This is a genomic window from Psychrobacter sp. I-STPA6b (assembly GCF_020662265.1).
Taxonomy (GTDB): domain Bacteria; phylum Pseudomonadota; class Gammaproteobacteria; order Pseudomonadales; family Moraxellaceae; genus Psychrobacter.
This window is the reverse complement of the sequence record NZ_VEWM01000069.1, coordinates 1-57671: the sequence shown is the minus strand read 5'-3', so window position 1 is coordinate 57671 and position 57671 is coordinate 1. Positions and strand designations below refer to the sequence as shown.

General features: G+C 37.3%; 55 protein-coding genes, 1 other RNA gene and 1 pseudogene (1 of these 57 running past the window's edge). 35 read left to right on the top strand and 22 right to left on the bottom strand.

Features of this window, described 5'->3' with window-relative positions:
• The 16 genes from cgtA to FHK88_RS07495 form a co-directional block, all read left to right on the top strand.
• Positions 1 to 87: the end of an Obg family GTPase CgtA gene (gene cgtA, locus FHK88_RS07570; RefSeq protein ID WP_227430139.1), read on the top strand. 1122 nt of this gene lie to the left of the window's left edge; only the last 87 of its 1209 coding nucleotides appear in the window; its start codon lies off the left edge, out of view; its stop codon occupies positions 85 to 87.
• A 108-nt stretch (positions 88 to 195) separates the two neighbouring features.
• A complete protein-coding gene (gene proB, locus FHK88_RS07565; protein WP_227430179.1) occupies positions 196 to 1350 on the top strand; it encodes a glutamate 5-kinase in 1155 nt (384 codons plus the stop codon).
• 467 nt (positions 1351 to 1817) lie between these two features.
• Positions 1818 to 2957 carry a uroporphyrinogen decarboxylase gene (hemE, locus tag FHK88_RS07560; protein ID WP_227430138.1) on the top strand — a complete coding sequence of 380 codons (1140 nt, stop codon included), beginning with the start codon at positions 1818 to 1820 and terminating at the stop codon, positions 2955 to 2957.
• A 59-nt stretch (positions 2958 to 3016) separates the two neighbouring features.
• A complete protein-coding gene (gene argC, locus FHK88_RS07555; protein WP_227430137.1) occupies positions 3017 to 4090 on the top strand; it encodes an N-acetyl-gamma-glutamyl-phosphate reductase in 1074 nt (357 codons plus the stop codon).
• 107 nt (positions 4091 to 4197) lie between these two features.
• A complete protein-coding gene (locus FHK88_RS07550; RefSeq protein ID WP_227430136.1) occupies positions 4198 to 4986 on the top strand; it encodes a hypothetical protein in 789 nt (262 codons plus the stop codon).
• A gap of 163 nt (positions 4987 to 5149) precedes the next feature.
• On the top strand, positions 5150 to 5524 hold the full coding sequence (clpS, locus tag FHK88_RS07545; protein ID WP_227430135.1) for an ATP-dependent Clp protease adapter ClpS: 375 nt from the start codon (positions 5150 to 5152) through the stop codon (positions 5522 to 5524).
• Between the two features lie 287 nt (positions 5525 to 5811).
• Positions 5812 to 8328, top strand: a complete 2517-nt coding sequence (gene clpA / locus FHK88_RS07540) for an ATP-dependent Clp protease ATP-binding subunit ClpA (RefSeq protein WP_227430134.1) — start codon at positions 5812 to 5814, stop codon at positions 8326 to 8328.
• A 58-nt stretch (positions 8329 to 8386) separates the two neighbouring features.
• Positions 8387 to 9124 (top strand): uracil-DNA glycosylase, encoded by a 738-nt coding sequence (gene ung, locus FHK88_RS07535; RefSeq protein ID WP_227430133.1) that lies wholly within the window; start codon positions 8387 to 8389, stop codon positions 9122 to 9124.
• Positions 9125 to 9188: 64 nt separating this feature from the next.
• Positions 9189 to 9731, top strand: coding sequence for a tRNA adenosine(34) deaminase TadA (gene tadA, locus FHK88_RS07530; protein ID WP_227430132.1), 543 nt, complete (start codon positions 9189 to 9191; stop codon positions 9729 to 9731).
• 78 nt (positions 9732 to 9809) lie between these two features.
• Entirely contained in the window at positions 9810 to 10541 is a 732-nt protein-coding gene (cmk, locus tag FHK88_RS07525; protein ID WP_227430131.1) for a (d)CMP kinase, read from the top strand.
• Positions 10542 to 10749: 208 nt separating this feature from the next.
• Positions 10750 to 12429 (top strand): 30S ribosomal protein S1, encoded by a 1680-nt coding sequence (rpsA, locus tag FHK88_RS07520; protein ID WP_227430178.1) that lies wholly within the window; start codon positions 10750 to 10752, stop codon positions 12427 to 12429.
• Between the two features lie 701 nt (positions 12430 to 13130).
• Complete coding sequence (locus FHK88_RS07515; RefSeq protein WP_227430177.1) at positions 13131 to 13427, top strand: integration host factor subunit beta; 297 nt, start codon at positions 13131 to 13133, stop codon at positions 13425 to 13427.
• A 549-nt stretch (positions 13428 to 13976) separates the two neighbouring features.
• Complete coding sequence (locus FHK88_RS07510; RefSeq protein ID WP_227430130.1) at positions 13977 to 14369, top strand: lipopolysaccharide assembly protein LapA domain-containing protein; 393 nt, start codon at positions 13977 to 13979, stop codon at positions 14367 to 14369.
• A gap of 156 nt (positions 14370 to 14525) precedes the next feature.
• On the top strand, positions 14526 to 15224 hold the full coding sequence (pyrF, locus tag FHK88_RS07505; protein WP_227430129.1) for an orotidine-5'-phosphate decarboxylase: 699 nt from the start codon (positions 14526 to 14528) through the stop codon (positions 15222 to 15224).
• A 123-nt stretch (positions 15225 to 15347) separates the two neighbouring features.
• Positions 15348 to 16142 carry a metallophosphoesterase gene (locus FHK88_RS07500; RefSeq protein WP_227430128.1) on the top strand — a complete coding sequence of 265 codons (795 nt, stop codon included), beginning with the start codon at positions 15348 to 15350 and terminating at the stop codon, positions 16140 to 16142.
• Positions 16143 to 16255: 113 nt separating this feature from the next.
• The gene (locus FHK88_RS07495; protein WP_227430127.1) at positions 16256 to 17002 is read left to right on the top strand and encodes a histidine phosphatase family protein; all 747 of its coding nucleotides are present in this window, start codon (positions 16256 to 16258) and stop codon (positions 17000 to 17002) included.
• A gap of 211 nt (positions 17003 to 17213) precedes the next feature.
• Here FHK88_RS07495 and rpsT read toward each other — a convergent pair whose 3' ends face one another.
• Entirely contained in the window at positions 17214 to 17480 is a 267-nt protein-coding gene (rpsT, locus tag FHK88_RS07490; protein WP_227430126.1) for a 30S ribosomal protein S20, read from the bottom strand.
• A gap of 459 nt (positions 17481 to 17939) precedes the next feature.
• Here rpsT and FHK88_RS07485 point away from each other — a divergent pair, with 459 nt between their 5' ends.
• The 4 genes from FHK88_RS07485 to FHK88_RS07470 all read left to right on the top strand — a co-directional run bounded on the left by FHK88_RS07485 (position 17940) and on the right by FHK88_RS07470 (position 25259).
• Positions 17940 to 18641, top strand: a complete 702-nt coding sequence (locus FHK88_RS07485; protein WP_227430125.1) for an NAD-dependent epimerase/dehydratase family protein — start codon at positions 17940 to 17942, stop codon at positions 18639 to 18641.
• 58 nt (positions 18642 to 18699) lie between these two features.
• Positions 18700 to 19224 (top strand): ribonuclease E activity regulator RraA, encoded by a 525-nt coding sequence (rraA, locus tag FHK88_RS07480; protein ID WP_227430124.1) that lies wholly within the window; start codon positions 18700 to 18702, stop codon positions 19222 to 19224.
• Positions 19225 to 19686: 462 nt separating this feature from the next.
• Positions 19687 to 23379 (top strand): transcription-repair coupling factor, encoded by a 3693-nt coding sequence (gene mfd, locus FHK88_RS07475; RefSeq protein WP_227430123.1) that lies wholly within the window; start codon positions 19687 to 19689, stop codon positions 23377 to 23379.
• A 1442-nt stretch (positions 23380 to 24821) separates the two neighbouring features.
• Positions 24822 to 25259 (top strand): HIT domain-containing protein, encoded by a 438-nt coding sequence (locus tag FHK88_RS07470; protein ID WP_227430122.1) that lies wholly within the window; start codon positions 24822 to 24824, stop codon positions 25257 to 25259.
• A gap of 194 nt (positions 25260 to 25453) precedes the next feature.
• Here FHK88_RS07470 and fdx read toward each other — a convergent pair whose 3' ends face one another.
• From fdx to FHK88_RS07430, 8 genes are all read right to left on the bottom strand, one after another.
• Entirely contained in the window at positions 25454 to 25792 is a 339-nt protein-coding gene (fdx, locus tag FHK88_RS07465; RefSeq protein ID WP_227430121.1) for an ISC system 2Fe-2S type ferredoxin, read from the bottom strand.
• A 155-nt stretch (positions 25793 to 25947) separates the two neighbouring features.
• A complete protein-coding gene (gene hscA / locus FHK88_RS07460) occupies positions 25948 to 27858 on the bottom strand; it encodes a Fe-S protein assembly chaperone HscA (RefSeq protein ID WP_227430120.1) in 1911 nt (636 codons plus the stop codon).
• 223 nt (positions 27859 to 28081) lie between these two features.
• Positions 28082 to 28663, bottom strand: coding sequence for a Fe-S protein assembly co-chaperone HscB (gene hscB, locus FHK88_RS07455; RefSeq protein ID WP_227430119.1), 582 nt, complete (start codon positions 28661 to 28663; stop codon positions 28082 to 28084).
• A gap of 134 nt (positions 28664 to 28797) precedes the next feature.
• Positions 28798 to 29118 carry an iron-sulfur cluster assembly protein IscA gene (gene iscA / locus FHK88_RS07450; RefSeq protein ID WP_227430118.1) on the bottom strand — a complete coding sequence of 107 codons (321 nt, stop codon included), beginning with the start codon at positions 29116 to 29118 and terminating at the stop codon, positions 28798 to 28800.
• 69 nt (positions 29119 to 29187) lie between these two features.
• Complete coding sequence (gene iscU / locus FHK88_RS07445) at positions 29188 to 29592, bottom strand: Fe-S cluster assembly scaffold IscU (RefSeq protein WP_227430117.1); 405 nt, start codon at positions 29590 to 29592, stop codon at positions 29188 to 29190.
• 363 nt (positions 29593 to 29955) lie between these two features.
• Positions 29956 to 31182 carry an IscS subfamily cysteine desulfurase gene (locus FHK88_RS07440; protein ID WP_227430116.1) on the bottom strand — a complete coding sequence of 409 codons (1227 nt, stop codon included), beginning with the start codon at positions 31180 to 31182 and terminating at the stop codon, positions 29956 to 29958.
• On the bottom strand, positions 31179 to 31706 hold the full coding sequence (locus FHK88_RS07435) for an Rrf2 family transcriptional regulator (protein WP_227430115.1): 528 nt from the start codon (positions 31704 to 31706) through the stop codon (positions 31179 to 31181). The genes FHK88_RS07440 and FHK88_RS07435 overlap by 4 nt, the downstream gene beginning before the upstream one ends.
• A 271-nt stretch (positions 31707 to 31977) precedes the next feature.
• The gene (locus tag FHK88_RS07430) at positions 31978 to 32619 is read right to left on the bottom strand and encodes a hypothetical protein (RefSeq protein ID WP_227430114.1); all 642 of its coding nucleotides are present in this window, start codon (positions 32617 to 32619) and stop codon (positions 31978 to 31980) included.
• A gap of 421 nt (positions 32620 to 33040) precedes the next feature.
• Here FHK88_RS07430 and FHK88_RS07425 point away from each other — a divergent pair, with 421 nt between their 5' ends.
• Both FHK88_RS07425 and FHK88_RS07420 read left to right on the top strand, forming a co-directional pair.
• Positions 33041 to 33313, top strand: coding sequence for an HU family DNA-binding protein (locus FHK88_RS07425; RefSeq protein WP_227430113.1), 273 nt, complete (start codon positions 33041 to 33043; stop codon positions 33311 to 33313).
• A gap of 414 nt (positions 33314 to 33727) precedes the next feature.
• Positions 33728 to 35599, top strand: a complete 1872-nt coding sequence (locus FHK88_RS07420; protein WP_227430112.1) for a SurA N-terminal domain-containing protein — start codon at positions 33728 to 33730, stop codon at positions 35597 to 35599.
• Between the two features lie 115 nt (positions 35600 to 35714).
• On the opposite strand, the gene FHK88_RS07415 is transcribed toward FHK88_RS07420, so the two are convergent.
• The 4 genes from FHK88_RS07415 to FHK88_RS07400 all read right to left on the bottom strand — a co-directional run bounded on the left by FHK88_RS07415 (position 35715) and on the right by FHK88_RS07400 (position 40175).
• Positions 35715 to 36764: an esterase/lipase family protein gene (locus FHK88_RS07415; RefSeq protein WP_264480639.1), complete on the bottom strand. Its 1050-nt coding sequence runs from the start codon at positions 36762 to 36764 to the stop codon at positions 35715 to 35717.
• Between the two features lie 193 nt (positions 36765 to 36957).
• Positions 36958 to 38598: a Si-specific NAD(P)(+) transhydrogenase gene (sthA, locus tag FHK88_RS07410; protein WP_227430111.1), complete on the bottom strand. Its 1641-nt coding sequence runs from the start codon at positions 38596 to 38598 to the stop codon at positions 36958 to 36960.
• A gap of 84 nt (positions 38599 to 38682) precedes the next feature.
• Complete coding sequence (locus FHK88_RS07405) at positions 38683 to 39087, bottom strand: DUF4377 domain-containing protein (protein WP_227430110.1); 405 nt, start codon at positions 39085 to 39087, stop codon at positions 38683 to 38685.
• Positions 39088 to 39278: 191 nt separating this feature from the next.
• Entirely contained in the window at positions 39279 to 40175 is an 897-nt protein-coding gene (locus tag FHK88_RS07400) for a pyruvate, water dikinase regulatory protein (RefSeq protein WP_227430109.1), read from the bottom strand.
• A gap of 305 nt (positions 40176 to 40480) precedes the next feature.
• Between FHK88_RS07400 and ppsA the strand changes: the two genes are divergently transcribed.
• The 6 genes from ppsA to ssrA all read left to right on the top strand — a co-directional run bounded on the left by ppsA (position 40481) and on the right by ssrA (position 45803).
• A complete protein-coding gene (gene ppsA / locus FHK88_RS07395; RefSeq protein WP_227430108.1) occupies positions 40481 to 42868 on the top strand; it encodes a phosphoenolpyruvate synthase in 2388 nt (795 codons plus the stop codon).
• A gap of 275 nt (positions 42869 to 43143) precedes the next feature.
• Positions 43144 to 43968 (top strand): RDD family protein, encoded by an 825-nt coding sequence (locus FHK88_RS07390; RefSeq protein ID WP_227430107.1) that lies wholly within the window; start codon positions 43144 to 43146, stop codon positions 43966 to 43968.
• Between the two features lie 178 nt (positions 43969 to 44146).
• Positions 44147 to 44569 carry a 30S ribosomal protein S6 gene (gene rpsF, locus FHK88_RS07385; RefSeq protein WP_227430106.1) on the top strand — a complete coding sequence of 141 codons (423 nt, stop codon included), beginning with the start codon at positions 44147 to 44149 and terminating at the stop codon, positions 44567 to 44569.
• Positions 44570 to 44584: 15 nt separating this feature from the next.
• On the top strand, positions 44585 to 44812 hold the full coding sequence (gene rpsR / locus FHK88_RS07380) for a 30S ribosomal protein S18 (RefSeq protein ID WP_227430105.1): 228 nt from the start codon (positions 44585 to 44587) through the stop codon (positions 44810 to 44812).
• A 23-nt stretch (positions 44813 to 44835) separates the two neighbouring features.
• Positions 44836 to 45306: a 50S ribosomal protein L9 gene (gene rplI / locus FHK88_RS07375; RefSeq protein ID WP_227430104.1), complete on the top strand. Its 471-nt coding sequence runs from the start codon at positions 44836 to 44838 to the stop codon at positions 45304 to 45306.
• Positions 45307 to 45445: 139 nt separating this feature from the next.
• Positions 45446 to 45803: a transfer-messenger RNA gene (gene ssrA, locus FHK88_RS07370) on the top strand.
• A gap of 648 nt (positions 45804 to 46451) precedes the next feature.
• Here ssrA and FHK88_RS14170 read toward each other — a convergent pair.
• The 9 genes and pseudogenes from FHK88_RS14170 to FHK88_RS07330 form a co-directional block, all read right to left on the bottom strand.
• Positions 46452 to 46574: pseudogene (locus FHK88_RS14170) on the bottom strand (transposase); the annotation flags it as partial.
• 55 nt (positions 46575 to 46629) lie between these two features.
• Entirely contained in the window at positions 46630 to 46887 is a 258-nt protein-coding gene (locus FHK88_RS14165; RefSeq protein ID WP_264480638.1) for a transposase, read from the bottom strand.
• An 86-nt stretch (positions 46888 to 46973) separates the two neighbouring features.
• Positions 46974 to 47279, bottom strand: coding sequence for an IS630 transposase-related protein (locus FHK88_RS07360; RefSeq protein ID WP_227430103.1), 306 nt, complete (start codon positions 47277 to 47279; stop codon positions 46974 to 46976).
• A 91-nt stretch (positions 47280 to 47370) separates the two neighbouring features.
• On the bottom strand, positions 47371 to 47847 hold the full coding sequence (locus FHK88_RS07355; protein WP_227430102.1) for a hypothetical protein: 477 nt from the start codon (positions 47845 to 47847) through the stop codon (positions 47371 to 47373).
• Positions 47848 to 48149: 302 nt separating this feature from the next.
• Positions 48150 to 48878, bottom strand: coding sequence for a hypothetical protein (locus FHK88_RS07350; RefSeq protein ID WP_227430101.1), 729 nt, complete (start codon positions 48876 to 48878; stop codon positions 48150 to 48152).
• 77 nt (positions 48879 to 48955) lie between these two features.
• Positions 48956 to 49462, bottom strand: coding sequence for a hypothetical protein (locus tag FHK88_RS07345; protein WP_227430100.1), 507 nt, complete (start codon positions 49460 to 49462; stop codon positions 48956 to 48958).
• Positions 49463 to 49967: 505 nt separating this feature from the next.
• Positions 49968 to 50321 (bottom strand): hypothetical protein, encoded by a 354-nt coding sequence (locus FHK88_RS07340; RefSeq protein ID WP_227430099.1) that lies wholly within the window; start codon positions 50319 to 50321, stop codon positions 49968 to 49970.
• Positions 50322 to 50490: 169 nt separating this feature from the next.
• On the bottom strand, positions 50491 to 51009 hold the full coding sequence (locus FHK88_RS07335; RefSeq protein ID WP_227430098.1) for a hypothetical protein: 519 nt from the start codon (positions 51007 to 51009) through the stop codon (positions 50491 to 50493).
• Positions 51010 to 51106: 97 nt separating this feature from the next.
• The gene (locus tag FHK88_RS07330) at positions 51107 to 51550 is read right to left on the bottom strand and encodes a hypothetical protein (RefSeq protein ID WP_227430097.1); all 444 of its coding nucleotides are present in this window, start codon (positions 51548 to 51550) and stop codon (positions 51107 to 51109) included.
• A 219-nt stretch (positions 51551 to 51769) separates the two neighbouring features.
• Between FHK88_RS07330 and FHK88_RS07325 the strand changes: the two genes are divergently transcribed.
• From FHK88_RS07325 to FHK88_RS07295, 7 genes are all read left to right on the top strand, one after another.
• Entirely contained in the window at positions 51770 to 52312 is a 543-nt protein-coding gene (locus FHK88_RS07325; protein ID WP_227430096.1) for a carboxypeptidase-like regulatory domain-containing protein, read from the top strand.
• A gap of 4 nt (positions 52313 to 52316) precedes the next feature.
• A complete protein-coding gene (locus FHK88_RS07320; protein ID WP_227430095.1) occupies positions 52317 to 53015 on the top strand; it encodes a hypothetical protein in 699 nt (232 codons plus the stop codon).
• Positions 53016 to 53065: 50 nt separating this feature from the next.
• Entirely contained in the window at positions 53066 to 53575 is a 510-nt protein-coding gene (locus tag FHK88_RS07315; RefSeq protein WP_227430094.1) for a carboxypeptidase-like regulatory domain-containing protein, read from the top strand.
• A gap of 203 nt (positions 53576 to 53778) precedes the next feature.
• Entirely contained in the window at positions 53779 to 54750 is a 972-nt protein-coding gene (locus FHK88_RS07310; RefSeq protein WP_227430093.1) for a formylglycine-generating enzyme family protein, read from the top strand.
• 84 nt (positions 54751 to 54834) lie between these two features.
• Positions 54835 to 55890, top strand: a complete 1056-nt coding sequence (locus tag FHK88_RS07305; RefSeq protein ID WP_227430092.1) for a DUF6708 domain-containing protein — start codon at positions 54835 to 54837, stop codon at positions 55888 to 55890.
• A gap of 36 nt (positions 55891 to 55926) precedes the next feature.
• Positions 55927 to 57000, top strand: coding sequence for a DUF6708 domain-containing protein (locus tag FHK88_RS07300; protein WP_227430091.1), 1074 nt, complete (start codon positions 55927 to 55929; stop codon positions 56998 to 57000).
• Between the two features lie 44 nt (positions 57001 to 57044).
• Positions 57045 to 57557: a hypothetical protein gene (locus FHK88_RS07295; RefSeq protein ID WP_227430090.1), complete on the top strand. Its 513-nt coding sequence runs from the start codon at positions 57045 to 57047 to the stop codon at positions 57555 to 57557.
• Positions 57558 to 57671 lie beyond the last annotated feature (114 nt).

Sequence of the window (57671 nt, the reverse complement as noted above, 5' to 3'; positions counted from 1 at the left end):
CGAGCAGCGAAAAAAGCACAGCGTGAAGGTGCTGATATGCCAGATGACGATGATGACAGTGATGTCGAAGTGGTTTATGCGCCATAGTTTTATTGTCATTTTTTAACTTCTTCTCGGTTTTTCTTTTAGTTTTGAAATTCTTTTTTAGATATCAAGGGAGCTTTAATGAATAATCAAGAACCTGTATCCACCAATATGGAAAGTGATAAGCGTTTTGATAATGCCTCACGGGAGTTTAAATTACGTCGAGTGATTATCAAAATTGGTTCATCATTACTGACCAACAATGGTAAAGGATTGGATAGAACCGCTATTTATGAATGGGCAAAACAAATTGCATCCTTGCATAATCAAGGCATGGAAGTTTTGTTGGTTTCATCTGGTGCGGTGGCTGAAGGTGTGGTACGGATGGGGTTAGATGAGCGACCAAAGAAGCTAAAAGAGTTACAGGCCTGTGCTGCTATTGGGCAAATGGGCCTAATCGAGACATGGTGGTCAGCGCTGATTCAATCTGGAGTACAAAGCTCACAAATTTTGTTAACTCATGAAGACCTGTCTAATCGTGAGCGCTATTTAAATACTGCCAGTGCATTGATGCAGTTGATAGATTGGCGCGTGTTACCAGTCATTAATGAAAATGACACCATTTCAATGGATGCGATTAAGTTTGGTGATAATGATACACTGGGTGCAATGGCAGCGGCGATGGTCAAGGCAGACTTATATATTATCCTGACAGACCAAGAGGGTATCTTTACTGATAATCCTCGCAATAATCCAGAAGCGAAACTCATCCATCAAGAGCGTGCAATGGCAGATTATTTATTTGATATTGCAGGAGATGGTGGCAAGTTAGGTAGAGGCGGTATGGTCACCAAGGTTAGAGCAGCACGTTTGGCAGCAATGGGTGGCTGTCCGACAGTGGTGGCTAATGGTAGCATTGACAATGTGATTACTCGTGTTGTTTCTGGAGAGGCTGTCGGTACATTGCTAACGACCAATCAGGAAGATAAAATTATTGCCAAAAAACAATGGCTGGCAGCACATTTACGTATGGCAGGTACATTGATGATTGATAAAGGTGCAGTAAATGCGATTGTCAATCGTAATAAAAGTTTGCTACCTGTTGGTGTGGTAGAAATTCAAGGTGATTTTGATAAAGGGGATGTGGTAGCAATTGTTGACCAAGACAGTGGTGAGCGTGTGGCTGTGGGTCAGGTAAACTTTGCTGCTGCTGAAGCAAAACGTGTTGCCCGTGAGCGTACAGAGGATTTTGATAAAATACTAGGAGAAACAGAAGAGCGTGTGGTCATGGTACATCGTGATGATATGGCGATACTATCAAACTAAATATATCAACTAGATGTGTTGTTTGCACATTAGAGTGTGTTGAACACTCATGTATAAAAATAGTTGACTATTTAAGGTGCTAGATAGTCGTTGATAAGCTTCAAGTTACCGTTTATGTTTCATGGGGCTGTTTTTTGTGCCACACTGACTGGCTTACTTGCTATATTTATTTGTATTTTGCTGTTAATAGTATTGTTTAGTAAGCCTCATGTGGCCTTTTAAATTAACCCCTCTTAAAATGTGATTAAATATATACTATGATAATGCATTTTGGTATGGAGGCTTGAGGTATTTGGCTCTATTGATAAAGTCTAATATTGATATGTTTAATCAACAATAGAGTATAAAATGTCTTAAAATAACTAGATAAAAATAACCGCTAAGGCATAAGCCATAAAGCAGTTGAGTAATGACAAGTTTTCGTATTAGAAAAATAACTTGTGAATTTAATTTTATAAGGATTAAATATGGCTGAGCCATCTTCAGTAGCAAAAGCTACACCTAAATTTGCACCATTGAAAAATGACCGTTTGATTAAGGCATTACGATTTGAGCCAGTAGATAGGACTCCTGTATGGATGATGCGTCAGGCAGGACGCTATTTACCTGAATATAAAAAGACTCGAGCTGAGGCAGGAGACTTTTTGAGTTTGTGTAAAGACACAGCACGTGCAACAGAGGTGACTTTACAGCCTTTACGTCGTTTTGAGCTGGATGCAGCAATTTTATTTAGCGATATTTTGACCATTCCAGACGCAATGGGTTTGGGTCTTTATTTTGAGGCTGGAGAAGGACCTAAGTTTAAGTATACAGTACGTGAGCAGTCTGATTTAGAGCGTTTACCTAAACTGGATGTTAATGACTCGTTAGACTACGTTATGCGTGCTGTGACCAGTATCCGTAGAGAGCTAAATGGACAAGTGCCATTGTTTGGGTTCTCCGGTAGTCCGTGGACATTAGCGACATATATGGTCGAGGGAGGGAGTTCAAAAGACTACCGTCATACCAAGCAAATGTTGTATGCAAAGCCTGAGTTTCTACATCAACTATTAGATAAAGTAGCAACTGCGGTCACAGATTATTTAGATGCCCAGATTGTTGCTGGTGCGCAAGTGGTACAAATTTTTGATAGCTGGGGTGGTGCATTAGGACATCGACAGTTTGTTGAGTTTTCTCATAATTATAACCGTCGTATTGTAGCTGAGTTAAAAGAGCGTCATCCGAGAGTACCAGTTGTGTTATTTACAAAAGGTGGTGGATTATGGCTGGATGTACAGGCAGATAGTCAGGCAGATGCGTTAGGCTTAGACTGGACGATGTCTTTGAGTAAAGCTCGTAAAATCTTATCTGAAGAGCAACGTAATTTGACACGTAAATACAAAAAATTGCAAGGTAGTAAAGCCATTCAAGGCAACCTTGACCCTGCAACTTTATATGCTGATCCCAAAGATATTAAAAAAGCAGTATTTCTTATGTTAGATGATGCTTATTCTACAGGTGAAAAAACAGGTTATGTGGCAAATTTAGGACATGGTATTACCCAGTGGGTAAACCCTGATCATGCCAAAGCCTTTGTAGATGCAGTGCATGAATATCACATAATATAGCGTTAGTAGTATAAAATATTATATTCATTGAAAAAAGACACAGACAAATCGAGGTAGAAATGATAAAAGCAGCCATCGTTGGTGGAACGGGATATACAGGTGTCGAACTTATTCGACTGTTGACTGCACACCCACAGGTTGAGATTTTAAGATTAACTTCTCGTAGTGAAGCTGGCAAAAAAGCAGCAGAGGTGTTTCCTAGTCTGAGAGGCATAACAGATATTGTCTTTAGTGATACAAGCTCTGATAGTCATACTTTAGATGGATTATCTGAATGTGATGTGGTATTTTTTGCAACGCCACATGGTGTCGCAATGAAGCAAGCAGAAGCGTTGGCTCAGTCAGGTGTGAAGGTCATTGATTTGGCTGCAGATTTTCGTCTACAGTCTTTAGCTGAGTTTGAAAAATGGTATCAGCATACTCACGCTTGTCCTGAGCTTTTAAAGTCAGCAGTATATGGCTTACCAGAAGTCAATCGAGACCATATTAAAGAAGCACAAGTGATTGGTAATCCAGGTTGTTATCCAACCACAGCCATATTAGGTTTAAAACCCATTATTGAGGCACAGAACCAAGCACATAAGCGTCTGATTACTGAGCGTATTATTATAGATGCAAAATCTGGTGTGTCTGGTGCGGGACGACAAGCAAAGCTATCTCTTAACTATGCTGAAACCACAGATAGTTTTAGTGCTTATGGGGTTGCAGGGCATCGTCATTTACCAGAGATTGAGCAAGGCATACACCAAATTTTAGCCAGTGAGTTTACTCAACGTATTCGATTTGTACCACATTTAGTTCCTATGATACGTGGGATGTTTACCACCATTCATTTAGAGCTGACTGAAGCTGGTATACAAACTGATTTGCAACAGTTATTTGAGCAAACTTATGCAAACGAAGCATTTATTGATGTATTGCCAAAAGGGCAGCTACCAGATACACGCAGTGTACGAGCCAGTAACCGTTTGCGGATTAGCATTCATCAGGATAATGAGCGTGCTGAAGCAACAATCTTAGTAGTACAAGACAACTTAGTAAAAGGTGCAGCAGGACAAGCGGTGCAGAATATGAATGTAATGTTTGGTCTGGATGAAACATTGGGATTGACCCAAACGCCAATAGTGCCCTAGATAAAGGCACATTTTATCTGTTGTTCTGTAGGTTTTAAGAATATCAACATGGGTTTTACGTATTTTTTTAAGTATAATACGTTGCCATTTTAGTCTGTATTTACTTTATGAGTTACATTACGATGCCACAAGTTGTTTCTAATAAACCATCATCCCGTATTGCACAGCTTGGGTATAGTGTGAATATCTTATTGTTATTTGCCTTAGCTGTGGTATTAACTGCTGTAATTACTATGGTTTTCGCCCATAAATTTGGTTATTACCGCGGTTATCAAGCCGCGCAAAGTCAAGCCAAAATCAAAGCACAAGGTATCGAGATGACCGAAGATGATATCGAGGCTTTGCAGCTAAAGGCTCAAATTGCACAAAAAGAGTTGGATGCGGCCATTCAAGAGCGCGATATCAGTTTGCGTAACTTGACAGACCAGCGTCAAGCACAGCAGGATTTAGAGGTCAAGAATTTACAGTTGGAACAGCTTAATAAGGTGTATGCAGAGGCCTTGGCAAAAGAGGGTGGGATGCCCTTACAGATTATAGGTGCTATGATTCAGCCATTACCTGAGCATGCTTTTGAATACCGTTTTGATGTTGCTATGCTTGCCAGTGATGGTAAAGAAAAACGTTTAAATCCAACTTTGACTTTATTGGATGAAACCAGTCTGGTTTCTGTGCCTTTAGATCCGAGCAGTTATGATATTAAGGGGGTTAGCCATATTCGAGGACGTTTTAAAATGCCTGAAGGATTTGTACCGAAGCAGGTGAAACTAAACCTGAGTGCAGGTGGTGAGTCTGTTGAGCAGTTGTATAACTGGCGACTGTCTGCTCCAATTAAGGATATGCCATTGTCTCTAGCAGAGATCCCTGAGCCAGATCAGCGTCCTATTACAGATGAGTAGTTAGATATAATCTGATATATGAAGTATTGGAGATGTGTGATTTGGCATGTCTTAAATTATGATCTCTTACTGACAGTATATAAAACATATGGATATTAACTATTTACATTTTATGCCAGATAACCTTTCTAATATTAAAAACATTTATAATAGAGGAGGATATATGTCGCAAGTTGTAGAATATTGCCATTATCCTCTAAGCCCTATACGCTTACATGATCAAGGTAATGAGTCAGAAGCAACAACAGATGTGTTATTAGCAGATCCTGAGTTGGCAAAACCACCGATGTATGCTGTGGTGATGTATAATGATGATTATACGCCGATGGATTTTGTTGTTGATATCTTACAAACAGAGTTTCGTCATAATTTGGAGCAAGCAGTGGATATTATGTTGAATATCCATCATCAGGGTAGAGGTATTGCAGGCATATATCCCAAAGACATTGCTGAGACCAAAGCACAAAAAGTTAATAATATGGCACGTCGAGAAGGCTATCCACTTCTCACACAAATTGAACCTCATTTAGACAGCTGATGCTGTCTTTTTTTATTTAAGGATATTCATTTTGTAGATGTGAATCCAAGAATTATTAGTCAAATTATTATAAAGAAATAGAAGATTGCTTATATTTTGGATTATTGATATAACATTATTTATTGCCACTTGATTTTTATTTGGACTACCAACATTATAGAAATGTTTTAAACTCTTTCACTACATCCAATAAAAGACTAGAGTTGTACTTTAAGTATAATCATAATTGACTCACACAATACGGATAGTGGTATCGTATTATCATCCACGAATAGTAGGAAAAATCTATGTTAAGTCGCCATCTTGAAGTGTCTTTACGTTTAGCCATGACATTGGCTAGACAAAAGTCTCATGAATATCTCACCGTTGAACATCTGCTGTTAGCATTGCTAGAAAATAATAATGCGGCAACAACACTCAAGGCTTGTGGTGCAGATACAGCAGGATTGCGTCAAGAGCTGGAAGCTTATATTGATAAGCATACACCAACATTAGATGCAGATATAGAGCAGTCGCCTCAGCCAACCCAAAGTTTTGACCGTATATTGCAACGCGCTATTTTTCATGTGCAATCTATTGGTGGAGGGCGTTTGGTACAAGGGTCAGATATTTTAGTATCGATGTTTTCTGAGCATGATACATATGCTGTTTATTTGCTGAAAAAGCAGGGCGTGAGTCGTTTAGAGTTGACACAGTACTTGTCACATGGACAAGATAAAGTGGAAGAGAATATACCAACTGAAGAAGAAGTTAGAGCTGGTGTGAAATCTGAAAAAACTAGCCGAGATCCATTGGTAGAATATGCTCATAATTTAAATAAACGGGCAGCAGAAGGTAAAACAGACCCTTTGATTGGTCGTGCAGAAGAGATTGAACGAACAGCACAGATATTATGTCGTCGTCGGAAAAATAATCCATTGTTAGTTGGTGAACCGGGTGTTGGTAAGACTTCTATTGCTGAGGGCTTAGCGTGGTTGATTATCAATGACAAAGCACCAAAGCCACTGCAAGGTTGTGTGATTTATAGCTTGGATATTGGTTCATTAATTGCTGGTACAAAGTACAGAGGTGACTTTGAAAAGCGTATGAAATCGTTATTAGAAGCATTAAAAAACCAAGCAAATGCGATTTTATTTATTGATGAAATTCATATGATTATTGGTGCTGGTTCATCTATGAGTAGTAATATGGATGTATCCAACCTTATCAAACCAGCACTGGCAAATGGTGAGTTACGCTGTATTGGCTCTACAACTTTTACAGAATATCGTCAAGTTTTTGAAAAAGATCATGCGTTGTCTCGTCGTTTCCAAAAGATTGATATTAAAGAGCCAAGTATTGAAGATAGTATTGAAATACTGCGTGGGCTAAAACCTCGATATGAAGATTTTCATGAAGTCACTTATACAGATGAAGCTTTGGTAAGTGCTGTCCATTTGTCAACAAAACATCTACACGAGCGTTTTTTACCTGATAAAGCGATTGATGTGATTGATGAAGCAGGGGCTTATAAACGATTGGGTATTGTGCCAGATCAAAGTCAGGTCTCAGATGAAGAAGCACTTTTAGATGAATTTAATCATATTGGTAGCTTTGATGATGTGACAAATTTAGATTTAGAGACAGATGACGATATATTTGGCAGTAATTTATCATTTGATAATGATGAAGCTGATCAAGAAAATATCAAAAAAAGTGCCAGTAATAAACAGAAAAAAGTAACTGAAATACCAGTGATTGATGTGGCAGATATTGAAACCATTATCTCAAAACTTGCTCGTATTCCACCAAAATCAGTTTCAAGTGACGATAAAACTTTGCTTGAGCATTTAGAAAGAGATTTAAAACGTTTGGTATTTGGTCAAGATGAAGCCATTAAGACTTTGGCAGATGCTATTAAGTTATCTCGTGCAGGCTTAAAACCAGCTGATAAGCCAATTGGTTCATTTATGTTTGCAGGACCAACAGGTGTGGGTAAAACAGAAGTATCAAGACAGTTAGCAAAACTGATGGGTGTAGAGTTGATTCGTTTTGATATGTCAGAATATATGGAGGCTCATACTGCCTCACGCCTTATTGGTGCACCTCCAGGGTATGTTGGTTTTGACCAAGGTGGTCTATTAACTGAGAAAATTAATCAACATCCACACTGTGTATTGCTGTTAGATGAGATTGAAAAAGCACATCCAGATGTATTTAACTTGTTATTGCAAGTGATGGATCATGGTACATTAACAGACAATAATGGACGTGTGGCAAGTTTTAAACAAGTAGTATTGATTATGACTACCAATGTTGGGGCTGAGAGTATTAGCCGAGCTTCGATGGGCTTTATGCAACAAGATCATAGTCGTGATAATAATGAAGCAATGAAACGAGTATTTACACCAGAGTTTCGTAATCGTTTGGATGCAACAATTCAATTTAATTCACTAGATGAAAGCATTGTTGTTTCTGTAGTGGATAAGTTCTTAGTTGAGTTACAAGCTCAGTTGGATGATAAGCAAGTGACGTTAGAGATTGATGATGAGGTGCGTGAATATTTGGCTCAAAAAGGTTATGACCGCTTGATGGGCGCTCGTCCAATGCAACGTCTGATTCAAGATGAAATTAAAAAACCATTGGCAAATATGTTGCTGTTTGGAGATTTAGCAGAGGGTGGTATTGTTCATGTTACCCTCAAAGAAAGTGCATCTGAAACGGCGATTGATGAGCACAACCAAGCATCTGCTAGTGGCAGTCGTATTTTACTTAATGTGACTGAGCATCATGTACAGCACAATGATGCTTTGATGGAAAGCTAAATCTGTTAGAAGTGCTTAGAATAGTAATGTAACTAGCAATATAAATAAAAGTGATATTATGACAAATCAACCTGTAAACTCTGTAAAAACTACAGAGCAAAAACAAGCTATTTTGGCACAAGTAAAAATGCCAGAAGATTGGAAACAAGCATTGGCAGATGAGCTAACCAGTACAAATATGGATAATCTACGTCAGTTCCTAAAGCAACAATATCAATTAGGGAAGACCATTTATCCACCAGCCAGCCAAATGTTTCATGCCTTTGATTTAACGCCTTTATCTAATGTCAAAGTCGTTATTTTAGGGCAAGACCCTTATCATGGTGCAGGACAGGCAATGGGACTGGCATTTTCTGTACCTAAAATTATTCCTAAACCTCCCTCGTTGAATAACGTACTCAAAGAGATGGCTGATGATATAGGAACGACACCTTCTCGACATGGTGATTTGACCCATTGGGCACAACAAGGTGTGCTATTATTAAACACCTCTTTATCTGTTGAGGCAGGGCAGGCTGGTAGCCATCAAGGTCAAGGCTGGGAGCGGTTTACTGATGCAGTGATTGATGTGGTTAATGAGCATCTTGAGCATGTAGTCTTTATTTTATGGGGCAGTAAAGCGAAGCAAAAAGGGAAATATATTGATACAAATAAACATCTTATATTAACAGCAACTCATCCTTCACCACTGGGTGCAAATCGTGGTGGTTTCTTTGGCACACGCCCATTTTCTAAAACCAATGATTACTTAGTACAGCATGGCAAAACCCCTATTGACTGGCAGTTGCCTCAGTAAGGCTTTGGATTCTATCTTGAAGGATATGACCCAGTAATATCATTGATTGGTTGATAATAGTAATATGAGTTCTGCAAGTAGGGCGTTGTCGCTGTGGCAACCCCATGATTTTATGTATATGCGCCAAGCCTTAAAGTTAGCACAACAAGGTGCTTTAATGGGTGAAGTGCCAGTAGGTGCTGTGTTGGTTTTTGATAACCAAGTCATTGGAACAGGATTTAATCAACCCATTGCATTGTCTGACCCCAGTGCTCATGCAGAAATTGTCGCATTACGTGATGCGTGTCAACAACTAGATAACTACCGATTGCCTCTCAATACTACTTTGTATGTGACATTAGAGCCTTGTACGATGTGTGTTGGCGCATTGATACATGCAAGAGTATCACAGCTTGTCTTTGCCACACATGAGCCACGTGCAGGCATGGTTGGTAGTCAGATGAACTTAACTTCTCAGGATTTCTATAACCACCGTATACAGGTGCGTGCTGGATTATTGGCAAAAGATAGCCAAATATTACTCAAACAGTTCTTTAAGCAACGTCGAGCCTTACATGCAATCACAAAAAAACATAAATCTTCTGCATTAGAATGCAGAAAAGCCTAGTGATAGCGTTTGGCTTCTGCTACAATATTGCCCTATTTATATTGTAAGTCATCTTTAAGCTAAGAATAGTAGTTGTTTATGACAGTTGAGACGCATTCCTCCAAATATCCAGTCATTACTATTGATGGACCAAGTGGTTCTGGTAAAGGAACAGTATGCTTCAAACTGGCAAAAGCACTGAATTATCAACTGCTAGACTCTGGTGCGTTATATCGTATTGTGGGCTTGCAGGCTTATCAAGCTGGACTATTATCAAACGTTGATAAAGCAGGTAACCCCATACTTGATGAAGAAAAGCTAGCAATATTGACTCAATCATTAGATATTCAGTTTACTGCAAATGAAGCAGATAATCTGATAGAAATATATGTCAATGGTGAACGAGTCGAAAGTAAGATTCGTACTGAAACAGTGGGTGGATATGCTTCGCAAGTTGCTGTATTTCCTGCCGTAAGAGAAGCATTATTAGACTTGCAACAGCGTATGGCAAACCACTCAGGCTTAGTTGCTGATGGTCGTGATATGGGAACAGTGGTATTCCCTAATGCTGATGTTAAAGTCTATTTAACTGCTTCGGCTGAAGCACGAGCGAAAAGACGAGTGGCTCAGTTGCAGTTGGCAGGTGAAAAAGCTGATTATGAGCAGATATTAGCTGAGATTGTTGCAAGAGATGAGCGTGATGAAAATAGGCAAGCCTCACCCTCAAAGCCTGCTCCAGATGCGTTGGTATTAGACAGCTCAGAACTAGATGCTCAGGTAGTTTATGAAAAGATTAAATCTTATTGTGAGCAACAAGGCATTTGTTTTTAAAATTTACATTTAATTTTAGAATAGTGATGGCTGATATGGTATAAATAATTAATTAAGATATGCTTATCTTGATAGTATTTTAGTTAAACCAATTGAATATTAAACTTTTTTACATGACAGTATAAGATCAAAAACCAGTATCTATCTTATAGTGTCATTAATTTGAACCGTACTGTGCTGGACAGGCTACGGCTATATAAAGGTATTTATAATGGAATCATTTGCTGAACTATTTGAAGCGAGTCTAGAAGAACAGGGTCTTGATATCGAGCGTGGCTCGGTCATCAGCGGTACTGTTGTTGCTATTGATAGTGACTGGATTACTGTTGACACTGGTCTAAAGTCTGAAGGCGTTGTTACTCGTGAAGAGTTTTTAAATGACGATGGCGAGCTTGAAGTAGCAGTTGGCGATACTGTTGACGTGGTGGTTGAAGCTGTCGACAATGGCATGGGTCAAACCTTGCTGTCTCGTGAAAAAGCAAAACGTGTGGAAACATGGAATGCGCTTGAAAAACTGTTTGAAAATGACGAAATTGTTAAAGGTACAATTTCAAGCAAAGTTAAAGGCGGTTTCACTGTTGATATCGGTTCAGTACGCGCTTTCTTACCAGGTTCTTTGGTAGATGTTCGTCCTATCCGTGACACCACGCATCTTGAAGGTAAAGAGCTTGAGTTTAAAGTTATCAAACTTGACCAAAAACGTAATAACGTTGTAGTTAGCCGTCGTGCAGTTATGGAAGCAGAAAACTCTGCTGAGCGTGAAGAGCTACTTAACAAGCTTGAAGAAGGTATGGAAGTTGATGGTATTGTCAAAAACCTAACTGACTACGGTGCATTCGTAGACTTAGGTGGCATTGATGGTCTATTACACATCACTGATATGGCATGGCGTCGTATCAAGCATCCATCAGAAGTTGTTGAAGTTGGTCAAGACCTAAAAGTAAAAGTATTGAAATTTGACCGTGAGCGTAACCGTGTTAGCCTAGGTCTAAAACAGCTTGGTACAGATCCTTGGGACAATGTTGGTGGTACTTACCCAGTTGGTAGCATTGTAAAAGCACGTGTTACTAACTTAACTGACTATGGTTGTTTTGCTGAGATTGCTGAAGGTGTTGAAGGTTTGGTTCACGTATCTGAAATGGATCACACCAACAAGAACATCCACCCATCAAAAGTTGTACAGATTGGTGATGAAGTAGACGTTATGATTCTAGATATTGATGAAGAGCGTCGTCGTATCAGCCTAGGTATCAAGCAAACTCTACCAAACCCTTGGGAAGAGTTTGACAAGAAATATAGCCGTGGTGACAAAATCACTGGTACAATCAAGTCAATCACTGACTTTGGTATCTTTATTGGCTTAGATGGCAACATCGACGGTTTGGTTCACCTATCTGACATCTCTTGGAATGAAGCCGGTGAAGAAGCTATCCGTAACTACAACAAAGGTGATACTGTAGAAGCTATGGTATTGTCAGTAGATGCAGAAGCAAACCGCATTAGCTTAGGTATCAAACAATTAAACTCAGATCCATTCAATGAGTACTTGGTTAGCAATGACCGTGGTGCGATTGTTTCTGGTACAGTGAAAGAAGTAGATGCTAAAGGTGCTGTGATTACATTGGCTGATGATGTAGAAGGTTATCTACGTGCTTCAGAAATCCAGCGTGACCGTGTTGAAGATGCAACTAAGCATCTAAACGAAGGTGATACTGTTGAAGCGAAAATCGTTAGTGTAGACCGTAAGTCTCGTGCAATTAGCTTGTCTATCAAAGCGAAAGATGAAGCAGAAGAGCGTCAAGCAATTAAAGAGCTTAGCAGTTCTGCTCCAGAAGCTGAAGCACAACCAAAAACAATTGGTGACTTGATTAAAGAGCAAATGCAGTAAGCTTTAGTTAATTATCATATTTTGATGATAGCTAGTTTGTACTAGTTAATAAAAGAAAAGAGCAACTTCGGTTGCTCTTTTTTTAGTTTTATAAAAGAATATATTATTTATCATTAGATTTTTAAATCATAAATGACAAAATAAGCTCAAAATAACAATAAGATAATAAGGGATTGGTCATTGTTTCAACTAAAGTTTATTATTATAAAGTAGGATTTAAAGCTTAATAATTCTTAAAATATACTAAGATGTTAGAAAATTGGGTTTCATCAATCTGATTTATACGTTATTATTTTCTTTCTATATATTTAGGATATCTTAAAAAGTGGATTACTGATTAATTTATCCTGTCATTTGTTTAGTATTAAGATATATGCTGATGCTTATGACCAAGCTATAGTTAAAGAGCTACGAAACGGCTACAGTGTTGTTTTGGTTTGCTGTACAGTCTGTATTATATGCACTTTGTTAGCGTTTGGTCACCTTTGTATTTGTTTTAGTCATCTTTGGCTATATGTCATACTACGATAATTATTATTATCGTCCATTAATGCTGATATTCAAACTGCTGATGGGGGAAAGCATTGCTACTATTTGCAAGCTATGTAAGTATCAGAGATGATTGATTAATACTAAATTTACGGGTGCTGTAATAGAACATTACAACGAATAAGAACATGCACAATATTATTGAGGTAAATATGCAAGATGTGATAAATAAATCTGATATTATCAGCAATGTTGCTTCGAACTGTGATTTTATAACTGATGAGAAAGTTGATTTGGCAGTTCGTGAAATACTTAATTTAATGGTAGATACATTGGCAGATGATGGGCGAATTGAAGTGAGAGGGTTTGGTAGTTTTTGTTTGCATCATCGTGAAGCTCGAGTTGGACGTAATCCAAAAACAGGCGAAAATATTCCAATACCAGCTAAGTCAATTCCTCATTTTAAACCTGGAAAAGCATTACGTGAGGCAGTAAATAACTGGATGTAAGCAGTTTAAGTTATCATTATTATAGTTAATAGATGGATGCTGTTGTCTTATTGTGAATAGTACGTTTATATATTGATATATATTAAGTGTACTATCATGATGTTAGATGACATCATCCATCTTTTGTATGTGGTCTTTTGTATGCGATGCTGTGGTCAATAAGATAGTGATTAGGTTATAGATACCTAAAAATCTACCGATGGCATAGAAGATACAAAATAGCGCTGGCTCAAAGGTAACTTTACTATATAATCCATAAGGATTGTTAATATCAGGTATGTCATATTCAGTGGCAAAACCTATTATAAGGTTGTTGTATAATAGGTATCGATATTTAATAATGACATAATATATTTAAAGCTCTACAGATATAATGTTATTGCTTAATAATAGTTTTTATATTGATAACATATAGTCAATTCAAGATAATACTGTGACAAGGAAAACGAGCGAAGGTATAACTGCTCTTATAAAAGCAGGTACTGCGAGCGAGTTTGATGATGTAACAGTTTTGTATTGAGCGAGCTATAGTAATTTTTGGAGGTTGTAATGCGCGTTATACTCATGGTCATTTTATTCTTAATCTTTGGGTATTCTTTAGGTTTGGTATTGGTCAATAATGATGAAGTTGCTGTTAACTTGTTATTTACACAGTCGCCAAGTATGAATCTGGGCTTATTACTAATTATTTGTCTTGGGCTTGGTGTTTTGATTGGTCTGCTATTGGCATTACTACTGTTTAAAGTATTACAAAACAAATGGGAAATTGGTCGTTTAAATAAAGAAAACCGTAGTTTAAAAGAAGAATTGCGTCAGGCAAATATTGCAATTGATCGTCAGGCAAACTCACCTTCTGTTGACCAAAGCGTTTTTGTTGGTGATAAAGATAAGGTTACTCCAGCTCCAACCAGTCCAGTGAATAATAATTTAACTAAGCATTAATTATTGTGATAATAAATGCTATTTGATGCCTAGTAGATTTGTAAGTGAGATAATGGCAATATCTGAGGATGATACAATCCATATAAAATAGTCGTTATCTTACTTTCCCTAGGTTTTATTTTTTGTTTTATGTAAGATGGAGTGTATATCGTTCGCATGTCTTCTTTATGTCAGTCTCCAATAATTGTGGCAATGGATAAATCTTCTTTGGTAGAAGTACAAACATTGGCAGATAGTTTAGATCCAACAAAATGTCGTCTAAAAGTCGGAAAGCAACTGTTTACTCGTTATGGACCTGCTGTGATTGCAGAGCTTCATAAGCGAGATTTTGAGGTGTTTTTAGACTTAAAGTTTCATGACATTCCTAATACAACGGCACAAGCTGTACTTGCCTCAGCCGATATGGGCGTATGGATGGTGAATGTGCATGCCAGCGTAGGTTTGGATGCGATGCAGTTGGCAAAGCGCTATTTACAAGAAGGTAACTATGATACGTTGCTAATTGCGGTAACAGTATTAACCTCCATGACACAAGCGTCTTTACAACAGATTGGGGTTGATGCAGATATAAATACGCAAGTACAACGTTTAGCACAGTTGACACAGCAAGCAGGTTTAGATGGTGTGGTCTGTTCAGCGCAAGAGTCTAAGATGCTAAAAGAAGTGTGTGGTACGGGCTTTAAGTTAGTCACACCGGGTATTCGATTACCAGAAGATAGTCAAGATGATCAAAAGCGCATTTGTACTCCAGCACAAGCACTGGCTGACGGTTCAGACTATTTGGTTATTGGTCGTTCTATCACTCAAGCACAAGACCCTAATCAAAAACTAGATAGGATACTGAATAGTATTTAATTTCTTATTTGGGCATATTCAATATTCAGACAACATAGTGTTTATGTTTGAATATCTAATATGCCTTATTTTTTTTCTGAATATTTATTTCTTATTCATTATATATCTTTAAGATAACATATTATGAAAGTTCAGATATTAAGTGACTTACATATTGATAGTTATGCTCATCGTGGTAAAGCGATGGGGGATATTCCTCATACTTCTGCAGAAGTGATTATTGTTGCAGGTGATACTGCAAATAGTGATCAGGGTATGCCTTGGTTACAAGAGCAAGCTGAACGATTGGCAAAACCAATTGTTACCATTGCTGGCAATCATGAGTATTTTGGCGAAGATGTGTTGTGTTTTGATGAGCGACTAAAACAGTGGGATAACTTTTCTAGAGAGCATGCTCAGGGAGTTAAAGTTTTACAGTGTTCAAGTATTGATATTGCAGATGTACGTATCTTAGGGTGTACCTTATGGACTGATTATCAGTATCAGGCAGATGAGCAAACCATAGCGTCTGCTATGGCTTTTATGCGCGATTATCAGCAGATTCGGGCAGGTAGTGAATTATTCTCTCCAGAGATATCCATGCAGATTCATGCCCAACATCGTCAGTGGCTTTATCATGCGTTACAGCAAGCTTATGATGAGCGTCAAAAGTGTGTGGTTGTGACACACCATAGTGTCAGCCCTTTGTCGGTTTCAAAAAAATATGCCCACTTATCTAGCAATGCCGCATTTGTTAGTGACTTTTCAGTATGGATGTATGAGCCATGGGCACCTAAACTATGGGTACATGGACATACACATGAGGCATTTGATTATCAGCTAGGTAATACCCGTGTGGTAGTGAATCCGCGTGCTTACCCGGGTGAAGTGAGTAGTACAGGTGTTTATTTTGATTGGTCAAAGGTAGTCTGTGTTTAAGTTTTATTTTTATTACCATATCTTCTAGTGGTTTTTATGGTAGTCTATGATAATTAATGACTTTTTATATTAGAATCAAAGCCTTTTAATGGAAAACTTGTTACTCTATCTGTATGACTTATCTTAATAAAAATCTCTCTTCACATCCTCCGGTTGCACCAGCACCCGCTCATCTTCCTGAAAGTATGATGGCTTCTGTACGACTTTTACCAGAAAATGAGCGCTTGATTTTATTCACTCGCCACTCTTTGCGAGAGCGTTCTGATGGTAATGGCTTTGCCAGTTATCAGTTACCTTTAACGCCTAAAGGTCGTGTATTGGCAAAAGCTTGGGGACGCTGGTTGTCAGATAATCTTAATTACTCTATGGATGTGGATAGTATCTCTAGCCCTATTCAGCGCTGTATTGATACGGCACGACTCATGCAAGAGGGGGCAGGTATTAGTCGAGATATTTCTCATCAATCATTATTGGTAGAGCCAGGTAGCTTGGTGACTGAGCCAGAAAAGGCAAGTGCTATTTTTAAGGAAATTGGTGCATTAAACTTTATCAATCGTTTTTTGGCTGGGAGTATTGAAGGTACTAAACAAGCCTATCAAGGTGGCTTGGATATTTTGTCACTATTTTATCATCATCAACCACAACATGGACATCTAACTTTAGCAGTCAGTCATGATACGTTATTATCAGCATTTTTAGCGGTAATGATGCAAGTTGATGAGATAGATTGGAATGATTGGCCAAAAATGATGGAAGGGGTGTTTTTGTGGTTTGATGATGCCCCATTAGATCAGGCAAAAGCTCATTTTATCTGGCGTGGGCAGTGTTATGAGCGTTTGGTGTGTGATTTATTTATCTGAGTCTAGGTAGGGTTTAGACTGTACTGATTGGTGTTGATGACACTTTATTTGTATTTATATGTTGAAAGTTTGAGCGTATGTGATTGGTTAATATTACAGCCAATATAGCAAAAGCCTAGGTATTTAACCTAGGCTTTTGTTTTTATGGATAATCATCATGATTGACACAATATTAAACCAGATGCTGGTTTGTTGTGTTAAATATGATGAATTACGCCTGTAGTGCTTTAACTGCTTTATTTAAGCGGCTTTTATGACGAGCAGCTTTGTTTTTATGGATAATGCCTTTATCAGCCATACGATCAATCACAGGCACTGCCTTATTATAGGCTTCAGTTGCTGCTTCATAGTTTTTGTCAGCAATAGCAGCATCAATACGCTTGATATAAGTACGAATCATAGAGCGCTGTGATGCAGTGTGTTGACGACGCTTAGTGTTTTGACGAGCGCGTTTACGAGCTTGTGCAGAATTTGCCACGAGTATCTCCTTGGAAAATGAGCTAAATATATAATAGCAAAATGCTAATATGAACCATGACGTTTGTGTTATCCAGCACTGATGAGAGTGATTAGAGGATGGTACTTCTCAAAGGCTGGTTGCACATTGTGTCGATAGATCAATAGATGAATAATTAAGGTTTAAGCCATAGTCTATGGACACACATGACGGATGAGCAGCCGATTCATCTATAAGTAGTCAATGGGTGTTACCATACTCATCAGCGGTTGGAATAATAAACGTAACTGATGTAAAGCGACATATTATAGCAAATAGTTAATTTATGCACAATTGATTTTATCAAGACTCGTTGTTGTGAGAGATTGTAGTACAACAATTTACAGTTTCTATGATGCGAAAAAATATAGATTCAGTACAATATAAAATTAAATAATGGTTTTAACCATCATCAGTATGAGTAAGTTGAGTAGAAGAATTATGCAAAGAAAAGCGATTATAATAGGTGCAACAGGGATGGTTGGTGAAAGACTGGTTAAACAGTTGGCATCTTTGTATGAGACAGTTATTGTACTTGCCAGACGTTCACCACAAGTGATGAATGAACATATGCAGTTTTATCAGGTAAATGATTTTGCCAATATCGCGGAGGTTGTTAGTGGGTTGAGTATTGGTAGTGATACAGATGCGTTTAGTTGTCTAGGTACAACAAAAAAGCAGGCTGGCAGTGAGGAAGCCTTTCGTCAGGTGGATTTTGAGATGAATTTTAATTTTGCTCAAAGCTGTCGTGATAAGGCTGTGCCTCAGTTCTTTTTATTATCAGCGTTGGGTGCAGATGTGCATAGTCGCTTTTTTTATAATCGAGTTAAAGGAGAGCTGGAAGCAGCAATTGAGCAGTTAGGTTTTGCTCAGTTTGTGATTTTCCGTCCCTCTTTGCTGTTGGGTGAGCGTAAAGGACGTTTTTTGGAGACGGCTTCGCAAAAGGTATTTAAGCTGGTATCCCCTTTATTATCAGAGTCTTTATCAGCACATCCAATCTCAGTGCAACGTGTGGCAGCCGCGATGGCAATGACTGCTCATGCACTGTATGAGCGTCAAAAATTTGTGCAAGATACGCAACAGTCACAAACAACCATCATCGAAAATAAACAAATGCTTGCGATGACTCGCTTAAAATCTTAATCTTATAAAGATATGTTGTATTACATATTAATAAACCAATAAAGACAAGGAGAATAGGATGTCTACAATGAATAAAGAAAACTTCATTACCTGTGATTTATTAGATGCTAATCCCAACTCTCAAGTGTGCTTGCCAAATATAGAAGGGAAGTCATTTTATAGCTTTGGTGGCAAAGAGCGCTTTTGTGGGCAGATTGTGACTGTGAAGTGCTTTGAGGATAATAGCCGAGTCAAAGAGTTGCTTAATAGCCAAGGTACAGATGAAAAAGGTGAAGGTAAGGTTTTGGTGGTGGATGGTGGCGGTTCAATGCGCTGTGCATTATTAGGCGATATGATTGCTCAGTCTGCCATTGATAATGGCTGGGCTGGTGTGGTGGTCTATGGCTGTGTACGTGATGTTGATGATATGGCACAGATGGATATTGGCGTGATGGCATTGGGCTGTATTCCTAGAAAATCTACCAGACGTGGCGAAGGACAGACAGATTTGGAGATTCGCTTTGGAGATATGGTATTAAACTCTGGTATGTATTTGTATGCTGATAATAATGGTATGATTGCCAGTGAAGAGCCATTGTTATAGTTATCTTATGCTTATAAACATCTATCTTATAAAAAGCAGATTTTAAATAGTTTGAGTTTGCTATTACAAAACTGATAAGGGGTATGACTATGTTTGATGGTTTTATACCCCTTTTTGTTGCAAGTCTTATTTTTCTATTATCCTTTTTATTTCTATTCTTGTTTTTCTTTCCTTAATTTACTTTGATATGTCTACTGGCAGAATCTGGTTTGTATAGTCTGCTTAATATCAATACACCACGGTGTTAGTCTCACTCAATGTACTACTGTACTACCTTTACTCAGTTGTCTTGTGGTGATATTAAATTGACTAGGTTCTGTTGAGCTTTCACCCCGTTAGACTGATAAATGTTCAATAGACCCTATAGAACAGGCTATACAAATAGTAACGCCTTGAGTCTTTGGTGATTAGGCTAAAAGTTCGTATAATAGGGGCATATTTTTGATAAAACATTAGCTTATCATGACTAGCACACCAATTACGACAGCCTTTAAGGCAGTCAACCAACAACTCTTTCCTATTAAACATTCTTTAAAGCGTAGACTAGCGCCAACTTATGGGGCGTCAGGTAGTTTATGGCTGGCAAGTTTGACAGATTGTCCTGTGGCGAATGTGGCAGAACGTCTAAAAGTTGTTGTGGCATATAATCAAAATCAGCTCAATCAGATTGAAACTGAGTTGGCATTTTGTGGTGTTGACGCTTATGTGTTTCCAGATTGGGAAATCTTAACTTATGATGAGTTGTCACCACATCAGGATATTGTTAGTGAGCGTATTAATCTATTAACTCAGATGCCAACATCTGGTATTTTGCTGATTTCTGTGCAGACATTGATGCAACGTGTTGCGCCACCAAGCTGGTTAATTGGTCAGCATTTTGATTTAAGCGTTGGTGATAAGTTTGATATTAATTTTCAACGTGAGCGCTTGACCAAGGCAGGCTATCGGGCAGTGGATAATGTGTTTGAGCCAGGTGAGTTTGCGGTACGTGGTAGTGTGATTGATATTTTTGCGATGGGTCAACCCTTCCCATTGCGCTTGGATTTGTTTGATGATGAAATTGATACCATTCGTTTTTTCAATCCGCAAACACAGCGGACATTAACACAGCAAGATTTAGAAGATTTATTATCAGGCAAAGATAGTAGTATTGCCAATGAATCTTTATCACTATTGCATAAATTGCCTGATATTTCTCAGCGTATTACCCAGTTTCAGATTTTGCCAGCCAAAGAGTTCCCTTTAGATGAGGGCAGGGAGACCTTCCGTACTAATTTTGCAGCGATGTTCCCAAATGCTAGTAGTCGTAAGTTCGAGCTGCATCAAGATGTGATGTCAGGGATTGCTAGTAGTGGTTTAGAGTATTATCAGCCTCTATTCTTTGAGCAAGATAACTGGTTGCAAGAAGGTAATCTTTTTGCTTATTTTCCCAAAGATGCGCTATTTGTGATTGATGAGAGAGTGTATGAGTCACAGGTTGATTATTGGTCGCAAATTCAGCGTCGCTATGAAGAGCGTCGTCATGATATTGACAAGCCAATAGTTGCACCATCATTACTGTATCTTCCCAATAATGATTTAAATCAGCATTTAAACCGTTATCCTAGAGTCATTTTGAGTGAGCAGTCAGATATACAACTTTTTGATGATGGTGAGAAACGTAACTCTGGAGAGGTTACTTTACCTGTAGTTGTGCCACCAAGTCTGCCTGTGACTCACCAAAAGTCTGAGCCATTGGCAGATTTATTACAGTTTGTCACAGACTGTGCTGAAAAACGTCTGCCTGTTTTGGTAGTGGCAGAAACGGCAGGGCGACGAGAAATTTTGCTGGAGTTGTTTAAAGGTAAAATAGCCGTTACTTCTTATGACAGTCTTTCTGAGTTTTTACAGGATAATTTAGGTACTTCACAGGCACAAGCATCACAGTCAAAGCGAACATCACAAACGTCATTACGGGTTGGCTTAGCTGTTGCACCAATTGAGCGTGGTATTGTGCTACAAGAGCAATTTGTCATTATTAGTGAGACACAGCTATTTGGTCGGCAGGTGTTACAGACACGTAGACGGCGACATAGTGATGTCTCTGAAGAGTTTTTGGTAAAAAGTGTGACAGAGCTGGTTGAAGGTAGTCCTGTCGTCCATATTGAGCATGGTATTGGTCGTTATCATGGCTTGATGACATTAGATGCAGGCGATGGTGAGCAGGAATTTATTCACCTGAAATATGCTGAAGATGCCAGCATTTATGTACCAGTGGCAAATTTGCAACAAATCAGCCGTTATAGTGGTGGTGACCCTGCTTTAGCTCCATTACATAAAATTGGTAGTGGGAAATGGGATAAAGCCAAGCAAAAAGCGCTACAACAAATCCATGATGTCGCTGCTGAGCTATTAAATATTCAGGCACGGCGAGCAGCAAAAGAGGGTATCCACTTTAAGATTGATATGCCTCAGTATGAGTTATTTGCCAGTCAGTTTGCATTTGAAGAGACCGTTGATCAGGCATATGCCATTGATGCTGTGATTCATGATATGAAGCAAAATAAGCCCATGGATCGCTTAATTTGTGGTGATGTGGGCTTTGGTAAAACTGAAGTTGCCATGAGGGCGGCGTTTATTGCCGTTAATAGTGGTTATCAAGTAGCGGTACTTGTTCCCACAACGTTACTGGCAGGTCAACATGGCGATAGCTTTTTAGATAGGTTTGCGGATTGGCCGATTCGTATTGAAACTTTATCTCGTTTTGGTGGTAAAAAATATCAAGATAAAGTCTTAGAAGATTTAGCGAATGGTAAAGTGGATATCGTTATCGGTACGCATAAGCTATTACAAAAAGATGTCAAATTTGCCAATTTGGGCTTAATGATTATTGATGAAGAGCATCGCTTTGGTGTGCGTCATAAAGAGCGTATTAAGGCGATACAAAGTGATGTTGATAGTCTGTCAATGACAGCGACCCCGATTCCTCGTACCTTAAATATGGCACTGTCTGGTATGCGTGATATGTCCATCATTGCCACACCACCAGCTCGTCGCTTGGCGATTAAAACCTTCGTTATGCAAAAAACTGACGTACTGATGAAAGAGGCAATACTGCGAGAACTGTTACGAGGTGGGCAGGTTTATATATTACATAATGATGTTGCTAGTATTGAGCGCATGGCAGAAAATATCCGTGAGTTAGTGCCAGAAGCTCGTGTTGGTGTTGCACATGGACAAATGAATGAGCGCCAGCTAGAGCAAGTAATGAGTCAGTTTTATCATAAAAAGTTTAATGTTTTGGTTTGTACCACGATTATTGAAACTGGTATTGATGTCCCTAATGCCAATACCATCATCATTGAGCGTGCTGATAAATTTGGCTTGGCACAGTTGCACCAGTTGCGTGGTCGGGTTGGACGCAGTCACCATCAAGCCTACTGTTATCTTTTAGTCCCCTCTATTAAAGGGCTAAAAGGTGATGCTAAAAAACGTCTCACTGCCATTGAACGAGCCAATACTTTAGGTGCAGGGTTTATGCTGGCAAGCGAAGACTTAGAAATTCGTGGAGCAGGGGAGATTTTAGGTAAACAGCAAAGTGGTAATATGCAGGCAATTGGCTTTAGTCTGTATATGGATATGCTTGAGCGTGCAACCAAAGCCATCAAAGCAGGTAAAGAGCCAAACTTAAATACGCCATTATCACTGACCAGTGAGATTAATCTGCATTGCTCAGCGCTCATACCGGAAGAGTATTTGCATGATGTGCATCAACGTCTACTATTTTATAAACGCATCAGTAATGCTGAAGATGAGTCAGCTTTGATAGACATACGTACGGAAATGATAGATCGTTTTGGTACATTACCTGAGCAAACCAAGCAGTTATTTGCCATTCATAAACTACGTCTTATGGCTGAACCACTGGCCATTTATAAAATAGATGCCAATGCAAACAGCTTAACGCTAGAATTTGCGCCTGATACCCCTGTGGATGCGTTAGCCATCATCAAGTTGATTCAGTCAGATGGTAAGCGTTATCGTATGAATGGGGCTTCAGGGATTCGTTATAGTGACCCTGATAAGCTAGAAACGCCACAACAGCGCATTGATATGATTAGTCAATTGTTGTCTCATTTTGCCAAACATGTCATAGAAGAAGCAACTGAGTCATAGTCAACCCCAGTTAATTTATACTGTTACAGTATTGTTATAACTTATCTTTTTTATCATTATCTATTTTTAGCATCTTGACCTAGGTGCTATTTTTAGTCTTAACCTTATTTTCTATACTAACAGTGACAACTTCACTTGCTTGCCCTTGCCTTGTGGCGAAACCATATTAGATTGACTATATCCGCTTTAATTGTCTTAAATAATGGCTGATAACTTTATACAAACAGCATTTGAACTTTCTTGAAATCCAGTTTTCCTCTTAAATATACCGTCTGTCTGACTTTTATGATGTTTTCTTATTTATTTTTCTATCTTTGAACAGGTATGAGCTTAGATTTTGTTTTAAATTTTTATAAACACCATAAAAGTTGTTTTTATCACCTTTTCTATATACTTTATAAGAAATATTCGTTAGAATTTAATAAGAATCATTAATATTAGATTAGTAAATATACTTTAATAGATATGATTTAAAAGTGAAATAATGTTTGGAATTAAGCAGTATTGTCTTTATCTAATAATTATATTCACTTTATTTAGTTTGATTGCCTATATCTTATCTATTAAGTACAGACTAATAATATAGTTAATACAATAATACTTGGTTAATGCACGTATTTTGTTTAAATATGTTATGTTATGTCATACTAAAAGCATGTATATATGACCATATAAATGGTATTATACTGACGAATGTGTTTAAATCCACTATGGTAGTATTGATTTAAAAAATAAATAATTTAATAAAGTATTGAATAATATTTAAACTATTCATCGATAAAAATTAGTGTCATAGTAACAGTATAAGTTAATAAATATTAAATTAGATGTATATATTTTTTGAGATATACAGTATGTTGATTGAAAGAAATCCTGTTTTATTTAGAGAAATATTTATATCTATTTTTAATATTAGGATAGGATGAATATGATATGAGTACCATGAATAAATGTTGAGTTACGTCTCTTATAAGCGTTGCCAATAAACTTAAATTTTGAGGGATAATAATAATAAGGACTGATTGAAAACTTTGTTTATAACTAATAATAAATTTATGTCAGTGTATAACAATAAAATGTCAGTCAGACACTATAAAAAACAATAATAATCATTACGCTGAGCCACAAAATATTTGTGGGCAGTGTAATTTAAAAGACAGCCTACAAAGGCTGTCTTTTTTTAGGAAAATTATCTTTATTTAAGTCTGTCACAGAAATGCTATGATATAAGGGACATACCTGATAAAATAGTCCTATGGACTTGAGGGTATTAGAGTCTGCTGAATATCAATGTACTTTTTATATAAACATAAAACATAATTATATCCTGTAAATATTGGCTTAACAGGGTAAGTTTTTAGTAGACTCTATTCATCATTCTAAAATGACACCCTTAATATGTCTCAGCATGAGTAATCTATATAATTATTAGAGAAGATATTATGTTTCAATTACATCCGACACTTGCACAAGATAGCTTTTTAGTGGGAGATTTCCCCCTATCTACTTGTCGATTGATTAATGACTGCCAGTTTCCGTGGTTAATATTAGTCCCTCGGGTATCTGGTATTAAAGAAATCTATGAGCTATCTGCAACCGATCAGGCACAGTTTTTACGTGAGTCTAGCTGGTTGTCTAGTCAAATGGCAAAAGTATTTCAAGCAGATAAAATGAATGTGGCTGCTCTTGGCAATCAAGTGCCACAGCTTCATTTTCACCATATTGTCCGTTATCAAAACGACTTAGCATGGCCAAATCCTATTTGGGGTGTTTCACCTGCTGTACCTTATACTAAAGAGGTGTTATCTGCGATGCAACAAACATTAATGATGGCATTACGAGGACATAAAGAGATGCCTTTTGATTGGCAGATGCAGTAGTGTTATGGAGGAGGCTTTAACACAGATGCAGAGATAAGGTGGTTTAATATTTGATGCATGAATACAAGTGTAGTGATAAGCGATACTCATTTAAAGCCGATTTATTAAAAAGGCACTATCTTGAACAAAGATAGTGCCTTTTTTCTATCATACCTGCTGAATATCTATGTTCAAGCCAGTGATGCCAGCATTAATTAGTGATTTTCTTTAGCATGATTTAGGGTATATTTAGGAATTTCAACTGTTAAATCTTCATCTTCAACAATCACTTGACAGGATAATCTAGAGTCTGGCTCTAGCCCCCATGCACGATCTAGCAAATCTGCTTCGATATCATCCATCTCTTCTAAACTATTAAAGCCTTTACGAATCACAACGTGACAAGTGGTACAAGCTTTTGACATCTCACAAGCGTGTTCAATTTTAATACCCTTATTAAGCAGAGCTTTGCACAAATTATCTCCAGAATTTAGTTCAACTTCGGCACCTTCTGGGCAAATGTCATGATGGGGCAGAACAGTAATTTTTGGCATGGTATAAATCCAGTCGCTAAAAGTGAATGATGTTTAAAGTAGACTACCTAAATACGTTTAGGTGAGTCATATATACCCATATTGCTACAGGGCTAAAGGGTTGGATATTGCTATGTCATTTTTGCGTGACTAATAATAGACATTCATTATTAGTATTACCAGTCGGTCGCCTTAGTTCCTGACATGGTTTGTTGGATACTTTGATCCATGATACGAGCAGCGAACTCATCACTAAGCGGTTTTAAAGATGCTTGAGCTTGCTCTATATTTGCTAAGTCATCACTGCTAATGGCTTGCTGTAATGAGTCTATGGCCTGCTTTAAGGCATTTTGGTCTTGTTCATTAAGTAGTGTTGCAAACTCTTGCATTGCAGACTGCAATGCTAAGATTTCACGTTCAGCTTCAACTTTTGTTTCAATAAGACTGCGCGCTTGCTTATCAGCTTCTGCATATTCAAACCCAGCCATTAATAGTTGTTCTTTTTGCTCATCACTGAGTCCATAAGAAGGCGTAATGGCAATTTGACTTTTTGTATTGGTGGTGGTTTCTTCTGCACTGACAGTGAGCTGACCGTTAGCATCAATACTAAAGGTGACTTCGATGCGAGCCAGCCCAGCCTTCATTGGTGGTATGCCGTATAGCTCAAAGCGTCCTAGAGAACGACAGTTTTCGACAGTCTCACGCTCGCCTTGTACTACATGGATAACCATTCCGGTTTGTCCATCTTGATAGGTTGTAAAAACTTGGCGTTTGGTAACAGGAATAGGTGTATTACGAGGAATAAGAACCTCTACCAAGCCTCCCATAGTTTCTAGCCCTAATGATAGGGGTGTCACATCAAGTAGTAATACATGGTCATTGTTATGATTACTAATGAGCTGCTGTGCTGTTTGCGCTGCACCAAGTGCAACCACTTCATCAGGGTTTAGGTGGCACAGTGGTTGCTTGTCAAAAAAATCAGCCACAATATGTTGAATGATGGGCATACGTGTTGAGCCACCAACTAAGATGACCTCATCTAAGTCTGCCTTAGTTAATTTGGCATCACGTAATACTTGCTCACAGACACGAATGGTTCTACGAGTGACAGGCTGTATGATTTCTTGTAGTAGGGTAGAGGTCAGCTTCCCTTGCCAATGTAATGTTTGATTGTCTTGAGTAATTTCAACATTTACGGTAATGTCATCTGTATCAGACAGTTGCTGTTTATAGGCTTTGGCTTGCTGTGCTAAGTAAGATTTATCTTCATTACGAATTTTTTTTGGGTCTGCGCCAGCTTGTTGTAATAACCAGTTTGCGATAAGACGGTCAATATCATCACCACCTAAGGCGCTGTTTCCACCTGTGGCAACCACTTCAAATACACCTGCCGTCATTTTTAAAATAGAGACATCGAATGTACCACCACCTAAGTCATAAATAAGATATAAATGACTTTTATCATCATCTTTTTGCTTTGAGGCATCTAGACCATAAGCGACGGCTGCTGCTGTTGGCTCATTCAAAAGTCTTAAAACTTTTAATCCAGCGACTTTAGCAGCATCTTTGGTTGCTTGGCGCTGAGCTTCATCGAAGTAGGCGGGTACTGTGATGACGACACCCTCAATACTATCTTCTGGTAATGCTTGAGATGCTCGTTGAGCCAAAGTTTTTAAGATATCTGCTGATACTTGAACAGGAGAGATATGTCCTTGTGCTGTTACAAAAGCGGGCATCTCACCTTGCTGTCCTGAAAGTTGGTATGGATGAGAAAACTTAATATCATCACTGCTACGTCCCATAAAACGTTTGGCAGACACGATGGTATTACTTGGGTCATCTCGTAGATGTTGTAGCGCTTGTTGTCCAACAACAGGGGAGTCAGGTGTTGTATTGCTAGTAGCACCATAGTACACGACTGATGGTAGTAGAGTGTCTTCAGTTTCTGGTGCATCAATAACTGAAGCCTTGCCTGAGCGGACAACTGCCACGATAGAGCGAGTAGTCCCTAAATCTATTCCGAGAGCATAACGATGTGCATGAGGCTTGGTACTTTGTTGTGGTTCGGCGATTTGTAATAAGGACATAGAACTCTCAGAACAATTAATTAGAAGGAGGTTGGAAATTAAAAAAATAAAACCGAACGACTGCGAACGGCTTTGATATTAAAAATATACTTTATGGTGGCAACGATATTTCATGATGATAACTTTTGTAGAGATAACAATAAATTTTAAATATTGTAATACCTAACTTAATCATAAATGAATAGTTAAAAACCTATTCATCAAGGTTGTTAAATGATTATTGCTACAAATATAAATCATCATCGTCATCTGCATCTTCTGTTTGATGCAACTCATCAATTTGATGATGAATATCTTTTTGCAACTTAACTAAGAATTTTAGCTTTTGTGTTGCATCAATAGCATCTGACCATGAGTTTTGGTTATAAGCTTGCTCAAACTGCTGAGAAAACGTCTCAATACGCTGTCCGACAGTTGTTTGTAGTGACTGTAATTGATGTGGGTCATTGGCTTCATCTATTTCAATACGAAGCTCCATGGCATCATCTAAAAAGTCTAAGTCAGAGATAGAATGATTTAAATCCGCATCTTGCCCAACCATTTCAAGTAAATAGCTGGCACGAGTATCTGGATGGTAGAGCGTTTGATACGCATGATTAATCAGTGCTGAAAGGCGCTCACTCTCACTAACAGACTGGTGAGAGTTTTTATCTTGTAGATTGTCTGGGTGATATTGTTGCTGCAAGGTGCGTAAGCGTTTTTCTAACTGCTCTTGCGATATTTGAAACTGTACAGGCTGTTCAAATAAAGCAAAAAAGTTATCAAACTGAGGCATTGGAGCATTGGTATCTGTATTATGAGACATAAGAACCCACTTAATTACTTAGCTTATATTACTTGAAAATGGTACTTAAAAATGAATAGTGGTATCAGTCAATATTCATGCCATTATAATATCGAGCAGAAACATAATGATGAAAAATCATTAGTCAATAATCATTAAACCGTAAATGACTCACCACAGCCACATTCACCCTTTTGGTTTGGATTGGTAAACTTAAAGCCTTCATTTAGACCTTCAGTGACATAGTCCATTTGTAAACCATTGAGGTAGACCATGCTTTTGGGGTCAACAAAGACTTTGACCCCAAAGCTTTCAAAAACCTCATCAGTAGGCTCAGGATCATCGACAAACTCTAGAACATAAGCCAGACCAGAACAACCTGCCGTACGAATACCGACACGAATACCTTCTCCGTGACCACGGTTATCTAAAAAGTCGGAGACATGTTTTGCTGCTCGTTCAGTCAGTTCAATCATGATAAACCCTTAAAATAAAAAATAGAAAATAAGCACAGTTACAAATGAACCATGGCTTATCTAAATAGATTAAGCTTCAGTATTTGTTTCTTTATTAGCATGCTTGCTGCGATAATCATTCACCGCTGCTTTGATAGCATCTTCTGCTAATACTGAGCAGTGTACTTTTACAGGTGGTAGAGCCAGCTCATCAGCGATTTCTTTATTTTTAATCTCTTGTGCTTGCTCTAAAGTTTTACCTTTTAGCCATTCAGTGACCAATGAGCTAGAGGCAATAGCTGAGCCACATCCATAAGTTTTAAAGCGAGCATCTTGGATAACGCCATCATCTCCAACTTGAATCTGTAAGCGCATAACATCGCCACAAGCGGGAGCACCAACCATACCTGTACCCACATTGCTTGCATTTTTGTCAAAATTACCAACATTACGTGGGTTTTCATAATGGTCAATTACTTGATTACTATAGGCCATGATTATCTCCTGGGTTTGTTGATGAGAAAACCTCATCAATATTCATTAAACTTGGGGTCAATATCAATTAATAAATATGTCTGTTAATATTGAAGTAGACTTACAACATAGATAGCTATTGTAGCCATCTTAGAATTTGGTATTTAACTTAATGAGTCTATAGGCTGAGTTGTGGCATTATTGATACAACTCAGCACTAAGTCAACTATATTATAAATCAGTATGATAAATAAATTATATGCAATGTATGCTAAAAAGTTATCTTATTTACTTGTTGATTGATAACAACTGGTCATTATCATTTTAAAAATAACAAGTTAGCCATTCGTCTATTTGTTAATCTATTTATCAAAGTTCAGTTTATTAATGCTCAGCCCATTCAACAGAGTTTAAGTCGATACCTTCTTTGTACATATCCCAAAGAGGTGATAACTCACGCAGTTTATCAACAGCTTGGTGAATCTCAGAAAGTACACGGTCAATGTCTTCTTCAGTGGTATAACGACCAAAGCTAAAGCGAATCGAGCTATGAGCTAACTCATCAGGGCGACCGATTGCACGTAATACATAAGATGGCTCTAAAGTTGCTGAGGTACATGCTGAACCGGAAGAAACTGCCAAATCTTTTAATGACATCATTAATGATTCACCTTCAACAAAGTTAAAGCTGATATTAATGATGTTAGGAACATGATGTGTCTTATCACCATTTAGGTATATTTCTTCAATATCTTGAACACCGTTCCATAGCTTGTCATAGAGCTTTTGTGAATGCTCACGGTCTTGCTGTAGTCGTGTTTTTGCCAAAGCAAAGGCTTCACCCATACCAACGATTTGATGTGTGGGCAGTGTACCTGAACGCATGCCTCGCTCATGACCGCCCCCATGTTGTTCAGCTTTTAGGCGGATACGTGGTTTACGACGAACAAATAGAGCACCAATACCTTTAGGACCATAGATTTTGTGTCCAGAAAAGCTCATCAAGTCTACTTTTAGAGTTTGCAAATCAATTTCAACTTTACCTGCAGCTTGAGCAGCGTCTACATGGAAGACCACACCAGCTTCACGAGTAATCTCTCCAATAGCACCAACGTCTGTCAATGTGCCGAGCTCATTATTAACCATCATCAAAGAGACCAAGATGGTATCTTCACGCAAGGCTTCTTTAACCTGCTCTGGACGGATAACACCTGTACCCACTTCTGGCTCAAGATATGTGATTTCAAAGCCTTCTTGCTCTAGCTGACGACAAGTATCTAGCACTGCTTTATGTTCAATTTTACTGGTAATAATATGTTTACCACGACCTTGGTAAAAGTGTGCAGCACCTTTAATGGCTAAGTTATCAGATTCTGTAGCCCCAGAAGTAAAAACAATTTCACGTGGGTCAGCATTGACTAAATCAGCAACTTGTTGGCGAGCATTTTCAACAGCTTCTTCAGCCTGCCAGCCATAACCATGAGAGCGTGAGGCTGGATTACCAAACGTATCATCAAATGTTAAATACTGCATCATTTTTTGAGCAACTTGCTTATCAACAGGAGTTGTTGCGGCATAGTCTAAATAAATGGGTCGTTCTTGGGTGCTCATGCTGGGGTAACCTCGCTGGCAGAAATAAGAGTAATAGTAGAAATGTCTTTGTTTGTGGCTTCTTCTAAAGAAGCTTTTTCAAGTAAAAGTTTTTGGCGAATAGAAATATCCTTGACATGCTCCATCTGTAATAATTGGGCTAGCGAGATATTTTGCAAGTACTGCTCAATATGATTTGATAAAGCACACCACAAATCATGTGTTAGACACATTGCACCGCCTTGACAGTCGCCACGCCCTTCACATTGCATGGCATTAACTGACTCATCAACTGCAGAAATGATAGTCATCACATCTATCTGCTCTAAAGGCTTTGCTAAATGGTAGCCTCCCGACGCTCCTCGTGTACTCGTTACCAAGCCGTTTTTTCTTAATTTTGAAAAAAGCTGCTCTAGATAAGAGATGGATATCGATTGGCGTTTTGCAATATCAGATAGAGATACGGCAGACTCTGGGTCGTTATCTTGCAATGCTAAGTCCAATAGAGCCGTGACAGCATATCTTCCTCGAGTTGTTAAACGCATTACCTATCTCCCTTAATATGAAGTCTTTAATGGCTTTAGTGAAATTAGCTAAGCCGTTACTATAGTTTGGATTTTAGAAAGTCAGATAAAACTGAGATCCATATCCATAACGACAGTAACAGCAGTTCATACAAGACTTTCTGGTAAGCGTATTATAATTAATCCTGAGTAAAATAGTCAAGATTGCTTGGGTAACATTTTTTTAATACTAACCATAAGCATTTTTTATATATCATCTGTTGTTTCTTTTTCGCTATAGCATTGATAATACTTAACGAACAATAAATGAGATGATAGCAATGATAATGGCAATGATCAGAGCTATTATGGTCATTTTCTGTTTGCTTTGTAGCTCTTTATGACTGATTTCTAGATGTCTGTTAGCAATAGTCAACGCATTAATTTGATTTTGTTGTTCCTGTATGCGGGTTTTATACATCTCTTTAGTTTTCTCTAAAGAGTTTTCCTCAGGTTTTTCAGTATTACTTGTCTTGTTGTGCTTAAAGTTTTTAAGTAACCCTTGCAATAAACTAGCGACACCAAGTTGCATAAAGAAGTTTTGTACTTGAGTCACTGTTTCACTAGCACCTCGCATCGCTAGTTTTTCAACTTGTTTGGTGTTATTACTGACTAAGGCATTAATAAGTTGTGTACTGTAAGCATTAATAACCACATCTGGCTCTAATCGTTCAGCTGGTAGCTCACTATCTAGCAATACACCCTTACTGGTAAAAGTGGCATAAATTTGTGTATGGGGCAAATAAGTTCGGATACTGACAACGGTTGTATTTTTGGTGAGTGGGTAAGCAGCTTGACGTAGCTTTGGGTCAAAGCGTAATACTAAAGTCAAAGCAGACTCAGCGCATACTAAAATGACATTTAACAAAGACTGGGATATTGAATGCTGATCCATGAAAAAACCTACTGAAAATATTAGAAGTGGTTAGTGTCTCAATACGATACCTGACAATGTATCATCATAGAATTATGGCGCATCATAACACATTGTGAGTCAGACAGATGAAATATGATGAAATGACTATTTATCAGTATCAGATGTATTATGCAAGAATAAAGTTTATAATATATCTCAAAAATAGTGCGTTCATAATGAATACAGTGTCAAGATACGAAATTTTATGTAATTTTGCTTGCACAAATATAGTACCCTTGTTATAACTTGCCATATAACTTAGGATTTGGTTCACAATGGTGATTACTAGCTTGTAAAGTTGGTGAAATGAGGACTAATCCAGTTAAAATCTTGCTTAATTGGGTATTAAGCGATAAAATTTGTCACCCTCCCCAATTTGTTAATTTGAAGGAAAGTTTTCATGAATAAATCAGAGTTAGTGGATAGTATTGCTGAAAAAAGTGGCTTGAACAAAACTCAAGCAGCTGAAGCTCTAAATGCCATGATGGAAAGTGTGGGTGAAGCCCTAGAAAGCGGTGATACCGTTTCTTTGGTTGGCTTTGGCACATTTAGTGTTAAAGAGCGTAAAGCTCGTACAGGTCGCAATCCTAAAACAGGTGAGCCGCTTCCTATTCCAGCTAGCAAAGTACCTGGGTTCAAAGCAGGTAAAGGCTTGAAAGATCGTTTAAATTAAGCCATAGACTACCTATATGAATAATTGATAGATGTGATGGATTGTATTGTATTGATGGTTGATATATAGTTGCTTTGATAAAGCAACTTGTGATACAGCAAAAACTTATCAAAACCTAACATTAAGCCAAAAGAACATCTATTAGTCTGTCAACATTATGTTATATTGTCAGGCTTTAACAATTAGCTAAAAAACGCGCCATTAGGTGCGTTTTTTTGTATATTTATGGCGTGTTAGATATATGGTGATATTTTCAAGCTGTCGTATATGTATATATGGTTTGGAGATAAAAGTAGATAAGTATTGGTGTTGCTATAGGAGAGAAGCTAACTGTAGCAGATAAATTTTTGTATATAAATTATTTTTGCCGTATGATAGCGGATTGAATCATTTATTTATTTTGTCGATATAATTATGGAATCTTTACGTAATTTTTTAAAAAGCTGGCCTGGTCGCATTTTTCTCCTTTTATGTCTTTCTCCTCTAGCCCTATTAGGTATAGAAAGCTATTTTTTTGGTAGTAGTAATTTAGACCAAATTGCTGTTGTTGGTGATGAAAGCGTAACCTTAAGTGACTATCAGAATGCCATTAATAATCGTCGGCATGAGCTGCTAGAGGCGGGTATAGATGCTAGTCAGATTAATGAAGCAGTATTAAGAGAAGAAGTATTACAGCTTCTTATTGACCGTGCTTTATTGCGTCAACAGGTAAATAAGCTTGGTATGACAGTATCAGATGAAACAATTACACGCTTATTACGCCAAGAACCACGGTTTATGGGTGAAGATGGTACATTCTCAAATGACCGTTTTGCCTATTTTTTACGTCAACAAGGAATCACTAAAGAGCAACTTTTCCAACAGTTTCGTGAACAGCTAAGCTTAGTACAACTGAATGCTAGCATTGTAGGGACAGCAATATACCCTATGGCGGAAATAAGTCGTTTACTTGATTTGCAAGAAGAAAGTAGACAAATGTTTATCCATAGATTTAATTGGCAAGATTTTGCTGATCAGGTTTCTATTACAGATGCTGATATTACCGCTTATTATCATGAACATAAAAATGAGCTAAAAAGTCAAGCAATGGTTGATTTGGATTATTTGGCTATATCTCCTGCCAGTATTGATGTAGGACCAGTGACAGAAGAAGATATTAAGGCACAATATGAAGCATTCAAACAAAGAAATAATGCGTTTGATAATCGCCAGATTAGTCAGATTTTATTGACAGGTGATGATGCTGAAAAACAAATACAGACGTTAAAAGCCCGTTTGGATAAAGGTGAAAAGTTTAGTGACCTTGCTAAAGAGTATTCTGATGATCCAGTTAGTGCTGCACAAGGTGGTAGTATAGGTACATTTAATCCAGATATTTTTGGGCAAGATGCCAATGCAGTTGCTCAAGTTATTGAGGGGCTAGAGATTGGTGAAATCTCTGAGCCAGTAAAAACTACTTTTGGCTATCAGTTATTTACAGTGACGAAAAATGATGTGTCTGTGCCAAGCTTAGAGAGTATGCGAGAGCAACTACAAGCAGAAGCATTGAATTATAAGCGTGCAGAAGCTTATGCGGATAAAGTAACGCAGATTAATGATCTGGTGGTTGATGGTTATGGTTTGCAGGATATTGCACAACAAGAAAATGTTAAAATACAGCAAATCAAAGATTATACTAAGACTGATAATAATAGTGTATTGAATCAACCAACTGTGATTACGGCTGCTTTTGATGAGTTTACTTTGCAGGATCAAGGGGTTAGTCCTAGTATTGATGTTGGGGAGAGTACTGTTTGGGTACAGCCAACAAACTATAGACCAGTAGCGCCTTTGAACTTAGAGCAGGCAACACCAATTATTAAAAGTCAGTTGGTGCAACAAAAAGCCAGTGCTTTGGCTTTACAAAAGGCAGAAGAAGTTGCTAAGCAAGTTACAGCACAGGGTATGGATAGTACGTCTGTCAGCTTTGACAATCTTGGCATGGTAAATCGTCAATCACCGATATTGAGTCAAGAAGAGAAAACAGTTGCTTTCACTGAAGATACACAACCGGGTAAGTTATTGGCACTGGCTCAAGCGACAGAAATGGGTGCATCAGTGCTGGTCGTTGATGCGATTGATAGACAAAGTAAACAGCAAATTTCTGATGAACAGAAACAAAGAACTGCTGGTATTATTCGAGATAATCAAGGTCAAACACAGCTTCAAGATTATATTGAATATTTACGGACAGTGACTAAGGTTGAGATTAATGAACCTGCTTTAGAATCAGCGAATGGCTCTTAGCAGTAAGCATTAACGGCAATAAAAAACGCACCTCTAAGTAGGTGCGTTTTTTATTCATGTGGTATTTTTTACAGAAAGTGCTGAGTATCCTCTTTAGTCCTTTCTTTATTATGATTTAATAGCCTTCATTTTTTAGACGGTTAACTTGCTGACGATAGATGGCTAAAGGTTGCGTTCTACCCCAAGCAACAATACCTAATACTTGATTCACTGAATCTAAGTGATTCATTGTATAGTCATCACGGATAACATAGCCTAGACGGCTTGAACAAGCAGAGACCAGACCATCATTCTTGTCTTGTTTGTCAAAAGGTATGGCAGTAAGAGAAAGTATATAATCGCTTGGATCGAAAGGATTGGTAAAGGCGTTGACCCCACTGAATGAGTAATAAGCAACCCCATTGATTTTATAGTTTTTTGGAGGATTTCCACAGTAATGGGTTGGCATAGCTGCTGGATATTTGGTATTAAAGGTTTGGGCATAATCACTGGTCAAGGCATTTACAGCTTTCCAGCCATCTTGCTCCTGTAGCTGATCTGTGGAAATGCCGGAGCCAATATCCATGACATTACCCACCATTTTGAAAAAGCTTATGGCAGCTTTTGAACCAAGGTTAAACTCTCCTGGTGCATAACCGTCCTTAGCACTACCTTCTTTGACAGTCTTTACCACCCAGTCAGCCATTTTTGAGCCTTGGTGTGGTGAGGCAACAGAGGTTACTGAAGCGACAGATTCTGGAGCAACCGCTGCAACATAACGAATATCATGTCCACCATGACTATGTCCAATTAGATTTACCTTCTGTTTTCCAGTAATGGCGGTAATAGTTTTGACTTGTTGTAGTAGTTGCTCGCCACGATATTCACTATCATGTAAGCTTGACGTTTTTGTTGCATAGACATCTGCACCGTTTGACATCAGGGCTTCTGGAATCCCATGCCAGTAATCAATTATACCAAAGAGTCTTGTCCAGCCAGCCAGTCCGTGAGCCAGTATGACAGGGTATTGTGTCTTATTAAGATCAGATGAAGGGGTGACAGATGATACAGGCTGACATCCAGTAGGATTAGAGCAGTTATAATATTCACTGGCATGTGCCGATGTGGAGAGAGCAAAAATAGCTCCAGCCATACTTATCGCTGTAGTCAGGGTACGTGTTTTCAAAATATCGTCCTTGTGTTATCTAGATTCCTAATCGTCCTATTATTAGGTATAAGATGAGGATAGTCATATGGATATACCATCACTTGTCTAAAAATTATCTAAGATTATTGCAAAAATAAGGTCAGATAATTAATTTAGAAGTAATAATGGTATATCCTAATCTAACATAGTTAATTTTTTAATCAACTATATTTTAAAATATACGGTTCAATCCATTTAAGGCAGCAACACGGTATGCTTCTGCCATAGTCGGATAGTTAAATGTTGTATTGATAAAGTATTCTAGAGTATTGCCACACTTCATCACAGCTTGTCCAATATGAATAATCTCTGAAGCATGATTACCGTAACAGTGGATACCAAGAATTTCTAAAGTTTCACGATGGAAAAGTATCTTTAAGACGCCTGTACGTTCACCAATAATCTGCGCACGTGCGAGATGTTTAAAGAAGGCTTGACCAACTTCATAAGGTATTTTTTCTTCTGTAAGTTCTTGCTCAGTTTTACCAATACTTGAGATTTCAGGAATGGTATAAATACCAGTAGGAACACTAGAGACTGGCTCAGCATCTTCTTCACCAATCATAAAGGCAGCCGCACAACGTCCTTGGTCATAAGCAGCAGATGCTAGTGAAGGCCAACCAATAACATCCCCTGCCGCATAGATATTATCAATAGCTGTACGATAGGTATCGTCTACTTGAAGTTGACCACGATTATTTGCTTGTAAACCAATAGCTTCGAGATTGAGGCCATCTGTGTTACCAGAGCGTCCATTTGACCATAAAATAGCATCGGATTTAATTTTCTTACCACTTTTGAGATGGAGGATAACACAGTCATCATGGGTCTCTAAGTGGTCGATTTCTTCATTGTTGCGGACGAGTACACCAAACTGTCTAAAGTCATGTGACAGTGCATCGCTAATTTCATTATCTAAATAACTTAGAAGTTGTCCTTTGTTATTGATTAAGTCAACTTTATATCCTAAACCAGTAAAAATAGACGCATATTCACAGCCAATAACTCCTGCACCATAAATAATGATTTTGTTGACCACATAGTCCATTTGTAGGATTTTATCAGAGTCGAAGACACGTGGATGGTCGAAGTCTAATAAGTCTGGTCGATAAGGACGGCTACCAACTGTGATGATTGCTTTATTAAATGTCAGCTCTTCAAATCCTGTCCCATCAACTAACTCAATACGGATGGTGTGTTTGTCGATAAAGCTTGCCCAGCCATGTCGTAGTTCGACACGGTTGCGTTCATAGAAACGAGTATGGGTATCGACTTGGCTGCGAACGACTTTTCGAGCCTTAGAGAGGACACGATTTAGTGGTACTTGGGAGTAATCCAGACCTTGCGAAAATAAAGGGTCACGGCGATAGTTAATTAAATTGAAAACGGATTGGCGTAGGGCTTTACTAGGAATGGTACCGACATGTGTACAGTTACCACCGACTTGTTCACGAGGGTCAACAACCACGACTTTTTTGCCTGACTTTGCCAGTTTCATGGCTGCCGCTTCCCCTGCAGGACCTGCACCTAGAACGACTGCATCATATTCAAATTCATGATGGTCGCCTTTGATACGTTTTGAATCCTGTGTGATACCAGAGTTAATTTGGATACGATTGCTATCAAGAGGACTGATTAGGTTAGGGTGCTGTAACAGATCATCTTCAATCTGCTCATAAGTTTGCTCAATACGTTCTGCTTTTTCTTTTTGTTTGCTGGATTTGCTTACCTCCTTGGTATCAGTTTTCTGGCTGTTGGTATCTATGTTATCTTTGATACCGTTGGCTTCGTCATCTTTTCTCTTTTTTGGCATAATATCCTCAAATATTTAGTTTGGTTAAGGCATTAAGGGGCGTCATACAGTTAGAATCATCATTTGAGTGACAACAATAGATGATTACTGCACACTGAGAACACGCTGATTTATGATGCGGTTAAGTACCCAGTGTCCTGTCAGACCTTGCGTCTCACTGTTCAATTGTTTGTTATCTATCATAGGCGATGCACTGATGGTATATTCAATATTAGGCATAGGGTCAAAGCCTTCAATCCAATTATAAGGAATCTGAAACAACTCTGCTGATTCAGAAGTTTTTACCATCAGACATTGCATGGGTAGGGCAGTATTACATGGTACACGACCAGGCAATACTGTTAATATTTGGCTATCACCTACAGTCAGTTGTGGAATATATAAGGGTTCTGGTACAGGCTCTTTTTTTAAAAGACTACTTTGGCATCCTGTCAAAGCCACCAAAATAAGGCAAGTACCACCAATACGTCGTATTAGGTTGTGTGTCATAAGTCTGTCACTCTACTATACTAAGATTTACTTTCAATGAAAAAATTATCAACTAACTTAACTAATAAAGTTACTATTCATATAATTAAAACAACATAATAAAAATTTATGTACTATTAAATTCTAAAAGGACTAAACGGTAGTATATAGCAGATAGTACTATTGATTGCATGGTTTGTAGCTGGCTAGCCCTAGCCAATACGCCGTTTTAAGCCTGTAATCTGTAAAATTCGAGTAGCAATTTCTTCAACGGACATCTCAGAGACGTTTAAATTAGGAATGCCTTGAGTCATATAAATTGCTTGAATGGCGCGTTGTTCTTCTTCGCACTGCTTGTAGCTGGAGTAACGACTACCTGCACGACGTTCATTACGAATTTTTACCAGTCTATCAGTATCAATAACAAGCCCAAATAGTTTGTCTCGATGTGGTTTTAGCGACTTGGGAAGTTGATTGTCATATAAATCATCTTCTGTTAGGGGGTAGTTGGCCGCACGAATACCAAACTGCAAGGCTAGGTAAAGTGATGTTGGCGTTTTTCCTGAGCGTGATACCCCTATTAATATAATGTCTGCCATATCATAGTGACGAGTACGTGCGCCATCATCATTGTCTAAAGCAAAGTGTACTGCATCAATGCGTGATTTATAAGTTTCTGAGTCTACATTGTCATGTGCATGTCCTGAGTGTTCATCTGGCTTTGCACCGATTTCTTCAGCAATACGTCCAATTAGACCTTCATACATATCTAGATTACACGCTTGTGCTGAGTTGATTTTTTCTCGAATATCAGGGTTAACAATGGTGTCAAAGACTAACGGTAAGACACCGTCTTTTTGATAAGCAAGGTTAATTTGTGCAACGGCTTCTTCTGCCAAATCCATGGTATCGACATAAGGAATCACCCGTGTTTCAAAAGGAATCTGATGAAACTGACTTAATATAGAACGCCCTAGTGTCTCAGCAGTAATGGCTGTACCATCTGAAATAAAAAATGCAGTACGAATAGGATATTGTTGATTGTTTTGTAAAGCTTGACGATTTTGAATAGTGGGTTTTTGAGTACTTAATGATGACGGTGATTCCATAAAAGTCCTTTGATATGATTCCTTAGCTTGGATAAAGTAGTGCTAAATTCACATAAAAACATGATGTTGACCATTATACCTGCAATGGACGAACAATCCCAATCAATGTTAGCATATCTACTTTGGAAAATATTTATAATCATGTTTTGATATAACTATTTGTTTTTATAATGAATTTTTGTATTTTTATATGGATAATTGAGTCACAAATTATCTTGATGTTGCATAAAAATACAATTTTGACTATGTAACGTCATCATTTAGCGTTATAATTTAAAAAAATAACCTTATTTTCTGGAGTTATCATGACTGAACAAACTGCAAACCCTCAAGTCATAACCCTTGACAAAATTGGAAAAGACGATATTGACAAGGTTGGTGGTAAAAATGCTTCTTTAGGTGAGATGATTAGCCACCTTTCTGACCTAGGTGTTAGTGTTCCAGGTGGTTTTGCCACCACTTCTGAAGCGTTTAACCACTTTTTAAAAGAAACAGGTTTGCTTGAAAAGATTAATAATGAGCTGGCAGGGTTGAATATTGAAGATGTTCATCAGTTGGCGGAAACAGGTCAAAAAATCCGTGAATGGATTATTGCACAGCCATTACCAGAGAGCTTAGAAAAAGAAATTCGTGCTGCATTTGAGAAAATGAGTGGTGGTGAAGATATTGCTGTCGCCGTACGTTCATCTGCAACAGCGGAAGACTTGCCAGATGCTTCTTTTGCTGGGCAGCAAGAGACTTTCTTAAATATTCGTGGTATTGAAAATGTATTGATTGCTATTAAAGAAGTATTTGCTTCTTTATATAATGATCGTGCTATTGCCTATCGTGTACACCAAGGGTTTGAGCATGCTGAAGTGGCATTGTCTGCTGGTATACAACGTATGGTACGCTCAGAAACAGGTGCATCTGGCGTGATGTTTACTCTAGATACAGAAAGTGGCTTTGATGAAGTGGTCTTTATCACAGCAAGTTATGGCTTAGGTGAAATGGTTGTTCAGGGAGCAGTGAATCCTGATGAGTTCTATCTCTCGAAAGCGTTGTTAAGAGAAGATAAACCAGCCATTGTTCGTCGTAACCTTGGTAGTAAGCATCAAAAAATGGTTTATGGCGATGATGGCAGTACCACAAAATCAACTAAAATTGTGGACGTTGAAAAAGAAGATCGTTTACAGTTTTCTTTAACAAGTGAAGAGTTGACTGAGCTTGCCAAACAAGCCCTTATCATTGAAAAACACTATGGTCATGCCATGGATGTTGAATGGGCAAAAGATGGTGATACAGGTGAAATCTTTATTGTACAGGCACGTCCAGAAACAGTCAAAAGCCGTCAAGACCGTAATGTCATGGAGCGCTATGTTATCAATAGTGACAATGCAAAAGTATTGTGTGAAGGTCGCTCAATTGGACAGCGTGTTGGTTCAGGTAAAGTACGCATTGTTAATAGTATTCATGAAATGGATAAAGTACAGACAGGTGATGTTCTAGTATCAGACATGACTGACCCTGACTGGGAACCCGTTATGAAGCGTGCTGCTGCTATTATCACCAATCGTGGTGGACGTACTTGTCACGCTGCGATTATCGCACGTGAGTTAGGCGTTCCTGCGATTGTTGGTTGTGGTAATGCAACTGAAATCTTGACAGATGGTCAAGAAGTAACAGTTTCATGTGCTGAAGGCGATACTGGCTTTATTTATGAGGGCTTATTGGACTTTGAAATCCAAACTAACTCTATTGAGTCTATGCCAGAAATTCCATTCAAAATTATGATGAATGTTGGTAACCCTGACCGTGCATTTGCATTTTCACAAATTCCTAACGAAGGTGTTGGACTTGCCCGTTTAGAGTTTATCATTAACCGTATGATTGGTGTGCATCCAAAAGCACTATTAAACATGAATACGTTACCACGTGAAATTACTCAAGCCATTAATGAGCGTATTGCTGGTTATGCGTCGCCAGTTGACTTCTATGTAGACAAATTAGTAGAAGGTATCTCAACCTTAGCCGTGGCATTTAGAGATCAACCTGTCATCGTACGTATGTCAGACTTTAAATCAAATGAATATGCCAACTTAATTGGTGGTAAATTATACGAGCCATCAGAAGAGAATCCAATGTTAGGCTTCCGTGGTGCAAGTCGCTATGTTTCAGAAACATTCCGTGACTGTTTTGACCTTGAATGTCAGGCATTAAAACGCGTTCGTGATGATATGGGTTTAACTAATGTTAAAATCATGATTCCATTTGTTCGCACACCAAATGAAGCAAAACAAGTTGTTGAGATTCTTGAAAAAAATGGTCTAAAACGTGGTGAAAATGGTCTAGAGCTTATTATGATGTGTGAGCTACCAACCAATGCACTACTTGCAGATGAATTCTTGCAATATTTTGATGGTTTCTCCATTGGCTCTAACGACTTAACACAGTTAACTCTAGGATTAGATCGTGACTCAGGTATCGTATCGCATCTATTTGACGAGCGTGATGCAGCAGTGAAAAAACTGCTATCAATGGCAATTAAAGCTTGTCGTGACCAAGGAAAATATGTTGGTATTTGTGGTCAAGGTCCTTCAGACCATCCAGATTTAGCACACTGGTTAATGGAGCAGGGTATCAGCTCAGTTTCTTTAAACCCAGACTCAGTACTGGATACATGGTTCTTCTTAGCTAATGAAAAACCAAACTAAACTGCGCATTATAGGTGATATCTAAACTCAAGTTTGCTCAATCCAATACGGTGTCTTAAATAGAGAATATTGATAGACAGTCAGTGTTGGATTGATGCTCTATGGTTTAGATATTCTATATCTTAAAAGTCTGGTTTCAATCAGTGCTTATGATTGATGAAATTTTTATAACACTGTTTGTGTAGCGATAATGTAACTCATTATCGCTTTTCTTTATTTGGCATAGATACGCTATAATAAATGGTGAAATAGCAATACAAAGGATAATATGACTCATGCAAATCTATCTAGCTAGAAATAATGTACAAGCTGGTCCTTATAGCTTAGAGCAACTGAATAATATGCTTGCTTCTGGTGAAGTCGTGCTGAGTGACCTTATGTGGCATGAAGGCATGGAAAACTGGCAACGTGTTGGTACGATGACCAATGAAACATTCTATTATAATCCTGAAGGTCATGTTGCCCCAAATATTCAACCTCAACCAAGTACAGAGACACAAGAACAGCGCAGTCGTATTGAGAGACTATATCCTCAGAATGCACAAAATAAAATCTCTATTAAAAAACAAGAATTACGTCCAGAAGAAACCCATCAAATTGCTACTATTGGTAGTCGAATTTTGGCAGTTATTATTGATCAGTTATTAGCATTTTCTTGCTTAGTTCCTTTATTATCTGGTATAGGCTTTGATTTGATGCGATTAATCGAGGCATCGACTGACTATACAGCATTTAGTCAAATTATTGAAAGCATTCCATCACATTTAGTGCTAATGACTACACTTATGTTATTAGCACTGATGGCTATTCAGGTGACTATGTTAATCAAACGTGGGCAAACACTGGGTAAACTAGCAATGGGAATACAAATATTGGATTTTGACACTAAAAAAATTCCAAATGTCACTAATATTATTCTTATTCGTACTGTGTTGACTAATATTGCTTATAACTTGCCGTATATTGGTATATTAATATTATTAGCAGACTTTTCTGTGATGGTGAGTGATAAACAGCGCCGCAGTATCCATGATAAAGTTGCCAAAACTTATGTTGTTAAAGCAACAGCAGATAGTCAAAGACAGTTAGAGCAAGCTTAATATCATGTTAAAGCAGTTAATTATTGCAACAGAAGCAATCATTTGCTATAATGCACCGCTTTATAACAGAAGGGTAATTTTGATTGTTAATTAAACTAAAATCAAAGTATTCTTTTTTATAAATCTCCTTGCTATTGACATAGGGTCAATGGCTGACTAATCCGTAAGGAGTCCATAAATGCGACATTACGAAGTGGTGTTAATCGTACACCCAGACCAAAGCGACCAAGTGGTCGGCATGGTAGAACGCTACATTAAGCTTGTTCAAGATAACAATGGCATTATCCATCGTCTAGAAGACTGGGGACGCCGTCAATTAGCGTATCCTATCCAAAAAATTCATAAAGCACACTATGTGTTATTTAACATCGAATGTGATGGTAATACATTAGCTGAGCTTGAAGAGCTTTTCCGTTACAATGATGCAATCATTCGTAGTCTAGTTATTCGCCGTGATGAAGCCATTACTGAAGAATCACAGCTTGCGAAAAATGCCGATGAAAAACGCGCACGTAAAGCTGATCGTCGTAGCGACAATCGTAATCAACAAGACGATTCGCAAGATGATGACGATAATGATGATGACGATTCTGAAGACTAATTAAGGAGCAATCACATGGCACGTTTTTACCGCCGCCGCAAGTTCTGCCGTTTTACTGCTGAAGGTATTACTCACATCGACTATAAAGATGTTGAGCTATTGAAGCAATATATTGGTGATAATGGGAAAATTGTTCCTAGCCGTATCACTGGTACATCAACCAAGTATCAGCGTCAGTTAGCGACTGCTATCAAGCAGGCTCGTTACCTAGCGTTGTTACCCTATACTGATAACCATCAGTAAGCCCACTAACTTAGGAGTGACTCATGCAAGTTATTTTATTACAGCGTATCGTCAACCTCGGTAAGCTTGGCGAAACGGTTGATGTGAAAGCAGGTTATGGTCGGAACTATCTAATTCCACAAGGTAAAGCTCTTCCTGCTACACCAGCAAACGTTGAAAAGTTTGAAGCACGCCGTGCTGAACTTGAAAAAATCGAAGCTGAAGAGTTGGCAGCAGCACAGACTCGTGCAGACGCATTAAAAGACGTCAATGTCATCATGCGTGCGAAGTCTGGTGAAGATGGTAAGCTATTTGGCTCTATCGGTACTCGCGATATTGCTGATGCTTTAACAAAGTCTGGACTAGAAGTAGACCGTTCTGAAGTTAAAATGCCAGAAGGCTCTTTCCGTCAGATTGGTGAATACAATGTTGATATTCAACTACACCATGATGTGTTTACTACAATTTTAGTGACCATCCTGTCAGAAGATGATGCACAAACTCAAGATGCTTAATCTTTAAGTTTGTAGTATAAAGATATGGCATTAAAAAAAGGGAGTCAGCAAGTTGTTGATTCCCTTTTTAATATTGTCATATCAAAATCTTGATATATTTGATGTTTTGTTAATAATGAGTTATAATGGCTCTCTTATTGGGGATGTTCTGGCTTCGACGCTGGTAATGAAACTCAATGATGCATGTCGAGAGTATATGTCCTCTCGTTAATCAAACATATATTGTTATAGTCGCAAACGACGAAACTTACGCTCTAGCAGCTTAAACCCTGCTTACTCCGCTGCTGATTACCCATAGTCAGTTAGCCGAGTTGAAGCGCACGCATATGGGTTCGCTTAAGTAGGCGTCTCACCTACTTGGGTTCAAACTTAGAGACTCGCCTAATCCACCCTGACTGTCGGGTCGGTGCAGGTTAAAGCTAAAGACAGAAACTAAGCATGTAGATTCATGAGCGTAATGCTGGCGGACGCGGGTTCAACTCCCGCCATCTCCACCAAATATTATCAATAAAGTCAATCACTTAGGTGGTTGGCTTTTTTGTTTAATATATTGTTGATAAATTTTTGAATTGAAGTTAGCAAAAAATCCACACTTAGCAGGTTTTTTGTATTCAGTTTTCGTGTATTGTTATTCATTGCTTTGAATGAAACACTGCTTATTAAATCAGTATCTTAATTTTTCCTATGAATATGCTTTCTATTGTTATATTCTAAGCTATTATATTTATATTTATATTTATATTTTAATAACATATTGCCATTAAAATTAAGTTTTATTAATGAGGATGTTCTTCCTTCTTTAGGATTGTTAAAGTTCTTAATGTATATAATAGCTCTAATTTTATCTGAACAAACATTACATCCTGATAAAAATATCAAAAGTATGAGTAAGAAAAACTTCATTAGCTATCCTATATATATTTATAGTAATTGGCCTGAAAATTAATAGTTTAATAATAATGCTTTTTGTGATGGTTTATTAGTACTTAATTTAGTATTCTTTGTTATGTCTATAATAAGTCTTAATTTTTACTATGTTTTTTTGTTTCTAGCTATAGTCAACTCAAAACAAAAGAGTTATGGTTAGGATTAATATCATAAAACAACTTGGATAAATCGATACCAATCCAACCTTGACGTAAAAACTTAGCTTGAGCCCATTTCTTCTCAATAGGATTTAAATCAGGGCTATATGGGGGTAAAAATAATAAACGGTGTTTATGTCGATTTAGTAACTCCTGTATACGAATATTCTTATGAAAACTGGCAACTCAGGCACAGCCTTCGCCTTGCATTTCGGGAAAGTGTACCCCAGACACTTGCTTATCCTCGTTCATCCATAACAATGACACACTTTGTTTTTAGACTGGGTATTAATGTGTTCTTGCACCAGTCATAGACACACTTCCAATTAATATTTTGATTAAAGTAATCAATAGCAAATAAGGTTTTTTTATATAAGGCACCAATTACATTAGTACGTCTTTTTAATTGCCAGTTAAAGCTATCAATACAGGGTTGTCCTTTAAGAGTATAACCATAAGGTCTGATAATCTCTTGTTCAAAACCACCTTCATCCATATAAACTATGGCAACGCCTTGAGCAATATACTTATCTAGTTTTTTTTGATATTCAGCTCTTTTAACTGAACAAGCATTTGGATGATTTAGGTATTTTTTTTACGAGTAATTGGTAGCCGTTTCATTGCTTCACAGATACCTGTAGCACTACAACCAAGACGTATAGCTCTTTCATATTGGTAATCATCTGGATAATCAGCAATATCTTGTAATAAAGCTTCATCTGATATCTTGTAAGGTTTTGTATTTCTGCTTGTTTTAGGTTTTAATCGTTTCTTCCATTTTTGAATGGTAGTAGGACTCAGGTTATAAAATTCAGATGCTTGGGTAAAGGTCATACCATCTTCTAGGCTTTTTAATACCTGTTTGCGAAAATCTAATGAGTAAGTCATGGGCTTTTCTATGGTTTATCTTTTGTATTATTATATAACATTTTTATTTTGAACTGACTATAGTTTTACTGATAATGTATTTATTACCACATTATTTTATTTTCAAACAGTTTAAAGGCCTTATATAAAAGTATAAACTATCTTGGTAAATATCTGTCACCTCTATACTTGAATTAGGCTTACATCTATAGGCGCCAACACTACCTGATTCTAAGTCGAGAAAAACTTGATTTCTTCTTAGGTCACCCATACCTATTATGTCAGTTTTAATCACTTTAACCACTCTATCATTTTTCCAAAAGACAAACTTTTCAAAGCCGTCATCACTTTCTATATCAAAACCATCTTTTATATCAATATAATCAACGCCTCCAAACCAATTATAGGTCGCAGATGTCATAAACTCATTCAACTTGTAAACTTTCCCAACTTCATTATCTGTACGAATTTTTTCAACCATTCTACCTTCAAAATCATTTATTTTTGAGAAAAATATATAAATAAGAACGATCAAAAATAAAGAGATAACATAGATAGAAATCTTAATCTTTTGTCTTGTTTTTTTCATAATTTTAACCTTTTTAATTAGAAGATTCTTTTATAGTCAATTCAAGATAATACTATTACAAGGAAAACGAGCGAAGATGTAACTGTTTTTATAAAAGCAGGTACTGCGAGCGAGTTTGACGACGTAACAGTGGTGTGTATAAGTCATGGCAATTTCCTTTGTGGTAAAAGAAAATGCTAGTCTTATCATGCCTATCCGTATCCTTTCAAATAAAATTGCACTTATTATGTGAATCCAACAGCTTTTTAGAGCAGGGTCAGATTTTATATCTTATGATGATATGTTGAGCTGTTCATCTCAGTTTAGAATGAGTGGTCATCATGGGTAACATGGATAAGAACAGGTGGATAGGTGGATAGGAATATGCAAATATACTGTTCTTGTTCTACTTCGTTAGCTCCTGTTTTTTCAAGGGTAATACCTAGAATGATTCCATCAAGATACAGATTATAATAAAGGCTTTGATAAATTTTACCGTTAAATAAACCTAACCATTCTTCGTAGCTTAGAATATAGCTAGGATCAATGACCGTATGGTATTGCTGTATAAACTTTAGATTGTCTTTCTTTGCAATATGAGGTTCGAAGTGGTAATAATAGTTTTGCCAGCCTTGTTGATTAATCTGCGTCATTAAATTCTTATAAGCCAAATAAGCCTCTTTTGAATTGACAAACTCTGCTTGATTAAGACCAGCATCAATATCGATACTCGTAATATAGTCATTATTTCGACTGCCTAGAACAGAAAAAACATGATTTAAAGTGAAGATATTTTTGTCATTAACAATATTAACAGTACCCAAATTAGGTGGAGTCCAATATAAATCATAAAAGCTCATACCAGCAGGTTGCTTGTCTATTTTCCCTCCAGTATAACTATTAAAATCTTCAATGCCTTGTTGCCCAAAGTGTAGAGTGACGTTTTGTGGAGGAGGCGTGGTTTTATGATTTTCTTGCCTATATTGAATCGTGATAAAAACAAGTATTGAGAGCAACGATAAGATAGCTAGTTTAAAGGCAGTTAGACGCATTATATTTTATCCTCCACTTTGGTGTGGTGCATTCATATCCAGAGTGTGGGCAAGGTTGTCCTGTTAGGTAACATTTATTATCTCGACTCAGAATAATTTTCATAATAAGGGGGCATGTCTTCCCCTGCGTCAGAACGCTTTCTAAACTCTTCATAAGTAATTTTATAGGGGTCTGTATTAATCATTTTGGCGGTATCAAACCCTGTTTCTTTTTTGACTAGCGAAAAGGTATGGCTGGTCATGCTTTTATCTATGGGTATGTCTTTGGCTACAACTGAAGATTCAGACCATAATCTAGAGTTATAAGGTGGCTTGGTATATATATCATGAAAGCTCTTGATAGCATATGATTGTTCTTCTACTGGTATATGCCGATAAATTTCATGTAATTCATCATGGAATTTATAAGCAAATAATACTGTGGTATCCCCATTATCTTCGACATTACGCCACATTTCTAATTCTAAAAAAGTATCTGTACCATGACGCAAATACCATCGATGTAAATAGGACGTAATTTGATTAAATTGCTCAAAAGTTAAGGGATAGCGAAAGTCTAAAAAAGAAGCATTGCCACCTGCCATAGTATAGTCTACAGCATGTTTAGGTGTAATTCTTGGCGCTTCTAATGCAAAATTATACTCCCAGCCTTGCTTCTCTAATTGAGCAAAAATATCTTGTACTTGCTCATAAATTTCTTGATCGGTAATATAATTATGTTTTTTACCTCTAAGAAAGGTAGTAATAGTAAACTCGGGTAGGGGATAGTTCTTAACCCTAGTGTCATCTAATACATTAACAAAGCTGATATTATTTATTAATAACTGACCATTTGGATAATTAAATATGGCTTTTACTTTGCTGCCTGTAGGGAATTGAAAACCTTTAAAATCTCGCCCAATCGGACCTTTATCTAGAGGAGTATATAAGTTTTTTCATAGCCAACCTGCCATTATCTTAATTTGTGATTCTATTGTTAATACCCTAAATTTTTTTATTCCAGTTGCATTGTATATCCATAATAAGTGTCTGAAGCCTCATCTAATTTTTTAATGGTAAGAAATATATATTTACCGTTTTATCTTTTTTTCATGTTTTGTAAGCTACTTCTTGTTGAATTGTATATGATTCAAAGTTTGAAGGATTGTTTAAAGAAATAATGAGAGAATCAAAGCCACCCTTTTCAAAGGCATAATTAGGTATGTTTACGAAGATTTCTGATTTGTATTCTCCAACATAAATATATTCACCCAACAGTTCAGACCTTAATTCTAGCCTTGTAATATTGCTTGGCAATAAATTATGAAATTTAATTTTAGTAGTAGTATGATCCTGATTTTTTATTTTTCTTTTATAATCCAAAAAATTGTTATCAATTTCAAGGCTTAACTCATTATATAGGTTGTTTTCAAATTCTTCATGAGTAAATACACTCGTTGCCATAGCTGTATATGAATATAAAAAAGGCAAGGAGTTATAGCTATCATGAGTATTTTAGGATTAAGGATTTTCATTCGTGGTAGTCATTAATCAAGAGGAAGTTTATGTATATGTAATAAATTGAGTCGGTAGTATATAGTTTTTTAAGTATTAATTTTATTTTACAAGTAGTTTACTTGTAATAAGGCTTAATCTTAGTCTCAAAATATTCGTTAGCTTGATCAGCAGGGATGGCACAGCTTGGGTTTATATTTATTTCAAATCCAGTATTGTGACATTCATTTATTTTATAGGTAATATCTAAAAAACATGCACTATGATAGGAGCTGTTTGGTATATTGATATCATATATAAAATAGACATCATTATCATATTGAAATTTATATATATAGTTGGGCTTTATTCTATTATGGCTTTCCTCAAAATATACAACAGTATTATAATTTCTATTATCATACTCTGAGTTGTTATATTTATATTTTAATAATATGTTGCCATCAGAATTAAGCTTCATTAATGAGGATGTTCTTTCTTCTTTAGGGTTGTTAAAGTTCTTAATGTATATAATAGGTCTAATTTCATCTGAACACACATTACATCCTGATAAGAATATCAAAAATATAAGTAAAAATAACTTCATTAGTTGGTCTCTATATATCCATAGTAATTGGCTGAAAATTAATAGTTTCATAATAATGCTTCTTGTGATGGGTTATTAGTAGTTAATTTAGTATTCTTTGTTATGTCTATAATAAATCTTAGTGTTTACTATGTTTTTTTGTTTCTAGCTAATTGTCACTTTTTCTAACTGTTGTTGCAAATATAAAACTGTTTTTAGCGGTCAACCTAGGTACATCGTTTGAATGAGAGTATGCCCAGCCTTTATCTTGCAGTTCTTGAAAAAAACTCATCATTTTGCTGTAGGCATCTTTGTCTGAGATGCCACTTACTTCATGATTGAATAAAAATCCAAGATTAATTTTAGAAAGCTGGTAGTTTTCTTGCTTGTTATCATCATACGCTAATATGGACATTACACCATCAACACTTAACGTACCATTAGGATATTTGATAATGACTGTAGGTTCTTTATATCTTGGAAAGTTATACCCCTGAAAAGTAACCCCCATAGGCTGAGCATCAGCTTCTTGAAAGACTCTGTATTCAGGATTACGCTGGTACATCTCTTCAGCAGTCATATTAAGTTCAATATATAATGGTTCTTCAGGCATAGTAGAGTTTACCTTATCATAAGCGTTACAAGATGTTAAAAAGAAACTAAAAAATAAAACGTAAATAAATTGCAGATAATATCTCATTGTAAATTTTCTTTTAGTTAAACAGCTTATCAAAAAAATAGACTGTCTATATAAGCAACTTGACTTTGAAGGTGATAATATTGAAGTGGATATATTACAGCCATATATGCAATGAAAATGGAATGCTCACTAATGAAACCATACCTTATCTTAATTGGCTTATCCATGATGGGTTGTCAACAAAAAGTAGAATACATGACGGCTGAAATAAAAGGGCAAGTGATAGATAGAATGACAGAGCAGCCGATTAGTAATGTCAAAGTCATGTATAGTTCGGGTGACTTTGATATAAGTGATGAAAAAGGACAATTTTTAATACCCCCTGCAGAGTATCATTATAGAGTATCACCGCCCAAACGTTATGAGTATGGTTATTATAATTATTCATCACTCATGTTTATGGCAGATGGTTATAAATTAAAGTCATATGCCGTTGGAGACTTGCCTACTATCAATGCAACTGGAGAGCGAACCGTATCTTCCTATGAAGAAAAAAGATATATAGATATGGGAAAAGTCTATCTCACAGCCAAAGATGCTGGAGGAGGAGAAATTCAAGAAGAATATATAGAAGGACCTATTGCATATTGTCAGCCCCATCAATCACAAAAGACCACAGAATGTATTCCACTGCCAGCAGCACTAAGTCATACTCAAGAGCCTCACACAGAGTAAAATTATGAAAAAACCAATTTATCTTAGCAGCGTGCTGTTTGTCTTGGTTGCCTGTACAACTGATAATCAAAATGACCAATCTACAGCTGAGATATCATCTATAGCAGAGCAAACAGATTTAATAGAAAGTACAGAAGTGAATGATACTGTAATACATGATAACGACACTAATAAAAAAGAAGAGAGGTTTGAAGATAGTGAAGCTATATTAAATAGAGCGACAAACCGTTGGCAGACTATTAATGGCTCATCGCAAATACAGAATAGCTATGATTCTTTGCTAGCGTTAGAAAAAGAGGGGGATATGGAGTTTGTTAGAGGTAAATATGGTACAGCATGGAATAGATATAGCTCTGCGTCAGTTTATTACCCATCCCCTAAGCTAATGGTTAAAGCAGGAGATGCTCAGATGCTTCATTATATCACTCATTTTAAGAACATCTGTATTTGTGATAAAAATGAACTTCCTGAAGATATTAGAAGAACAACTATAAGACTAGACTATTTGCGCTATAACATTCGTAGAGAATACGGCTTAGCCTTAGACTTTAATCGCTATCCAAAAGATAACTATAATGATGCACAAAGTTTAAGCAAAGCAGAAGAGCAACAGCTTATCAAAAAAATAGACTGTCTATATAAGCAACTGGACTTTGAAGAGGATAGTATCGAAGTGGATATATTACAGCCATGTATGCAATGAAAACGGAATGCTCACTAATGAAACCATATCTCATCTTAATTTGCTTATCCATGATGGGCTGTCAACAAGAAGTTATATATGTTACTCCTGAGATAAAAGGACAAGTCATTGATAAAGAAACCAATCAACCTATAGAGAGTGTAAAAGTTTGGATAACATCAAAGGACTTGGATATTACAGATGCTAATGGTTTATTCTATATTCCAGCAATAGAGTATAAATATAGAGTCAAAGCACCAAACTATCATGATATACAGGATCTATCTATGTCATCTATAGAGTTTATCAGTGATAAGTACATTACAAAGTCTTATTATATTAATAATTTTTTTAGTACAAATAAAGCACAGACCACAATAACATCTTCGTTTGAAGAAAAAAGATATATAGATATGGGAAAAGTCTATCTCACAGCCAAAGATGCTGGAGGAGCAAAAGTTCAAGAAGAATATATAGAAGGACCTATTGCATATTGTCAGCCCCATCAATCACAAAAGACCACAGAATGTATTCCACTGCAAGCAGCACTAAGTCATACTCAAGAGCTACATACAGAATAAAAGTCATGCAAAAAAACTTATCTTAGAGGTGTACTGTGTGGCAAATAGCCCTCAGCCTTTAAACTAGAGTGAATATGATGTCTTATCCATCAATACTTTAAATTTGACCTTAAACTTAATAAGTGTCCGTGTCTATTAATTTCGACAAACCCTAATCCAGTAAGTATACTTAAAATTAACACAAACAACAGAATAAATTAATAATGAGCCTAAAACCAACACTCTTACTTGCCTGTATCTCGTATATATCACTAACTGCCTGTGCCCAAGAAGTACACCTAGACGATAACGGCATACCACAAACCCGAAACAACCTAACCCAAGAAGAACAACAGCAGTTAGAGCAATTCTTAGCCCAACAAAAAGCCAATATGCGCTTTATAGAAGGTGGTAGCTTTGAGATGGGCGACTTTGGACATAAAATAACCTTTGACGGCTTCCCCTTATCAGGATATCCAGAAAACAAACCATTGCATCCAGTTACCCTAGATAGCTTTAGCATGAATGCCTACAAAGCAACCTATGCTGACTTTGATATCTATAGTATGGCAACAGGGCAGGAAAAAGTGGGCTTGCAAGAATATACAATAGAAATACGGCAACCCAATGCCGCCGCAGGGATTAACTGGTATGACGCTCAGAGCTATTGCCAGTGGTTGGGACAGCAGTTAGCAGTACCAATGAGCCTACCGACCGAAGCCCAGTGGGAATATGCCGCTCGCAACCGAGGAGAGTATATCTTATTTCCCACCGATACAGGCTTGATAGACCCAGAGCGTAATGTTTGGTCATTTGAACAAACTCAAGCGTTAAGTAGCAAGTACAATACCAGCCTAGTAGTACCACTTGTTGGTTTATACCCACCCAACCCATTGGGTCTATATGACATGATCAATCAAAACTATGAATGGATGCTAGACTGGTATGACCCTAACTATTATGCAGTTAGCCCAGAGTATAACCCCCAAGGTCCTGCCACAGGTACAGAAAGAGTACTAAGAGGGGTTGATGCCAATGAAGGAGATGCTAGTAATATTCAAGCAATCGGACAGACAACGACTGGACGATATAAAAGAGCGCCTAACCCACCTTTGATAATGAATGATCCTAAGTTGAATCAAAATGTATCTACCTCTGCTCGTTGTGTGGCAAATAGCCCTCAGCCTTTAAATTAGACTTAGATAATTTGAATAATAATTTGAATAATATATTAAATCTTATCTGTATAAATATAGCTAAGGTGGGGAAAAGGATAACTCATGCAACTACATACCGACTTTGCCACACATATTAGTGAACTAGAACAACCATTAGCACGACCTTATAGTGAACCAATAGATAGTAGTCTGCTTGATAGTCAAGCGGATATACAGTATCTAAATAAGGAAGTTAGTAGTATTAACCCTGATTATATGACTTTCTTCCCTGCCTATTTTTGGCTTTTTTACTTTGCTATTGGTTGGGTCTATTTTTCGACATCATTTTATGTCATTAGCTTAATTGCCGATATACAATATTTTTATTTAGATGAATGGACTATTTTTAATGTTTTAATATCATTATTTGGTTTTTTTGTAATGTTTCTTCCTTTTTTAATACTACTCTACCAACTAATCCGTAGAAATCCCATTCGCACCCAATACTACTTTTTAAAAAAAGAACAAAAAATAGCCTACTATTACCGCCCATTATGGAAACTAAAGCAACCATACGAACTAAAAATAGTAGACTATAAAGACATCATACCTGACTTACATCAAGACAAATATAACCAAGCATACACCCCATTAAACCTATATGTTGCAGACGAAGAAACAGGAAACATCACCCACCATATGAAACTAGAGGACTACAATGTCAACCCTCACGTACAATGGGCATTTATCCGTACCTACATGGAAAGCCCAGCCGAAGACATGCCAATAGACCCTAAAATATGTCAAGCTTATCCAGCAGACACTAGTGGCTCATTATTTGCCTGTAGCGACATCAAATTTCGCAAATCATTTGACCTTAATAGCAAACACCAAGGAGATGGCATCATAGCCATGATGTTTTTAGGCAGTGCCTTTGTCTTAGGATATCTACTACAAGGCAACAACTACCAATGTAGCAAACAAGCCATCTTACACCCAGAAGTTAAAAAGTTGCTTACATGGGATGGAAAAAACAATCCATATCCAATAGCCCCCATTACCCCTCAAGCCGAAAAAGCCTTTAAAGGCAAGAATTGGCAAGTGAATATCCGTTGGATAATAGCTATCGTGGTCAATGCTTTTTTCTTTGGTGCATTTATATATGCTTTTAATAGTTAGGGTGGGGGAGATGCTCTTAACAGGAACTAACCACCAATGATTGAAGACAAACACAGCGAACTTGCAAAACATATTAGAGAGTTGCAAACCACGCTTGAAAGACCCTATAGCCAAGAGATAGATAAAAGTTTGCTAGATAATAAAGCAGAGGTGGACTTTTTAAACAAAGAAATTGCCAATATCAATCCTGATTATATGACCTTTTTCCCCAGTTATTTTTGGTATTTTTATTTTGGTATCGGTTGGCTTTATTTTTCTACTTTTTGGTTATGTCATTTTTTCCTTGATGATATTGGTAAAGTTGTATTTATACCTAATAAATTTAGCTATTTCGACATTATAATTACCTTTTTCTGGGTGCTAATTTTTGGCACACCATTATTCTTACTACTCTACCAACTAATCCGCAAAACTCCCATTCGCACCCAATACTACTTTTTAAAAAAAGAACAAAAAGTCGCTTATTATTATCGTCCAATATCATATTTCTTTAAACCCTCATACCCATTTGAGCTAAAGATAGTAGACTATAAAGACATCATAGCTGAAATACACACCATGCAAACCAATAATTACACCCCCCTAAACCTATACGTTGCAGACGAAGAAACAGGAAATATCACCCACCATATCAGATTACATGACGTTCGAGCTGACCCACATGTACACTGGGCATTTATCCGCACCTACATGGAAAGCCCAGCCGAAGACATGCCAATAGACCCTAAAATATGTCAAGCTTATCCAGCAGACACCAGTGGCTCACTATTTGCCTATAGCGACATCATCTATCGCAAACAAGACATACTCAACAAAAAGCATAGCGGTGGCGGTATCATAATCATGCTTATGTTTAGCTCACTATTTGTCCTAGGACATCTACTACAAGGCAACAACTACCAATGTAGCAAACAAGCCATCTTACACCCAGAAGTCAAAAAACTGCTTACATGGGATGGAAAAAATAACCCATATCCGATAGCCCCGATTACCCCTCAAGCCGAAAAAGCCTTTAAAGGTAAGAATTGGCAAGTCAATATCCGTTGGATAATAGCCATCGCAATAAACTTATTTTTATTTATCAGTATAGTGATTGAATATAACAGCTAAGGTGGGATAATGATAAAAAGTGAATTACGAGGTGAATTGTCCCCATGATATATAACCCACCGAATAACGAGCACCCCATTGGACAACAGCTCACCAAACCTTATGAGCAAGATATTCCTGACTACCGAGAAAAAACACACAGCATTAAAAAGCTTAGCAAAGATATCCATGAAATAAACCCAAACTATCTATTATTTCATCCCATCATCAACTCTATGCAGTTGGTAGGGTTTTTAATGGTATATGCCTTTAGTTGGTTATTTGGGCAGATGCTTTTTGTTTTTTTATCTATAGTATTTTTTTCATTTGATAAATTAGAGTGGATTGATGTTCTTTTATTTTTAGGAGTTTTATCTATACAAGGCTATCTCCCCTATATAACCTACAAACAATTTAAACAAAAAAAATCATACCATAACAAACTACTGCTTATCAAAAGCACCCAACAAATCGCCTTTTATGAGCACAAGCGCAAACAGCCCCCCACCTTTCACCTTATAGACTACAAAAACATCATCGCCTCAGTCAGACGCAACCCCCGTATTGTAGTGGCATAATAAAGTTAGACAACAAATAAGAGGTTATACTACCAGTAAAAAAGGAGAAACAGTATGACCAGTAAACGCAAAAGATATAGCCGAGAGTTCAAGCTTGAAGCGATCAGTTTAGTC

What these genes read in the sequence shown, in the direction of transcription:
- rraA (WP_227430124.1), top strand. Translation starts at nt 18,700, where the DNA reads ATGTCTACAATGAATAAAGAAAACTTCATTACCTGTGATTTATTAGAT.
- FHK88_RS07315 (WP_227430094.1), top strand. Translation starts at nt 53,066, where the DNA reads ATGATGGGCTGTCAACAAGAAGTTATATATGTTACTCCTGAGATAAAA.
- ppsA (WP_227430108.1), top strand. Translation starts at nt 40,481, where the DNA reads ATGACTGAACAAACTGCAAACCCTCAAGTCATAACCCTTGACAAAATT.
- FHK88_RS07500 (WP_227430128.1), top strand. Translation starts at nt 15,348, where the DNA reads ATGAAAGTTCAGATATTAAGTGACTTACATATTGATAGTTATGCTCAT.
- FHK88_RS07435 (WP_227430115.1), bottom strand. Translation starts at nt 31,706, where the DNA reads ATGCGTTTAACAACTCGAGGAAGATATGCTGTCACGGCTCTATTGGAC.
- FHK88_RS07350 (WP_227430101.1), bottom strand. Translation starts at nt 48,878, where the DNA reads ATGCGTCTAACTGCCTTTAAACTAGCTATCTTATCGTTGCTCTCAATA.
- FHK88_RS07305 (WP_227430092.1), top strand. Translation starts at nt 54,835, where the DNA reads ATGCAACTACATACCGACTTTGCCACACATATTAGTGAACTAGAACAA.
- FHK88_RS07335 (WP_227430098.1), bottom strand. Translation starts at nt 51,009, where the DNA reads ATGAAACTATTAATTTTCAGCCAATTACTATGGATATATAGAGACCAA.
- sthA (WP_227430111.1), bottom strand. Translation starts at nt 38,598, where the DNA reads ATGCCAAAAAAGAGAAAAGATGACGAAGCCAACGGTATCAAAGATAAC.
- FHK88_RS07420 (WP_227430112.1), top strand. Translation starts at nt 33,728, where the DNA reads ATGGAATCTTTACGTAATTTTTTAAAAAGCTGGCCTGGTCGCATTTTT.
- FHK88_RS07340 (WP_227430099.1), bottom strand. Translation starts at nt 50,321, where the DNA reads ATGGCAACGAGTGTATTTACTCATGAAGAATTTGAAAACAACCTATAT.
- FHK88_RS07430 (WP_227430114.1), bottom strand. Translation starts at nt 32,619, where the DNA reads ATGGATCAGCATTCAATATCCCAGTCTTTGTTAAATGTCATTTTAGTA.
- FHK88_RS07345 (WP_227430100.1), bottom strand. Translation starts at nt 49,462, where the DNA reads ATGGCAGGTGGCAATGCTTCTTTTTTAGACTTTCGCTATCCCTTAACT.
- rplI (WP_227430104.1), top strand. Translation starts at nt 44,836, where the DNA reads ATGCAAGTTATTTTATTACAGCGTATCGTCAACCTCGGTAAGCTTGGC.
- hemE (WP_227430138.1), top strand. Translation starts at nt 1,818, where the DNA reads ATGGCTGAGCCATCTTCAGTAGCAAAAGCTACACCTAAATTTGCACCA.
- FHK88_RS07400 (WP_227430109.1), bottom strand. Translation starts at nt 40,175, where the DNA reads ATGGAATCACCGTCATCATTAAGTACTCAAAAACCCACTATTCAAAAT.
- FHK88_RS07310 (WP_227430093.1), top strand. Translation starts at nt 53,779, where the DNA reads ATGAGCCTAAAACCAACACTCTTACTTGCCTGTATCTCGTATATATCA.
- FHK88_RS07515 (WP_227430177.1), top strand. Translation starts at nt 13,131, where the DNA reads ATGCAAGATGTGATAAATAAATCTGATATTATCAGCAATGTTGCTTCG.
- fdx (WP_227430121.1), bottom strand. Translation starts at nt 25,792, where the DNA reads ATGCCAAAAATTACTGTTCTGCCCCATCATGACATTTGCCCAGAAGGT.
- FHK88_RS07355 (WP_227430102.1), bottom strand. Translation starts at nt 47,847, where the DNA reads ATGAAAAAAACAAGACAAAAGATTAAGATTTCTATCTATGTTATCTCT.
- FHK88_RS07550 (WP_227430136.1), top strand. Translation starts at nt 4,198, where the DNA reads ATGAGTTACATTACGATGCCACAAGTTGTTTCTAATAAACCATCATCC.
- FHK88_RS07405 (WP_227430110.1), bottom strand. Translation starts at nt 39,087, where the DNA reads ATGACACACAACCTAATACGACGTATTGGTGGTACTTGCCTTATTTTG.
- rpsR (WP_227430105.1), top strand. Translation starts at nt 44,585, where the DNA reads ATGGCACGTTTTTACCGCCGCCGCAAGTTCTGCCGTTTTACTGCTGAA.
- hscB (WP_227430119.1), bottom strand. Translation starts at nt 28,663, where the DNA reads ATGTCTCATAATACAGATACCAATGCTCCAATGCCTCAGTTTGATAAC.
- FHK88_RS07510 (WP_227430130.1), top strand. Translation starts at nt 13,977, where the DNA reads ATGCGCGTTATACTCATGGTCATTTTATTCTTAATCTTTGGGTATTCT.
- FHK88_RS07470 (WP_227430122.1), top strand. Translation starts at nt 24,822, where the DNA reads ATGTTTCAATTACATCCGACACTTGCACAAGATAGCTTTTTAGTGGGA.
- FHK88_RS07495 (WP_227430127.1), top strand. Translation starts at nt 16,256, where the DNA reads ATGACTTATCTTAATAAAAATCTCTCTTCACATCCTCCGGTTGCACCA.
- FHK88_RS07425 (WP_227430113.1), top strand. Translation starts at nt 33,041, where the DNA reads ATGAATAAATCAGAGTTAGTGGATAGTATTGCTGAAAAAAGTGGCTTG.
- clpS (WP_227430135.1), top strand. Translation starts at nt 5,150, where the DNA reads ATGTCGCAAGTTGTAGAATATTGCCATTATCCTCTAAGCCCTATACGC.
- FHK88_RS07300 (WP_227430091.1), top strand. Translation starts at nt 55,927, where the DNA reads ATGATTGAAGACAAACACAGCGAACTTGCAAAACATATTAGAGAGTTG.
- rpsF (WP_227430106.1), top strand. Translation starts at nt 44,147, where the DNA reads ATGCGACATTACGAAGTGGTGTTAATCGTACACCCAGACCAAAGCGAC.
- hscA (WP_227430120.1), bottom strand. Translation starts at nt 27,858, where the DNA reads ATGTCCTTATTACAAATCGCCGAACCACAACAAAGTACCAAGCCTCAT.
- FHK88_RS07440 (WP_227430116.1), bottom strand. Translation starts at nt 31,182, where the DNA reads ATGAGCACCCAAGAACGACCCATTTATTTAGACTATGCCGCAACAACT.
- FHK88_RS14165 (WP_264480638.1), bottom strand. Translation starts at nt 46,887, where the DNA reads ATGGATGAAGGTGGTTTTGAACAAGAGATTATCAGACCTTATGGTTAT.
- FHK88_RS07390 (WP_227430107.1), top strand. Translation starts at nt 43,144, where the DNA reads ATGCAAATCTATCTAGCTAGAAATAATGTACAAGCTGGTCCTTATAGC.
- tadA (WP_227430132.1), top strand. Translation starts at nt 9,189, where the DNA reads ATGAGTTCTGCAAGTAGGGCGTTGTCGCTGTGGCAACCCCATGATTTT.
- FHK88_RS07320 (WP_227430095.1), top strand. Translation starts at nt 52,317, where the DNA reads ATGAAAAAACCAATTTATCTTAGCAGCGTGCTGTTTGTCTTGGTTGCC.
- FHK88_RS07295 (WP_227430090.1), top strand. Translation starts at nt 57,045, where the DNA reads ATGATATATAACCCACCGAATAACGAGCACCCCATTGGACAACAGCTC.
- FHK88_RS07330 (WP_227430097.1), bottom strand. Translation starts at nt 51,550, where the DNA reads ATGCCTGAAGAACCATTATATATTGAACTTAATATGACTGCTGAAGAG.
- argC (WP_227430137.1), top strand. Translation starts at nt 3,017, where the DNA reads ATGATAAAAGCAGCCATCGTTGGTGGAACGGGATATACAGGTGTCGAA.
- FHK88_RS07485 (WP_227430125.1), top strand. Translation starts at nt 17,940, where the DNA reads ATGCAAAGAAAAGCGATTATAATAGGTGCAACAGGGATGGTTGGTGAA.
- pyrF (WP_227430129.1), top strand. Translation starts at nt 14,526, where the DNA reads ATGTCTTCTTTATGTCAGTCTCCAATAATTGTGGCAATGGATAAATCT.
- FHK88_RS07325 (WP_227430096.1), top strand. Translation starts at nt 51,770, where the DNA reads ATGAAACCATACCTTATCTTAATTGGCTTATCCATGATGGGTTGTCAA.
- FHK88_RS07360 (WP_227430103.1), bottom strand. Translation starts at nt 47,279, where the DNA reads ATGACTTACTCATTAGATTTTCGCAAACAGGTATTAAAAAGCCTAGAA.
- iscU (WP_227430117.1), bottom strand. Translation starts at nt 29,592, where the DNA reads ATGGCCTATAGTAATCAAGTAATTGACCATTATGAAAACCCACGTAAT.
- iscA (WP_227430118.1), bottom strand. Translation starts at nt 29,118, where the DNA reads ATGATTGAACTGACTGAACGAGCAGCAAAACATGTCTCCGACTTTTTA.
- proB (WP_227430179.1), top strand. Translation starts at nt 196, where the DNA reads ATGGAAAGTGATAAGCGTTTTGATAATGCCTCACGGGAGTTTAAATTA.
- cmk (WP_227430131.1), top strand. Translation starts at nt 9,810, where the DNA reads ATGACAGTTGAGACGCATTCCTCCAAATATCCAGTCATTACTATTGAT.
- ung (WP_227430133.1), top strand. Translation starts at nt 8,387, where the DNA reads ATGACAAATCAACCTGTAAACTCTGTAAAAACTACAGAGCAAAAACAA.
- clpA (WP_227430134.1), top strand. Translation starts at nt 5,812, where the DNA reads ATGTTAAGTCGCCATCTTGAAGTGTCTTTACGTTTAGCCATGACATTG.
- mfd (WP_227430123.1), top strand. Translation starts at nt 19,687, where the DNA reads ATGACTAGCACACCAATTACGACAGCCTTTAAGGCAGTCAACCAACAA.